Here is a 40,483-nt window from a genome sequence, read left to right on the forward strand (position 1 = left end):
GCTGCGGCTGCCTGTCGCTGACGGCCTGCGCGCTGTCCAACCCGGGCGACGCCGCGGCCGCCGAGGGGCCCGGCGCCCGGCGGCTGTCCCCGCTGCTGCGGCGGCTCCCGCCGGCCGGGCGCGCGGGCTGAGCGCGCCTCGCGGAGCCCCCGCGGGACGGGCATGATCCGGACGGGACCGGATCGCCGTCGCTGGAGGAGTGCCGCATGACCCTCATGCCCGCCGCCTTCATCGGGCACGGCAACCCGATGAACGCCCTCGAGCGCAACCGCTACACCGAGGCATGGCGGGCCTTCGGCCGCGCGGTGCCCCGGCCGCGGGCGATCCTCGTCGTCTCGGCGCACTGGTACGTGCACGCCACCGCGGTGACGGCGATGCCGCGCCCGCGCACCATCCACGACTTCTTCGGCTTCCCCGGCGAGCTCTTCGACGTCTCCTACGACGCGCCGGGCCTGCCGGAGCTGCACGAGCAGGTGGCCGACGTCGTCTCGCCGACCTGGGTGGGCGCCGACCGCGACAGCTGGGGGATCGACCACGGCGCGTGGTCGGTGCTGCTGCACGCCTTCCCCGAGGCCGACATCCCGGTCGTCCAGTTGTCGATCAACGCGCTCAAGGGCGTCGACTACCACCTGCAGATGGGCGCGGCGCTGGCTCCGCTGCGGGAGGACGGCGTCCTGGTGATCGGCAGCGGCAACGTGGTGCACAACCTCGGCGGGGTCAGCCGGGCCCTGCCCGACGCCGGCTTCGACTGGGCGCAGCGCTTCGACTCCGCCGCCCGCGAGCTCATGCTCACCGACCCGGGCGCGGTCGGGCGCCTCGACGGCCACCGCGACTTCGACCTCGCCGTCCCCACCCCCGACCACTTCCTGCCGCTGCTCTACGTGGCCGGGATGGCCGGCGCCACGGGCACGACGGCGGAGGTGCTCGTCGACGGCTACGCCTACGGGTCGCTGTCGATGACGTCGTACACCGTCGGCATGCCGGCGCCCGACGCCGCGGGCAGCGGCTTCGCCGCGCCCCTCCCGGACGGGCCCCCGGCGGACGGCGCCAACATCTGAGGTCCGTTCCGGATTCACCCCGGAGCGTGACGACGAGCCGTCAGGACGGAGGGGTCCGTCACCGATCGATGTCACGATCGTTCCCCCGGACAGCGACGCCGCTCATGTCCTGACACACCCCGGGGGGTCCCCTTGTCGTCGTCCTCGCACCGTTCCCCGACCCGCAGGCTGCGGGGCCGCCGGGCGCTCGTCGTCGCCGGCGTGCTCACCGCGGTGGTCGCCGCCCCCGGCGTCGCCTGGGCCGAGGAGCCCGCGGCGCCCGCCCCGGGCGCGGCGCTGGAGGAGACCCTGGGGAGCGTCCTCGGCCAGGTGGCGGGGGGCGCGGCCGGCGGGAGCGAGGCCCCCGCCCTGCCCCTCCCGGTGCCCGGTTTCCCACAGGAGTCGGCTCCGCAGGAGCCGGCTCCCGGGGGCGAGGCGGCCGCCGGGGGCGAGGAGGGACCGTTGCCGCCCGCGCCGCCGGAGCTGCTGGGCGCGCTCCAGTCGCTGCTGACCCCGCTGGGCGTGCCCGACACCTGCGTCCAGGGCGTGGCCGACGGCGTGGAGGACCTGCTGAACGGGATCCTGTCGCAGGACCCGCAGGCGGTGGTCGAGGACCTCGTCGGCGGCCTCGAGAGCGCCCTGACCGGGCTGGCCTCCGGTCAGCCGCCGGCCCTGGACCCCGCCGTCCTCGGGGTCGGCGCCGCTGACGTCGCCGCCGACGTGCAGGCGCTGCTCGCGGCCTTCCAGGCCTGCCTCCCGGCCCTCCCGGGGTCCCCGGAGGAGCCCCCGGCGCCCCCGGCGCAGCCCGCGCCCGAGGCCCCGCAGGCCGCGCCCGTGTCCGCGCCGGTCGCCGAGCAGCCCGCGCAGTACCTCGGCTACGCCCCGACCGGCGGCGGCGAGGGCGTCGAGACCGAGGGTCCCGGCACCGCCGTCCCGCTGGCCGTCCTGGGCGGCCTGCTGGTCGCGGGCGGCACCGGTGCCGCCGTCTCCCGGGCGCGGTCCCGTGCGGTCGGTCGCTAGGGAGCTCTCGGGCCAGCGGCTGCCGCTGCTGGTCTTCCTCGTCGTCCTCCTCGCGGGGGCCGGCGTCTTCGTCTGGACCGCCCGCCCGGCGGCCGACGCCGCGGCGTCGACCCCCGTGACCTCGCTGGTGGCGGTGCCGGCGACCGGGGAGGTGCCCGCCCTCCCGGCCGCCGGCGCGCCGGCCGACGGGCCGGTCGTGCCGGGGCGGATCGCGGTCCCCGCCATCGGCGTCGACACCGCGGTCGAGTCGCGCGGGACGGTGCGGTACGAGAACCCGTTCACCGGGCGGACCGTCGACGGCTACGGCGTGCCGCGGTCGATGCGCACCACCTCGTGGTGGTCCGACGGGCCGGCCCCCGGCTCCGGGCAGATGGCGGTCCTGCTCGGCCACGCCGGGACAGACGGCGGCGCGGTGTTCGACCGGCTGCCGGAGCTCGCCCCGGGCGACGAGGTGCTCCTGGTCGACGCCGGTGGCGCCTACCTGCGGCTGGAGGTCCTCGGTGAGCCGGTGACCGGGCTGGACAAGGCCACCTCCGCGCTGGCGGACACGCTCAACGGCCACCCCGCCGACGCCGACCTCGCGCTCGTCACCTGCGGCGGGGAGTACGACGAGGCAGCCGGCGCGAGCGAGGACAACACCGTCGTCTTCGCCCGGATCGTCTGAGCGTCAACCGTGAGTTGACGACCTGCCCCGGGAGCCCGCCGACGCGCAGCAGGACTTCGCCCGCTTCACCCCTCGCGCGCGTCATGCCGTCGTCGCCGCCCAGGAGGAGGCCCGCTCCGCCGGGAACGCCGAGATCACCACCGGGCACCTGCTGCTCGGCCTGCTCGCCGAGCCCGAGGCGATCGCCGCGCGGGTCCTGGCGGGCCAGGGCGTCGACGCCGACCGGATCCGGGCCGCCGTGCGGGTGCCCGCGCCCGCGGAGGCCGTGCCGGCCCTCGTCCCGTTCGACGCGGACGCGCGCAGGGTCCTGGAGCTCACCTTCCGCACCGCGCTGCGGCTGGGGCACAACTACGTCGGGACCGAGCACCTGCTGCTGGCCCTGCTCGACGCCGAGGAGGGCGCCGGGCCGCTCGCCTCGCTCGGCGTCACCCGGGCGGTCACCGAGGCGGCGGTCGCCGAGGCGCTCGCGGCCGCGGTCCGGCAGGCCGGCGGGGCCTGAGGGAGCTCAGCCGGCCACGGCCGGGGGATCGGCCGGGGGATCGGCCGGGGGGTCGGCCGCCGCCGGGCGGGCGGCGTCGCTGATCCGCGGGAAGGGTCGGGTCGAGAAGACCACCTCGACCGGCAGCCCGAAGAACTCCGCGATCCGCAGCGCCAGGTGCAGGCTCGGGTTGTACTCGCCGCGCTCCAGGTAGCCCACCGTCTGGTAGTGGACGCCGAGGGCGTCGGCGAGCTCCCGCCGGGTCACGCCCTGCTCGGCCCGCAGCAGGGCGATCCGGTTGTAGACCGCGTCGGGACTCCGGTCGGCGCTCACCGGACCCACTGCAGCGACGCCTCCTTGGCCGCCTCGACCTGCGAGCCCGACTGCCGGCGGGCCATCCGGCGCAGCACCCGAGGGGTCACCAGCATCCCGAACACCGCCCAGGCGGCGAGCACGAGCACCGTCGCGCCGGTGCGCCAGGAGTCGCCCACCTCCAGGGTCACGGCGGCATCGGGCAGGAAGGCCGACCGCAGGCCGAGGCCGATCCAGTAGACGGGGAAGACCTGGGCCACCGCCTGCACCCAGCCCCACAGCGCCTGCATCGGGAAGAAGACCCCCGAGATCGCGGTGAGGACGAGGACGGGCAGCATGCCCCAGGAGCCGACCTTCTGGGTGCTGGGTACGACCGAGCCCAGGATCATCCCGAGCGGCAGCGTCGCGAGCAGGCCGAGGGCGATCACCCACGCCACCGTCAGCCACCCGGCGGCCCCGCCGTGCATCAGCCCGTCGAAGAGCAGAAAGCTCGGCACGAGGATCGTCAGCAGCGAGGGCAGCAGGCCGAGGGAGTGGTAGGTGAGCTGTCCGGTCACGTAGCCCTGCATGCCGTGGGGCAGCGCCTTGTGGCGCAGCAGGGTGCCGTCCTCCCGCTCCATGGCCAACGCGAAGGCGGGGCCGATCACGACGCCGAAGGCCAGCAGCCCGGCGAGGATGCTGGGCAGGGCGTACGTCGGGTAGGACAGCCCGGAGTCGCCGATCTCGTTGTCCCGGTTGAACCACAGCAGCAGCAGCGTGCCCACGGCCGTGAACAGGTAGAAGCCCTGGTCCTGGGGGCTGCGCAGGCTCTGCAGGAACTCCGTCCAGCCGCGGCGCAGGCCGAGGACGAGCGCGTGCCGGGTCGCGTTCATCGCGTGGCCTCCTCGAGCACCGGTCCGGCCGGGACGCCGGACTCGGACCGCTGCACCATCGTCAGGTAGGTGTCCTCGAGGCTCGCCCGCCGGACCTCGAGGTCGGTCAGCTCGTCGCCGTGCTCCTCGAACAGCCGACGGACGAAGGCGACGACGTCGGTCGTGGGGTGCACGAACCGCTCGGGGCCGCAGGCCCAGCGCACCTCCGCGGTGCCGGCGACCTGCCGGCCCAGCTCGTCGGCGCTGCCGTCCGCGACGATCCGGCCCCCGGTCAGGATCAGGATGCGGTCGGCCAGCTTCTCCGCCTCGGCCAGGTCGTGCGTCGTCAGCAGGATGGTGGTGCCCTCCAGGTCGGAGAGCCGGTGCACCAGGTCGTGGAAGTCCCGGCGGGCCTGCGGGTCGAAGCCGGCGGTCGGCTCGTCGAGGAAGAGCAGCTCGGGGCGGCCGATGATCCCGACCGCGACGTCGAGCCGCCGTCGCTGGCCGCCGGAGAGGGCGCCGATCTTGCGGTCGGCGTGCTCGGTGAGCCCGACGGTCCGCAGCAGCCAGTCGACCTCGTAGGGGCGCGGCCGCTCGGGTGTCGAGTAGGGCGCGTAGTAGTCGCCGAGCTGGGTGAGCAGGCGCCGGGGGGTCCACCGGGCGTGGTCGCGCCAGGACTGCAGGACCACGCCCACCCGCGCCCGCCACGCCTCGCCGGCCCGGGCCGGGTCCTCGCCGAGCACGCGCACCTCCCCGGCCGAGGGCACGCGGAAGCCCTCGAGGATCTCGATCGTGGTGGTCTTGCCGGCGCCGTTGGGGCCGAGCAGGCAGACCACCTCGCCGGCGTCGACGCGGAGGTCGACCCCGGTGAGCACCTCGTTGGCGCCGTAGGCCATGCGCAGGCCGCGCACCTCGACGACGGGCTCGGACAGGGGGACGTCGGGCACGGGGGCCTCCACGGTGGGGGATCCGGCGGTGCCCCATAGTAGAACTGCTACATCGAGAGCGGAAGTGCTGTGTCGGCCAGCGCGGCGGCCCAGATCCGGCAGGCGGCGGCGCCCGGGTGGAAGCCGTCCTCGGCGAACAGCCCCGGCCCGTCCAGCGGCGGGGCGGGCGCGTGCCGGACGCCCGGGCGGGCCAGGCGCTCCAGTTCGCCGTCGAGGACGCGGGCGTGCCGGCCGAGCACCCCGCGCAGCGGCTGCGGCAGCGTGGGGAAGCGGCCCATGTCGGGCAGCCCGGCCAGGACGACGACGCCGCCCGGGGCGGTGAGCGGCGCCAGTGCCCCGAGCAGCGCGGAGACGTCGCGGCGCCAGGCGGCCCGGCCGCGCAGCCGCAGCGTGTCGTTGACGCCGAGGACCACGAGGACGACGTCGGCGGGCGGGCCGGCCAGCCCGGGGACCAGGCGCACGAGGGCCTGCGCGGCCGTCGTCCCGGTGCGCGCGGACAGCCGCCAGCGCACCTCCCGCCCGCTGCGGGCGGCCAGCGCGGCGGCGACGGAGGCCGCGAGCGCGTCCTCCTGCCGGGCCACCCCGACCCCGGCCGCGGGCGACTCCCCGAGCACCGCGAGGGTCAGCGGCGGTGCGTCCCCGGCGACGACGCCGCTGCGCGGCCCCGCGGCCTCGGGCAGCACCGGTGTGCGGCGGCGCACCCCGGCGCCCTGCACGAGCAGCAGCGGGGCGAGGGCGGCGGCGGCCAGCCGGGAGGTCACGCCGGGGGAGTCTGCGCCCCCAGTGCGACGACGTCGCCGACCACCCACACCGCCGGCGGGCGGATGCCCTCCTCGGCCAGCGTCCGCGCCAGGCCGGCGAGCGTCGTCCGGACGGCGCGCTGGGTGGCCGTCGACCCGTCGGCGACGACGGCGACCGGAGTCTCCGGGGCGCGCCCGTGCTCGACCAGCGCCGCGGCGATCGCCCCGGCGGTGTCCACGCCCATGAGCACCACGACGGTGCCGCGCAGCCGTCCGAGCGCCGCCCAGTCGACCAGCGACTGCGGGTGCCCCGGCGGCACGTGCCCGGAGACGACGACGAACTCGTGGGTCAGCCCGCGGTGGGTGACCGGGATGCCGGCCAGCGCGGGGACGGCGATCGCGCTGGTCACGCCGGGCACCACCTCGACCGGCACGCCCGCGGCGACGCACGCCTCGAGCTCCTCCATGCCGCGGCCGAAGACGAACGGGTCACCGCCCTTGAGTCGCACCACCCGCCTGCCGGCCAGCGCGTGCTCCACCAGCAGGGCGTTGATCTGCTCCTGCGCCATCGACCGCCCGCGCGGGAGCTTCGAGGCGTCGATGACCTCGACCTCCGGCGGCAGCGAGGCCAGCAGCGACTGCGGCGCCAGGTGGTCGGCCAGCACGACGTCGGCCTGCGCGACCGCCTGCTGCCCGCGCACGGTGATCAGCCCGGGGTCGCCCGGCCCGCCGCCGACGAGGACGACGCTGCCGGCCCGGCCGCCCGAGGGCTCGCGGGCGGCGCGGTCGCGGATGCTGCCGTCGGACAGCCCGGCGACGACGGCGTCGCGCACGCCGACCGCCCGCTGCGGGTCCCCACCGCCGTGCACGCCGACCACCAGGTCGCCCTGGCGGCCGACCGCGGGCGTCCACACGCTGGAGGCCGACCGGTCGTCGGCCCGGGCGCAGAACACCCGCAGCCGCTCGGCCTCCTCGGCCACGGCCGCGTTGACGGCGGGGTCGTCGGTGGCGGCGACGGCGTACCAGGCGCCGTCGAGGTCGCCGGGCCGGTAGCCGCGGCGCACCCAGGTCAGCGAGCCGGGGGCCACCAGCGCCTCGAGCGCGGGCGTCACCTCGGGGCTGACCACGGTGACCCGCGCCCGGGCCTCGAGCAGCCCGGCCACCCGGCGGTGGGCGACCTGGCCGCCGCCGACCACGACGACGCGGCGGTCGAGCAGGCGCAGGCCGACGGGGTAGACGACGCCGGTTCCTGGGTCGACGGGCGTGGCGCTCAGCGGTGCTCCTCCGGGACGGCGGCCGGGTGCGACGTCGTCGTCGGCATCGTGACCAGGATGTCGGACCCAAGGATCGCAGTGAGGTCCGCGGCGAACGCACGGGAGGTCGCCGGGTCGCGGACGGCCACCCGCAGGTGGTCGGGGGACAGGCCGGGGAAGGTGTCGCCGCGGCGCACCGCCCATCCCCGGTCGCGCAGCGCCGCGCGCACCCGCGCGCCGCCGGGCACGTGCAGCAGCACGAACGACGAGACCGGCTCCCCGACGACGGCCACGCCCGGCGGCAGGGCGGCCATCAGTGCGGCGCGGTGGACGGCGAGCTCGCGGGCGGCGGCGTCGGCCTCGGCGCGGGCGGCGGCGGTCGTGCAGGCGACGGCGGCCGCCAGCGCGGGCGTGGACAGCGGCCAGTGCGGCTGCGCGGCGGCCAGCGCGGCGACCAGGTCCGCCGGGCCGAGCGCGTAGCCCACGCGCAGGCCGGCCAGCCCCCACGTCTTGGTCAGGCTGCGCACGACGAGCAGGCCGGGCAGGTCGCTGCGCCCCGCCAGCGACGCCGGCTCCCCGGGCACGGTGTCGGCGAAGGCCTCGTCGACCAGCAGGACGCGGCCGGTCCGGGCCAGCGCGGCGACGTCGCCGGCCGGGTGCAGCACCGACGTCGGGTTGGTCGGGTTGCCCAGCACCACCAGGTCGGCGTCGTCGGGCACCTCGCGCAGGCGGTAGTGCGGCGGGTCGAGCAGCAGCCGCTCCACCGGGTGCCCGGCCGCGCGCAGCGCCGCCTCCGGCTCGGTGAACGACGGGTGCACCACCACCGCCCGCCGCGGCGCGAGCGCCCGGGCGACCAGCACGAACGCCTCGGCCGCGCCCGCGGTGAGCAGCACCTCGCTGGGGTCGCGGCCGTGCGCGGCGGCCACCGCGGCGCGGGCCGGGCCGGCGTCGGGATAGGCGGCGACGTCGTCGAGCGCCTCGCGCAGCACGGCGCGCAGCCACGGCGGCGGCGTCCCGGCGCGGACGTTGACCGCGAGGTCGATGAGCCCTGGACCGAGGTCGTCGTCGCCGTGGTGGTGGAGGAGGTCGGTCATGCGGCCACCGCCACGGTGACCCTCCCGTGCACGGTCTTGCCCACCACCAGCCGGGCGCCGCCGAGCAGCGCGGCGGCCTCGGCCACCGACGCCGTCCCCACGGCCGCGGCCACCCGCGCCGACGGCGTGGGCACCGGGACGGCGGCCAGCACGGCGGCGGCGTGCCCGGTCAGCGGCCAGCCCCGCGCCGCCGCGGCGCCGGCCAGCCCCGGCTCGGCGGCGCGGGCGTCGAGGGTGGCCAGCGCGGTGACCCGCGCTCCGGCGGGCAGGACGGCGTCGACCGCGGCCAGCACCTCCCCGGCCGACACCCCGGGGACCGCGCCGACGCCGACGGTCACGTCCACGGGGTGACGCCGGGCCGGTCGGGGAGGGCGGCCAGCAGCGCGGCGGCGTCGCGGGGGAGCGGGCCGTCGGGCAGCAGGCCGAGCTCGCGCAGCCGGGCCCCCACGGTCAGCGCCCAGGGCCGGTCGAGCCGAGCGCGGGCGAGCAGGCCGTCGTCGGCGAGGAGCTCCGCGGGCGCGCCCTGCACCACCCGCCGGTCCACGACGACGGCCACCTCGTCGGCCCAGCGCAGCGCCAGGTCGACGTCGTGGGTGCTCATGACCACCGTGGACCCCGACAGCTGCAGCCGGTCGAGCGCGGCCAGCGCCTCGGTGACGGCGGAGGGGTCGAGGCCCGCGGTGGGCTCGTCGAGCAGCAGCACGCAGGGGCGCATCGCCACCGCGCCGGCGATCGCCACGCGCTTGCGCTCGCCGTAGGACAGCTGGTGGGTGGGGCGGGAGGCCAGGCCGTCGACGGCGAGCAGCGCGAGCGCCTCCGCCACCCGCGTGCGGACCTCGTCCTCGGGCAGTCCGAGGTTGAGCGGGCCGAAGGAGACGTCCTGGCCCACCGAGGCGCTGAACAGCTGGTCGTCGGGGTCCTGCAGCACCAGCTGGACCTCCTGGCGGTGCGCGCGCAGGCCGCGGCGGGTGTGGTGCAGCAGCTCGCCGTCGACGGCGACCCCGCCGGCGTCGGGCCGCAGCGCCCCGGACAGGCAGCGCAGCAGCGTCGTCTTGCCCGAGCCGTTGGCGCCCAGCAGCGCCAGCCGGCGCCCGGCGGGGACGGTGAGCGAGGCGCCGTCGAGGACTCGGCGGCCGCGCTCGTAGCCGACGACGAGGCCCTCGGCGGTGAGGCTGCGGTGGCTCACGCGAGCACCCCCACGGTGACCAGCGCCGCCAGCCCGGCCGCGGTGGCGGCGAGGAAGCCCCGGGAGGAGGGCAGGGACTCCGGCAGCACCCGCAGCCCCGTCTCCATCCCGCGGCCGGCGAGGCCCTCCTGCAGGCGGCGGGCGCGGTCGAAGGACCGGGTGAACACCGCCGCGGCCAGCGTCCCCGACGACCGGTAGGAGCGGCGCCAGGTCGAGTGGCCCATGCGGGCGGTCTGCGCCTCGCGGATGGTGGTCAGGCTCTGCAGCAGCACGAACAGCAGCCGGTAGGTCACCCCGGCCACCTCGACGACGGCGGCCGGCACGCCCAGCCGGCGCAGCGCGGCCAGCAGGTCGGTCATCGGTGTGGTGGTGGCCAGCAGCAGCACCGCCGCACCGCCGGCGACCGAGTGGCCGACCAGCTCACCGGCCCGTGCCGCGGCGTCCGGCGCCCACCCGAGGCCGCCGTCGACCGACACGACGGCGGTCAGCGCGCCGACGGCGACGAAGGCCAGCGGCCAGCGCGCCGCGCGGCCGAACGTGCGGGCCGGCACCCTCGCCGGCCCCAGCGCCAGGACGACGGCGGCCAGCGCGACGAGCACGCCGCCCGGCCAGACGGGCAGGACGAGCGCGCAGACGACCAGGCCCGCGCAGAGGACGAGCTTGTCCACCGGCGAGCGGGTGCGCCAGGCGCTGGCCCAGGCGGCGTCGTCGACCGCCAGTCCGGTCACGGCGCCTCGGCGGGCGGGGCCGTCTCCCGGGCGGCCCGGCGGCCGCGCAGCCGGCCCAGCACGTAGCCGAGCACGCCGCCGCCGAGCGCCGCCTGCAGCGCGAACAGCCCGGACTCGACCTCGCCCGACGACGGGCTGAACACCGACTCGAACCAGGGCGTGTACCCGGACTCCTCGATCGCCTCGGTGGCCACGCTGTCGGTGCCGGTGTACTCGGACGCGCCGCCGTCGAGGACCAGCGGCAGGGCGAACAGCGCCACCACCGCGAGCAGGAGCAGGGAGGTGACCAGGCGGCGGCGGGTCATCGGACGTCCCCCGAGGTGGCCGCGGGGCGCAGCACGCCGAGGCGCTCGAGCTCCGGCCGGGCGTTGACCGTCAGCACCCGGAACAGCAGGACGCCGAGCAGGCCCTCGCCGACCGCCAGCGGGACCTGGGTGACGGCGAAGACGCCGAGGAACTTCACGGCCGCGCCCGCGAACCCGCCGGCCGCGTCGGGGAAGGCCAGCGCCAGCTGCAGCGACGTCGTGACGTAGGTGGCGAGGTCGGCCAGCGCGAGGGCGACGAAGACGCCGGGCAGCAGGCCTGCGCCCAGCGCCCGGGCCAGCCGGTAGGCGCCGTACCCGGCCCAGGGCCCGACGACGGCGAAGGCGACCGCGTTGGCGCCCAGCGTGGTCAGCCCGCCGTGGGCCAGCAGCAGCGCCTGGAACAGCAGGACCACGGTGCCCAGCAGCGCCATCACCGGTGGCCGGAACAGCACCGCGCCCGCGCCGGTGCCGGTCGGGTGGCTGGAGCTGCCGGTGACCGAGGGCAGCTTGATCGCGCTCAGCACGAACGTGAACGCCCCGGCGGCACCGAGCAGCAGCGTGGACTCCGGGTGCTCGCGCACCTCCTTCACCACCGCCCGCGCGCCGTGCACGACGAACGGGGCGGCGACGACGGTCCAGCCGATCGCGTGCGGTGCCGGGAGGAAGCCCTCAGCGATGTGCATGGCTCGCCCTCTCGGGAACGGCCGCCGCGCAGGCGGCGACGAGGCGTTCGGCGAGCGCGGGGCTGCCCGCCCAGTTCAGGTGCAGGTAGGAGGCGTGGACCGAGCCGGACACGAAGCCCTCCGGAGCGCCCGCCGACCACTGCCAGGCGGGGGTGGGGCCGGCGGCGGGGAGGGCGTGCGTGCGGTGGAACTCGTGGCCCCTGACGCGGGTGCCCGCCCGGGCCAGCACGCTGTCGGTGAGCGCCACCGCCGAGCGGTAACCGAGGGTGAGCCGCGGCGTCATCGCCGTCGCGACGTCGAGGACGCCGCACATCGGCGAGCCGTCGAGCTCGCGGGCGAGGTAGAGCAGCCCCGCGCACTCGGCGGCGACCGGACCGCCGCGGGCGGTCAGCGCCGCGATGTCGGCCCGCAGGGTCGTGTTGGCCGAGAGCTGGTCGGCGTAGACCTCGGGGAAGCCGCCGCCGACGACGAGCCCCGCGGTGCCCTCGGGCAGTGCCTCGTCGCGCAGCGGGTCGACGGTCACCACCTCGGCGCCGGCGGCCGCGAGCAGCTCGGCGTTCTCCGCGTAGCCGAAGGTGAACGCGGGCCCGCCGGCGACGGCGATGCGCGGCCGCCCCGGCACGGGGGTCACCTCGGCGGCGGGGTCCCACGGCGCCGCGGCCAGGCCCGGCGCGGTGCGGGCCAGGCGCAGCACGGCGTCGAGGTCGATCCCCTCGGCGACCACCTCGCCGAGCCGGCGCACGGTGGCCAGCGCCTCGGCCGAGCGCTCGGCGGCCGGGACGAGCCCCAGGTGCCGCGAGGGCGTGCCCAGCTCGGCCAGCCGCCGGACCGCCCCGAGCACCGGCACCCCGGCCGCGTCCAGCGCCTCGCGCAGGATCGCCTCGTGCCGGTCGCTGCCGACCCGGTTGAGCACCACGCCGCCGAGCCGCACCGACGGGTCGAAGGTGGCGAACCCGTGCACCAGCGCCGCGACGCTGCGGGCCTGCGAGGAGGCGTCGACGACCAGCACGACCGGCGCGCGCAGCAGCCGCGCCACGTGCGCCGTGGAGGCGAAGCCGGGCTCGACCTCGGGGTGCGAGGCGCCGTCGAACAGGCCCATGACCCCCTCGACGACGGCGACGTCGGCCCCGCGCGCGCCGTGCAGGAACAGCGGCGCGATCCGCTCCTCGCCCACCAGCCAGGGGTCGAGGTTGCGCCCCGGCCGGCCGGCGGCCAGGCCCGCGTAGCCCGGGTCGATGTAGTCGGGGCCGACCTTGTGCGGGGAGACGGCCAGGCCGCGGGCGGTCAGTGCCGCGACCAGCCCGGTGGTGACCGACGTCTTGCCCGCGTTGCTCGACGGGGCGGCGACGACCACGCGCGGGAGGCTCACCACCGCGCTCCCCCCAGGGCGGCGGAAATGGCCATTCCTGCCGCGCTCACCACTCGATCCCCCGCTGGCCCTTCTGGCCGGCGTCCATCGGGTGCTTGACCTTGGTCATCTCCACGACCAGGTCGGCGGCGTCGACGAGCGCCTGCGGGGCGTCGCGGCCGGTGATGACGACGTGCTGGGTGCCCGGCCGGTTCGTCAGCGTCTCGACGACGTCGTCGACGTCGACCCAGCCCCACTTCAGCGGGTAGGTGAACTCGTCGAGGACGTAGAAGCGGTGCGCCTCGGCGGCGAGGTCGCGCTTGATCTGCGCCCAGCCCTCGACGGCGTCGGCGGCGTGGTCGACCTCGGTGCCCTGCCGGCGCGACCAGCTCCAGCCCGAGCCCATCTTGTGCCAGACCACGGGGCCGCCCTCGCCGGTCTCCGCGTGCAGCCGGCCCAGCGCGGTCAGCGCGTTCTCCTCGCCGACCCGCCACTTCGCGCTCTTGACGAACTGGTAGACCGCGACCGACCAGCCCTGGTTCCACGCGCGCATCGCCATGCCGAACGCGGCGGTGGACTTGCCCTTCATCTCGCCCGTGTGCACGACCAGCAGCGGCCGGTTGCGCCGCTGCCGCGTGGTCAGCCCGTCCTGCGGGACGACGGCGACCTGTCCCTGGGGCACTAGTCCTCCTCGCTGGCGCTCGTCGGCCCCGTGCCTGGGGGCGCTGTGCTCACGGGTGAGCTCGCACGCTCGCTCACGCGGCCGCCCCCCGCACGGAGCGGACCGTGGCCGCCAGCGCGTCGGCGGCCAGCTCCTCCAGCCGGAGGGTGTGCGCGCCGAGGTGCGTCCCGAGGACGCCGGCCAGGCCCAGGCGCACCGGCCCGGACTCGCAGTCGACGACGACCGCCGCGGTGCCCGCGTCGGCCAGCCGCCGGGCGGCCGTGTGGGCCGCGCCGAGGGCGTCGGAGCCGCGCGCGCCGGTGGCCCGGCCGTCGGTGACGACGACCAGCAGCGGCCGCCGCTGGGGATCGCGGACCCGCTCCACGCGCAGCACCTCGGCGGCGCGCGCCAGGCCCGCGGCCAGCGGGGTGCGCCCGCCGGTGGGCAGCTCGCGCAGCCGCGCGGCCGCGGCCTCCACCGACCAGGTGGGCGGCAGCGCCAGCTCGGCGTCGCCGCCGCGGAAGGTGACCAGGCCGACCTTGTCGCGGCGCTGGTAGGCGTCGAGCAGCAGCGACAGCACCGCGCCCTTGACCGCGCCCATCCGCGCCCGCGAGCCCATCGAGCCGCTGGCGTCGACGACGAAGAGCACGAGGTTGCCCTCGCGGCCCTCGAGCGTGGCCTGGCGCAGGTCCTCGCGGGCGATCCGCAGCCCCGGTCCGCGGCGCCCGCGCGACACCTGGTGCGGCGCCGCGGCCAGCACGGTGTCGACCAGGTGCAGCCGGGTCACCGGTCCGGACGGGCGGACCGAGCCGACCACGCGCCCCCGGTCCGACCGCGCCTTCGACCGCCGCCCGGCCACGCCCGTGCCGGTGCCGGGCACCTCGAGCCGGCGGGTGCGGAAGGGGTCCGACGGCGCGACGGCGGCCCTCTCCCGCGCCGGCGCGGCCCCGCCCTCGCCGTCCCCCTCGTCGAGATCGCGCGATCTCGGCGGCTTCGGGGCGCTGTCACCGTCGAGATCACGTGATCTCGTCTCGTCCCCGGCGGGGCCGTCGTCGGGCGGGGGAGCGCCGCCGTCGCCGGGTCCGCCGTCGGGGCCCTCGGGCGGGTCCTCGGGGTCGTCGTCGGGACGGGAGTCCTCGAGCGCCCGGTCGAGGGTGTCGTCGTCGAGGCCCGGGGCGTCGAACGGGTTGCGCCGGCGGCGGTGCGGCAGCGCCAGGCGGGCGGCGACCCGGACGTCGTCCTCGGTGACCTCCTCGCGGCCGCACCAGGCGGCGTGCGCGATGGCGGTGCGGGCGGTGACCAGGTCGGCGCGCAGGCCGTCGACGTCGAAGGCGGCGCAGACCGCGGTGACCTGGCGCAGCGCGTCGTCGGAGAGGACGACGTGCGGCAGGCGGGCGCGCGCGTCGGCGATCCGTGCGGCCAGCACGGCCTCCTCGGGCGCCCAGGCGGCACCGAACCCGGCCGGGTCGGCGTCGTAGGCGAACCGCCGGCGCACCACCTCGGCGCGCACGGCCGGGTCGCGCGGCGCGGCGACCTCCACGGTGAGCCCGAAGCGGTCGAGCAGCTGCGGGCGCAGCTCGCCCTCCTCGGGGTTCATGGTCCCGACCAGCAGGAACCGCGCCGCGTGCCGCACCGAGACGCCCTCGCGCTCGACGTAGGCGGTGCCCAGGGCGGCGGCGTCGAGCAGCAGGTCGACGAGGTGGTCGTGCAGCAGGTTGACCTCGTCGACGTAGAGGACGCCCCGGTGCGCGGCGGCCAGCAGGCCCGGCTCGAAGGCCTTCACGCCCTCGGTGAGCGCCCGCTCGAGGTCCAGCGAGCCGACGACGCGGTCCTCCGACGCGCCCACCGGCAGCTCCACGAGCCGGGCGGGCCGGGTCTGCGCGGGCGCGGCCGGCTCGTGCGGCCCGTCGGGGCAGGCCGGGTCGGGCGCGGCGGGGTCGCAGGCGAACCGGCACCCGGGGACGACGGCCACGGGCGGCAGGACGGCGGCCAGCGCGCGCACCGTCGTCGACTTGGCCGTGCCCTTCTCGCCGCGCACCAGCACGCCGCCGATGGCCGGGGAGACCGCGTTGAGCAGGAGTGCCAGTCGCATGTCGTCCATGCCGACGACGGCGCCGAAGGGATACGTCATGCGGGTGCACGGGTCCTCTCCCCGGGTGTCCACGCCCGGAGGTGGCAGGAGGCGACGGCGGGAGTTCCTGACTCCCCGGCGGGTGGCCGGGTCACAGTGGCGGGACCGCGCCGGAGTCGCACCGGGCTTCCTCCACTGCCGTCGCTGTGGCGGCGCCCATGCAACCACGCGGGACGCGCGGGTGACAGGCCGGGGCGGTGACTTGACGGATCGGAAAGTGACGCGCCAGACTTTCCGACATGGAAAACGACAGCACCGTCGACCGCGCCGCCGCGGTCGAGCAGCTCGCCGCCCTGCGGGACCAGCGCAGCGCGCTGGCCGACCACGCCGTCCAGCCGTGGTGGTACGACGCGTCGCTCGGCCTGCTCGTGGCCGCCTTCGTCAGCAGCTACGCGACCCGCGACCTCCGCTGGGTGGCGCTGGCCCTCGCCGTCCTCGGGGCCGGCGCGCTGGGGCTGGTGCGGGTGTACCGGCGGAGGACGGGCACGTGGGTGAGCGGGCTGCGGCCGGGAGCGACGCAGGCGGCCGTCCGCGCCTGGATGGTGTTCTACGCGGTCGTCCTCGCCGCCGGTGCCGCCGTCGAGTACCTCCTCGAGGTGCGCGGCGCCATGGTGGTCGCCGGGATCGTGATCGGCGTGGGCCTCGCGCTGGTCAGCCGCTGGTGGAGCCGGCTGTACGTCGCCGAGCTGCGGGGCGCGCTGTGACCGCCGGGGACCGGTCCCCGGAGGCGGCGGAGGCGGCGGCTCAGCTGGACGCGCTGCGGGCCGACCGGGCGGCGCTGGCCGACCGGGTCGTGCAGCCGTGGTGGTACGACGTCGCCCTCGGCCTGCTGCTCTTCGGCTTCCTCGCGTCCTACGCCCTCGACTCGCTGTGGATCACCTTCCCGGCGCTGCTCCTCTTCTGCGCCGGCCTCGGCGCCCTGGTGGCGGCCTACCGCCGGATCACCGGGGTCTGGGTGACCACGCCGCCCCGGTTCGCCACGCTGTGGGCGGCGATCGTCCTGGTCGTCCTGGTGCCGGCGTTCGTGCTCGCGGAGGGCTACGACCGGCACTGGGTCATGGTGGTGGCCGGCGCGGTGCTCGGCGTCGCGGCCGGCGTGGCCAGCCGGGTCGTGGGCCGCCGGTGGGCGGCCGAGCTGCGCCGGGGGGACGGGCTGTGACCGCGGTGGCGCCGCACTTCGACGCCGTCATCCACCCACCGCCCCGGCTGCAGGTCTGCGGGCTGCTCGCCGCCGTGGACACCATGGAGTTCGCCACCGTGCGCGACCGGGTCGGCGTGAGCGACTCGGTGCTGTCCAAGCACGTCAAGCAGCTGGAGGAGGCGGGCTACGTGAGGGTCAGCAAGGCCACCGTCGCCGCGCGCCAGCGGACCAGCCTGTCGCTCACGAAGGAGGGCCGGCGGGCGTTCGACGCGCACGTCGCCGAGCTCCGGCGCATCGCCGGTCTGTGAGGGGACCCCGGCCGTCCGCGCGCGGACTCGCCGACGCCGCGTTCGTCCTCGCCGGTGCCGCCCTGGCCGGCTGGCTGCTCGGCCGGGCCGGCGTCCCCTCCGCCGGACTCTTCGGCGGGCTGCTCGCCGGGCTGGTGCGGGGGCTGGCCGGGCGGACGCCGCTCGGCGTGCCCCGGCCCGCGGCCGCGGCGTCGCAGGCCGTCGTCGGCGTCTCGATCGGGGCGCTGGTCGACCCCGAGACCCTGGCCGCGCTGGGTGAGGACTGGCTGCCGGTCGTGCTCGTCACCCTGGCCACGCTGCTGCTCACCGTCGGCGCCGGGCTGCTGCTGCGCCGCCAGCCCGGGATCAGCCCGGTGACCGGGGCGTTCGCGATGATCGCCGGCGGCGCCTCGGGCATCACCGCGATGGCCCGCGACCTCGGCGCCGACGACCGCATGGTGGCCGTCCTGCAGTACCTGCGCGTGGTGCTCATCGTCGTCGCCATGCCGATAGTGGCCACCACGGTCTACGGCGCCGACCCCGCGGCCGGCACCGCCGTCCCGGAGGAGGCCGCCCCCGGCTGGCCGGCTGGCCTGCTGTTCACCGCCGGCTGCGCGGTGGTCGGCGTGCTGCTGGCCCGGCTGGTGCGGCTGCCGGTGCCGGCGCTGCTCGGGCCGCTGCTCGTGGCCGCGGCGGTGGACCTCGGCGGGCTCTCGGGCGGGGCGGACGTGCCCGGCCCGGTGGAGGCGGCCGCGTTCGTGCTCATCGGCCTGCAGGTGGGCCTGCGGTTCACCGTGGCCAGCCTGCGCACGGTCGGCCGGGCCCTGCTGCCGGCGCTGGCCGTCATCGTCGGGCTGGTCCTCGCCTGCGCGGGGCTCGGGCTGGTGCTCTCGGCGGCCACCGGCGTCAGCGAGCTCGACGCCTACCTCGCGACGACGCCGGGCGGCCTCTACGCCGTCCTGGCCACGGCCACCGGCACCGGCGCCGACGCGACGTTCGTGCTCGCCGTGCAGGTGCTGCGGCTGTTCGTGATGCTGCTCGCCGCGCCGCTGATCGCCGCCCGGCTGCGCCGCGGGTCCCCCTGACCGCGGGCGCGGCACGCCTACCCTCGTCCGGGTGAGCCGTGCGCCGAGGGAGGAGACGAGGCTGTCCGACGTGGAGACTGCGCTGGTGGAGGCCGACAGCGACGGGCAGGACGCCGTCCTGCTGTTCGTCGGCGGTCCCCTCGACGGGCGCGTGGAGGTCCGCGCCGCCCGGCACGGCGCCCCGCTGCCCACCGTCACGCACGTGCACCTGCACGGCGGTCCCAAGGTCGTCTCCCGCTACGACCTGCAGCCGCTGCCCGGCGCGGCCGGCGTCTACCACCTGCGCCCGCCGGTCCGGCAGCCCGGGCGCGAGGAGCACCCCGCCGACTGACAGCCGTCACCGGCGGCCGGTGACGGGCGGCACTGCCGCGCCGACCGGCCACGCGCCCACCGTGGTCGCATGCGCGAGACGGTGCTGGTCCTCCACGTCACGGCCGGCACGGCCGGCCTGCTGCTCGGGCCGCTGTGGCTGCTCCTGCGCCTGCGCACCCGGCAGGGGACGGCGACGGCGGCCGCGTACCTGGCCGCCGTCGGGGTCGTGGCCGCCACCGGCTGCGCGCTGGCGCTCACCGCGCCGGGACTCGGGTGGCTGGTCGGCTTCGCTGTGCTCAGCGCGGTCCTCGCCGGCACCGGCGCCGTGGCCCGCCGGCGCGGCTGGCCGCACTGGCCGACGCTGCAGCCGCACCTGCTGGGCGGCTCCTACGTCGCGCTGACCACCGGCCTGCTCGTCGCGCAGACCGGGAGCCCGCTCGCCTGGGTGCTGCCGGCCCTCGTGGGTCAGGTGCCGATCGCGCTGGCCAAGCGCCGGCTGGCCGCCGCCGCTCCCGCCTGAGCCCTCACCAGCCCTGCGTGAGCCGGGCGGCCTCGACCACGCGCTCGAACAGCGCCCGGTCCAGCGCCGCGCCCTCCCGCCGCACCCGCGCCGGGTCGAGGGTGAGCAGCCGGTCCAGCCGCACCTCGCTCGGCCGGCCCCGGCTGTCCCACCCGCCGGTGCCGACGTCCATCCAGCTGCGGCCGTGCCGGGCCTCGTCGGCGGCGTCGCGGTCGTGGTCCTTGCTGGTCAGCATCAGCCCGACCAGGTCCCCGCCCCGGCGCCCGACGACGAGCACGGGACGGTCCTTGCCGCGCCCGTCGCCCTCGTCGTAGGGCACCCAGGCCCAGACCACCTCGCCCGGGTCGGGCCGGCCGTCCGCGCGGGGCCGGTACTCCACGTCGACGGCGCCCGGCGCCTGCGGACGAGCGGCGGTGGTGCGCCGGGCAGCGGGCCGGCGGGCGGCCGGCGCGGTGGCGGCGCGCAGCACCGAGAGGACGGCGTCGACGAGACGGCGCGGGCGGGCCATGGGCGCACGGTACGGATCGGCCGGGCGGCACGCCGTCACAGGAGTCCCGTTCGTCACAGCAGTACCAATTCGGTCCGGTTCTGGTTCCGACAGCCCGAACGCGGGCACCATCGCACCACGGAGCGCAGGGCCGTCGGGTGGCCACCGCGTTCCGGGAGAGGGGGGCTCCCATGACCTCGGCCCAGCCCGTCGTCGCCACCGTCGCGCTGGTGCGCGAGCCGCGCGCCAGCGTCCTCGCCGCTTTCCAGCTGGTCGAGGACGCGAGATACCTCGGCACCGAGCGCAGACCGCGGCGCAACCGGGCCCGCCGCCTGGTGCAGCGCACCGTGGACTCCCGCCGCCTGGCCCGCGACCTCCCCGTCTGACCCCGGGGAGCCCCCGGGCGTCAGGCGACGCAGAACTCAGGCGACGCAGAACTCAGGCGACGCAGAACTCGTTGCCCTCCGGGTCGGCCATCGTCACCCACGTGGACGGGCCCTGGGAGCCGCGCCACAGCTCGGTGGCGCCCATGCCGGTCAGTCGCGCCACCTCGGCCTCGCGCCGCTCGTCGCCCACCCGCAGGTCCAGGTGCACGCGGTTCTTGACCGTCCTGGCCTCCGGCACGGACTGGAAGAGCACGCGCGGGCGGCCCGGGTCCGGCGAGGTGATCGCCGCGCCGACGGCCCACACCAGGCGCCCGCGGTGCGTCGTCGTCTGCGCCTCGGTGGCGTGCCCGGCCTCGACCATGCGCCGGATGAACGCCTCGTCCTGCGCCTCGACCTGCCAGCCGAGCGCCTCGGCCCACCAGTCGGCCAGCACGTGCGGCCCGGCGCAGTCCACGGTCACCTGGAAGTCGGTCGCCATGCCCGCAGCCTGGCAGGACGCACCGACAGGACGGGAGCCCTACAGCTCGAGCGCCAGCTCCGCGCGGATGGTGGCGTCGTCGGGCAGCGGCGACTCCAGCCGGCAGTGGTCGCGGACCATCGTGCCGAAGGGCGGCAGGGCGTCGCGGTCGATGCGGCTGGCCGGGTCCCACAGCCCCGAGCGCATGACCGCCTTGGCGCACTGCAGGTAGGCCCGCTGGACGGTCACCACCATCACCGAGCGCGGCGCCCGGCCGAACTCGGTGAGGTCGAGGTCCAGCGCCTCGGCGGCCAGGAGCTCCGCGGTGCCGAACACCTTGAGCGTCTCCTCGACGCCGGGAACGAAGAACAGCAGCGCCACCCGCGGGTTGACCGCGACCTTGCGCAGGCTGTCGAGCCGGTTGTTGCCCTGCCGGTCAGGCAGCACCAGCCGGTGCTCGTCGAGCACCTTGACGAAGCCCGGGTCACCGCCGCGCGGGGAGATCTCCGGCCAGCCGTCGGCGTCGGCGGTCGACAGCGTGAGGAACGGCGCGAGCCCGATGAAGGCCCGGCAGTGGACGTCGAGGTGGTCGATCTCCTTGTCCACCACCAGCTGCGAGGGCGGGCGGTAGGAGGCGAGGACCGGGTCGGGCTGCACGCTCCGACGGTAGCCCGGAGGGCAGGCTGCCCTACCGTGGCGCCCCGTGGCCGCCACCTGGAGCTCCCCGGTCCGCTTCGTCGAGTGCGACCAGCAGGGCGTCGTCTTCAACGCGCACTACCTGGTGTGGGCCGACGAGGCCTCCACCGTCTGGTGGGCCTCCCTCGGCCTGCCGTGGGACGAGCTGTCGGCGCGGATCGACCCGGTGGTCAAGGCCAGCGCGCTGGAGTGGTCGTCGTCGGCCCGCTGGGGCGACACGGTCACCGTCGACGCCGCGGCCGAGCGGCTGGGGCGCACCAGCGTGACCGTGCGGTTCACCGTGCGTGTGGGCGAGCGCGTGTGCTGCGTCGTCCGGACCACCTACGTCGGCACCTCGGGCGGGGCGTCGGCGCCGTGGCCCGACGACGTCCGTGAGCGGCTCGAGGCGGCGCTCAGCGCGGGCTGAGCGCGTCCCCCGGCGGCAGCAGCGGCAGGTCCGCCGGCGGGCCGTCCTCGAGCAGCCGCCACAGCGCGTCGGTGTCGGCGTGCTCGGCCACCAGGTCGCCCAGGGCGTCGAGGCGCTGCTCGCGGACGGCGGCGAAGGAGGTGCCCGGCGCGGGCGTGAACCGCCGGCCGGTGGCGCGGGCGACCTCGGCGAGGAAGGCCCGGCGGAAGCCGTCGTTCTCCAGCGCGCCGTGCCACGTGGTGCCCCAGACGGAGCCGACCCGCCCGCCGTCGAGGAAGGCCTCGGCGCCGTCGGAGTAGGTGACGACGCCGTGGTGGATCTCGTAGCCGTGCACGGGGTGGCCGAGCGCGGTGCCCGACGGGCGGCCCAGCGTCTTCTCCCGCGCGAACCGGACGTCGGCCGGCAGCAGCCCCAGCCCCTCGACCGTGCCCGCCCGCGACTCGACGTCGTCGGTGATGGTGCGCGCCAGCATCTGGTGCCCGCCGCAGATGCCGAGCACCGGGCGGCCCTCGGCGGCGCGGCGGGCCACCGCCCCGGCGAGCCCGGTCGAGCGCAGCCAGGCGAGGTCGGCCACCGTCGACCGGGTGCCGGGCAGCACCAGCAGGTCGGCGTCGGCGGCCTCCTCGGGGCGGGTGACGAACCGGACGAGGACGCCGGGTTCGGTGGCCAGCGCGTCGACGTCGGTGGAGTTCGACAGCCGGGGCAGCCGGGCGACGGCGACCCGCAGCACCTCCTCGCCGTGCGGCGGGCCGGCCGAGGAGACGCCGGTGGGGATGCCGAGGGAGTCCTCGACGTCGAGCGCGGCGCCGGGCAGCCAGGGCAGGACGCCGAGCGTGGGCCGGCCGGTGAGCGCGGTGAGCTGTTCGAGGCCGGGCCGCAGGAGCCGCACGTCGCCGCGGAACTTGTTCACCAGGAACCCGGCGACCAGCCGCTGGTCGGCCGGCGGCATGAGGGCGACGGTGCCGTAGAGGGCGGGGAACACCCCGCCGCGGTCGATGTCGCCGACGACGACCACCGGCAGCCCCGCGGCGGTGGCCAGGCCCATGTTGGCGATGTCGTCGGCGCGCAGGTTGATCTCGGTGGGGGAGCCGGCCCCCTCGCAGACGACGACGTCGAAGCGGCTGCGCAGGTCGGCCAGGCAGGCCAGCGCCTGCTCCAGCAGCGCCGCCTTCATCGGCCGGTAGGACAGCGCGGTGACGTCGGCGACCGGCCGGCCGAGCACCACGACCTGGCTGGCGTCCTCGCCGCCGGGCTTGAGCAGCACCGGGTTCATCGCGGCCTCGGGCTCGACCCGGGCGGCGGCGGCCTGCATGACCTGCGCGCGGCCGATCTCGGCGCCGTCGGCGGTCACCACCGAGTTGTTGCTCATGTTCTGCGCCTTGAACGGCGCCACCCGCACGCCCTGGCGGGCCAGCCACCGGCAGATGCCGGCCGTGACCACCGACTTGCCGGCGTCCGACGTCGTCCCGGCGACGAGGAGGGCGCCGCTCATGCGGCGGAGCGGGGCGCGCCCCAGCCGGCCTTCTCCTGGCCCGAGAGCTCGGCGATCGCCTCCATGATCCGGTCGGTGACCTCGCGGCGGGCCGGGCCGTTGCGCGCCTTGCCGGCGTGCTCGGGGAAGGTCATCGGCTCGCCGAAGGTGACCGAGAAGCGGTGCGGCCGCGGCCACCGCGCGCCGACGGGCTGGATGCGGTCGGTGCCGACGACGCCGACCGGCACGACGGGGCAGCCGGCGGTGAGCGCCAGCCACGCGACGCCGGTCTTGCCGCGCGCCAGCAGGCCGTCGCGCGACCGGGTGCCCTCGGGGTAGATGCCGAAGCCCTCACCGGCGCGCAGGACACCGAGCGCGGTGTCGAGCGCCTCCTGCGCGGCCCGGGAGGCCTCCCGCTGCACCGGCATGGCGCCGAGCGCCGTGAACAGGTTCCGGGTGGCCCACCCGCCCACCCCGCGGCCGGTGAAGTACTCGTCCTTGGCCAGGTAGCGGACCCGGCGGGGGGACGACAGGGGGATGACCATGCTGTCGATGAACGACAGGTGGTTGCTGGCGATGATGAAGGCCCCGGTGTCCGGGACGTTGTGGCGCCCGCTGACCCGCGGCCGGAACACGATCCGGAACAGCGGCCGCAGCAGGAACCGCGCGAGCAGGTAGATCACGCGTCCGCCCCCTCCCAGGGACCGGGCCCGGCGTCTGCCCGCCGGACCGGACCCCGGGATCCTCCCCCGTGGCCGCCGCCCCCGGGTCAGTGCCCCCCGGACCCGGGCGGGCAGGCGTCGCGCAGGATCGCCCGCACCTCGGCGGAGAGCGGCCGCTGGCCCGACGCGGAGGCGACCAGGTCGACGGCCACCTCGCGCACCTTGCGGTGGGTGTGGCTGGAGATGTGCGCCAGCAGGTCGAAGGCCACCTGCTCGCCGCAGCCGGTGAGGAGCATGAGCACGCCCTTGGCCTGCTCGATGGGGGCCCGGCCGGCCATCGCGGTGCGCAGTTGCGACACCTCGGTCTCCAGCGCGCGGACCCGGTCGTCGGCCGGCCGCGGCGCCTCCACGACCAGGCCCTCGACCGCGGTCACCCGGCCGTCGTCGTCCAGCAGCGGCTCGCCGAGCAGGACGACGGGCACCTCGCCGCCGTCGGCGAGCAGGCGGACCTCCAGGCAGAACCCCTCCGCGCCGGTGACCGCGGCGGAGAGCGCGTCGATGGTGCGCGGCCGGTCGTCGGGGTGCTCGGCGGCGACGAGGACCTCGGTGCAGGGGCCGCGGCCGTCGGCGGCGAGGCCGTAGAGCGAGGACATCTCCGGCGACCACCACCACTCGCCGCTGTGCCGGTCGTAGCGCCACCGCCCGGCCACCCGGGTGCGCCGCGAGGGCAGGGGTGACGGGGCGGGGGGACGGGACAGCGGCGGCGGGGCCGCCACCCGCGGTGCGGCGGGGGTGGGACGCGGGGCCACTCGCGACTGGGTGGACGTCATGACGAGCTCCGGTGGACGCGCTCCGGGCGAGACCCGGGGGAGCGCCGCGTAGCCGGCTGTTCGACCATCCGCGGGGACGCCGGGTGGGACACCCAGCCGCTCAGGACGACACCGACGCTAGTCCCGGTCCCCGGTGGCCGCGACCCGTCCGGCACGGATCGGTCAGACGACCGACACGGGCCGGGCGGGGGAGCGCACCGCCGGACCGCTGCGCAGGGCGGCGTCCACCGAGGCCAGCGCGGCGACCGCGGTGCGCAGATCGGCGGCGGGGAGCGTGAAGGGCAGCCGCAGGTGGTCGTCGAAGGCCGTCCCGGTGCCGAAGGCGCGGCCCTCGGCGAGCACCAGCCCGAGCGGCGCGGCGGCGGCGGCCAGCGCGGCCGAGCTGCTGCCCCGGGGCAGGCCGCACCACACCGACAGGCCGCCGCGCGGACGCGGGGCGGTCCACTCCGGCAGCCGCTGGGCGATCTCGGCGAGCAGCACGTCGCGCCGCTCGCGCAGCAGCGCCCGCCGGCCCTCGAGCACGGCGTCGAGGTCCCGCACGAGGACGGCGGCGGCCAGTTGGTCGAGCAGCCCGACGGAGAGCTGGCGCCGGCCCAGCGCGGTGCCGAGGGAGGCGGCCAGCGCGGCGTCGGTCCGCAGCCAGCCGACCCGCAGCCCGCCCCACACGGCCTTCGACAGCCCGCCGACGGTGACCGTCGCCGCGTCGGGCAACCCGGCGGCGTAGGGCGGCAGCGGCCCGTCGTCGAGGTACAGCTCGGCGGTGACCTCGTCGACGACGGTCAGCACGCCCTGCTGCCACAGGGTGGCGGCCAGGCGGCGGCGCCCGGTCGTGGACAGCCGGGCGCCGCTGGGGTTGGAGAAGTCGGGCATCAGGAACGCCATCCGGGGACTGCTCTGCCGGACCGCGATGTGCGCGCCGCCGACCAGCGCGTCGGGGTCCGCGGCGTCCACGGCGACGGGCACGCAGCGGGCGCCGGCCGCCCCGACCAGGGCCACCGCCCCCGGGTAGGTGGGGTGCTCGACCAGCACGCGGTCGCCGGGCTGCAGGAGCGTCTCGAGCACCAGCGCGGTGGCGTCGCCGGTGCCGGCGGTGACGACGACCTGCTCGGGGTCGGTGGGCAGGCCGCGGGTGGTGTAGCGGTCGGCGATCGCCGCGCGCAGCTCCGGGAGCCCGCCGGGCGCGTAGCCGTGGCCGGCGCACACCGCGGGCAGCCGCTCCAGCGCCTCGCGGTAGGCCGGCAGTAGCTGCGGCGCGGCCTCGGGCGCGGCGTGCGCCAGCTCGAGGATCGTGGGGTCGGTGCTCGGGGCACCCCACACCGGCTCGGCCGTGGGCGCCTCGACGACGGTCCCGGCGCCGTGCCGGGTGCTGGCGTGGCCCTCCTCGCGCAGCAGCCGGTAGGCCGAGGCGACGGTCACGCGGCTGACGGCGAGGGCGGCGGCGAGGTCCCGCTCGGCCGGCAGTCGGGTGCCCGGGGGGAGCTGCCCGAGGGCGGCCAGCTCGCGGACGCGGCGGGCGAGCGCGGCGTACCGCGGGCCCGGCAGGTCACCGAGTGGCCCGACCAGGCCGGCCAGTTCCGCGGCGGTGGACTGGTCCGGCGCCGGTGGCATGCAGGCCACCATGCCGGATTGGACCGCTTCCGTCCAGGCCCGATGGTGCCACCGTCTCTCCCATGACTCCTGGTGCCGTCCTCGTCCTGCTCCTGCTGCTGGCCACGGCCGGGCTGGCGGTGGCCACGCTCGTGGTCGCCGTCCGCGGTGGCCGCGGCCCGGCCGACCCGCCGGCCAGCCACCTCCGGGTCGACCCGTCCGGCTTCCCGGTGCTGCCCGCGCCGCGCGGCGCCCTGCACCGGCGCGGCCCGCGGACCCGCTCGCCTCAGCGGGCGCGGGCCAGCCTGGCCACTCCGGCCAGGGCCGCGGCGGCCAGCCACACCGCGCGCGAGAGCCGCACCGCGCGGGCGACGTCGCTGCTGTCCGGGGCCCGGCCGTCGCCGAGCACCGGCCGGTCCTCGACCCTGCTGCCGTAGACGTTGCGCCCGCCCAGCCGCAGCCCGAGGGCGCCGGCCGCTGCCGCCTCGCAGCGGCCGGCGTTGGGGCTCGGGTGGGCGGCGCCGTCGCGGCGCCAGATCCGCAGCGCCCCGACCGCCGACCCGCCGGCCAACGGCGCGCAGGCCACGGTCAGCGCCGCGGTGAGCCGGGCGGGCAGCCAGTTGGCGGCGTCGTCGGTGCGCGCGGCGGCCCAGCCGAAGCGGGCGTACCGCGCCGAGCGGTGGCCGACCATCGCGTCGAGGGTGTTCACCGCGCGGTAGCCGAGCAGGCCGGGCAGCCCGGCCAGCGCGCCCCACACCAGCGGGGCGACGGCGGCGTCGGACGTGTTCTCCGCGACCGACTCCACGGTGGCCCGGGCCAGCTCCCCGGCGTCCAGCGACGACGGGTCCCGCCCCGCGAGGGCGGGCAGCAGCGCGCGGGCTCCGGGGAGGTCGCCGGCGTCCAGGGCCCCGGCCATCGCCGTCGCCGCACGGCCGAGCGAGGTGCCGCCGAGCACCGCCCAGGTGGCGGTCGCGACGGCGAGGGTCCGCAGCCCCGGCCGGTCGCGGGTGGCGCGGTCCGCCGCCGCCCCCAGCCCGGCCGCGCCCGCCACGAGGACCGCCGCGTACCCGGCGCCGGCCGCGCGGGCGTCCCGCCAGACCCGCCGCTCCAGCGCCGCGGCGGCCGTGCCGAACCCGGCGACCGGGTGGCGGCGGCGCGGGTCGGCCAGCGCCAGGTCGGCGGCGGCGCCGAGCGCGAGCCCGAGGGCGGTCGGGACGTCTCTCCGGCTCGGCACGCGCCCATCCTGCCGAGCGCGCTTCCTAGGATCGCGGCCATGCGTCTGCCCGGCCGTTACGACGGCGTCGCCCGGCCGATCGTCACCTACGGCAGCGACCCGGTCCTGCACCGCGCGTGCACCCCGGTCACCGAGTTCGACGAGCGGCTGCGCCGGCTGGTGCTCGACATGTTCGCCTCGATGCGCGAGGCCGACGGCGTGGGCCTGGCGGCCAACCAGATCGGCGTCGACGCGCGGGTGTTCGTCATCGACTGTCCCGACGCCGCCGGCGAGGACGTCGTCGGGTACGTGGTCAACCCGCGGCTGACGCTCCTGCCGCCGGTCGACGGCGAGCCGGCCGAGGAGGTCACCGAGGAGGGCTGCCTGTCGGTGCCCGGCCCCTACGCCGACCTGGCCCGCGCCTTCCGCGCCCGCGTCGACGGCGTCGACGTGAAGGGCGAACCGGTGACGATCGAGGCCACCGGCATGGCGGCGCGCTGCCTGCAGCACGAGGTGGACCACCTCGACGGCGTCGTCTACGTGGACCGGCTGCCGGAGGAGCAGCGGGAGGAGTTGCTGGCCGAGGCCGCCGGGCCCGAGGGCGAGCTGCCGGCATGAGTGGGACGGTCGAGGCGCCCGCCGGGCCGATCGTCGTCGTGGGGATCGGCGCGGACGGCTGGGAGGGGCTGGCGCCCACCTCGCGCGCGGAGGTCGAGCGGGCCGAGGTGCTGCTCGGCAGTGCCCGGCAGCTGGACCTGGTGCCGGCCGAGGTGCCCGCCGAGCGGCTGCCGTGGCCCTCGCCGCTCACCGAGGCGCTGCCCGGGCTGGTCGAGGAGCACGCCGGGCGCGCGCTGGTGGTGCTGGCCAGCGGCGACCCGATGCTGTCGGGCATCGGCACCACGCTGACCCGGCTGCTCGGCGCCGACCGCGTGCGGGTGCTGCCGGCGCCGTCGTCGGTGTCGCTGGCCTGCGCGCGGCTGGGCTGGGCGGTCGAGGACACCGAGGTGGTCACCCTCGTCGGCCGGCCGATCGAGCTGCTGCACCCGCACGTGCAGCCCGGCCGCCGGCTGCTGGTGCTCGGCTCCGACGGCGAGACGCCGGCCCAGGTGGCCGCGCTGCTGGCCGGCCGCGGCTACGGGCAGAGCCTGGTCACCGTGCTGGGCGGGCTCGGCGGCCCCGACGAGGAGGTGCGCACCGGCACCGCGGCCACCTGGTCGCAGCCGGCGCCCGCGCTCGTGGTCACCGCCGTCGAGTGCCGGGCCGACCGCGGCACGATGCCGCTGCCCACCACCCCCGGTCTGCCCGACGGCGCCTACGAGTCCGACGGGCAGCTGACCAAGTCCGAGGTCCGGGCGGTGACCCTCGCCCGCCTGGCCGCCGTCCCGGGGCAGCTGCTGTGGGACGTCGGGGCCGGCGCCGGGTCGATCGGCATCGAGTGGATGCGCGCGCACCCGACCTGCCGCGCGGTGGCGGTGGAGGCCTCCGCCGAGCGGGCCGAGCGGATCGCCCGCAACGCCGCGCGCCTCGGCGTCCCCTACCTGCGCGTGGTGCACGGGCACGCGCCGGACGTGCTCTCGCGGCTCGGCGCGCCCGACGCGGTGTTCATCGGCGGCGGGCTCACCACGCCCCTGCTCGTCGAGTCCTGCTGGGACGCCCTGCCGGTGGGCGGCCGACTGGTGGCCAACGCCGTCACGGTGGAGAGCGAGGCGGTGCTCGCCCAGTGGCACGCGAAGGTCGGCGGCGAGCTGGTGCGGATCGAGGTCTCCCGCGCCGAGCCGGTCGGGTCGTTCACCGGCTGGAAGCCCGCGATGCCCGTGACCATCTGGTCGGTGACGCGGTGGTGAGCGTGCACCTCCGCGGACCTGCACGGTGCATCTCCGCGGATGTGCACGGGAGGCTCCTCCCGTGACCGTGCACTTCATCGGGGCCGGGCCGGGGGCGGCGGACCTGGTCACGCTGCGGGCGGCGCGGGTCATCGCGAGCGCCCCGGTCTGCCTCTACGCCGGCGCGCTGGTGCCCCGCGAGCTGCTCGACACCGCCCCGCCCGGCGCCCGGCTGGTCGACACCGCCGACCTCGACCTCGACGCGATCACCGCCGAGCTCGTCGCCGCGCACGAGGCCGGTCTCGACGTCGCCCGGCTGCACTCCGGCGACCCCAGCGTCTACAGCGCCATGGCCGAGCAGATGCGCCGCCTCGACGCCGCCGGCGTGCCCTACGACGTCGTCCCGGGGGTGCCGGCCTTCGCCGCCGCGGCCGCGTCGCTCAAGCGCGAGCTGACCGTGCCCGGCGTCGGGCAGACCGTCGTCCTCACCCGCACGTCGGCCCGCTCGACGCCGATGCCGCCGGGGGAGGAGCTGGCCGCCTACGCCGCCACCGGCGCCACGCTGGTGCTGCACCTGGCCGTGCAGCGGATGGCCGAGCTGGCGCCGCAGCTGGCCGAGCACTACGGCCCCGACGGCGCGGTCGCCGTCGTCGCCCGGGCCAGCCGCGACGACGAGCTGGTGCTGCGCGGCACGCTCGCCGACATCGCCGGCCAGGTCGAGGCGGCGGGCGTGAAGCGGACGGCGATCGTGGTCGTGGGCCCGGTGCTGACCGCGGAGCAGTTCCCCGACAGCCACCTCTACTCGACGACGAGATGCCGCTAGGCGCGGCCGACCACCACGCCGGCCCGGTCGATCACCACGACGTCGACCGCCACCGGCGCTCCGCGCAGCACGCCGAGCGCCGTCTCGCGGGCGCCGGCGGCCACGAGGTCGCCCAGCGGCAGCCCGGCCGCCTGGCACTGCCGCAGCGCGTCGAGGGCGGTGTTCGCGCCCCGCACGCCCTCGACCAGCCCCGGTGGCCCGCCGGCACCGGCCACCCGGGCGGCGAGGGAGTCGAAGGACACCTGCGAGCGGCCCGAGTGCAGGTCGAGGTGGCCGTCGGCGAGCTTCGCCAGCTTGCCGATGCCGCCGGCGACCGTCAGCCGCGGCACCGGGTGGCGGCGCAGGTACTTGAGCACCGCGCCGGCGAAGTCGCCCATGTCGAGCAGCGCGTCCTCGGGCAGGCCGTAGAGCTCCTGCACCGTCCGCTCGCTGGTCGACCCGGTGCACCCGGCCACGTGCTCGTGCCCGGCGGCCCGGGCGACGTCGATGCCGCGGCGGATCGAGTCGATCCACGACGAGCACGAGTACGGGACGACGACGCCGGTCGTGCCGAGCACCGACAGCCCGCCGAGGATGCCCAGCCGCGGGTTCCAGGTCCTGCGCGCCAGCTCCGCGCCGTCCTCGATGGACACCTCGACGACGACGTCACCGGTGCCGCCGTGCCGACGCGCCACCGCGGCCACGTGCTCGCGCATGAACTGCCGCGGCATCGGGTTGATCGCCGGCTCGCCCACCGCGAGCGGCAGCCCGGGCTTGGTCACCGTGCCCACACCCTCGCCGGCCCGGAACACGACGCCGCTGCCCGGCTCGCCGTGCGTCACCCGCACGCCGACCAGCGCGCCGTGGGTGACGTCGGGGTCGTCGCCGGCGTCCTTGACGATCCCGGCCCACGCGGCGCCGTCGGCCAGCGACTCCTGGGCGAGCGCGAAGGACGGGTGCCGGTCGTTGGGGAGGTCGATGGTCACGGGGTCGGGGAACTCGCCGGTGAGCAGCGCGGTGTAGGCCGCGGTGGTGGCCGCCGTCGCGCACGCGCCGGTGGTCCAGCCGTGCCGCAGCCCGGAGGCGCCGTCCCTGCTCACGGCCCCATGATCCCCGGCAGGTGCGTCCCGAGCGGACAGGGGCGTGAGCATCGCAGCGAGGAACGAGCGAGGAGCGGAGCGCCCCGCGGGAGCGAGGTCGAGGGACCGTGAGCGGTCGGGTGCTCGTGCTCGGCGGCACCGGGGAGGCCCGGCGGCTGGCCGCGGCGCTCGTGGCCGCGGGGATCGACGTCCTCTCCAGCCTCGCCGGGCGGGTGGCCGACCCGGTGCTGCCCGAGGGCGACGTGCGGGTCGGCGGGTTCGGGGGCGCCGACGGGCTGGCCGACTGGCTGGCCACGCACCGGCCGCGCGCCGTCGTCGACGCGACGCATCCCTTCGCCGCCCGGATCACCGCGTCGGCCGCGGCGGCGGCCGCCCGGCACGGCACGCCGCTGCTGCGGCTGCAGCGGCCGGGCTGGACGCCGGGGCCGGGGGACCGCTGGACGTACGTGGGCTCCCTGACCGACGCCGCGGCGGCGGTGCGCGACGCCGGCACGGTCTTCCTCACCACCGGCCGGCAGGGTGTGGGCGCCTTCGCCGCGCTGCCGGGACGGGTGCTCGTGCGCGCGGTCGACCCGCCCGACGAGCCGCTGCCCGCGGGCGCGGTGCTGCTGCTGGCCCGCGGCCCGTTCACCGTGGACGAGGAGGCCGCGCTCATGCGGGAGCACGGCGTCGACGTCGTCGTCACCAAGGACTCCGGCGGCTCCATGACCGAGGCCAAGCTGGTCGCCGCCCGGCAGCTGGGGCTGCCGGTGGTGCTCGTCCGCCGCCCGCCGCTGCCCGACGGAGTGGAGGTGGTGACGACGGTCGAGGAGGCCCTGCACTGGATAACCCGTTGAGACGGGGCGGTGCCGGAACGGACACTGGCTCCTCGTGGAACCGATGACCGAGCAGCAGGTGCGGCGCTCCTTCGTGAACTGCTCGAAGGGCGAGGCGAACTCCGCCGCCCTCCCGCGCGACCTCGCCGACCTCCCGTGGGACGAGCTCGAGGTGCTCGGCTGGCGCGACCCGAAGGCGCCGCTGCGCGGCTACCTCGTCGTGCAGCGGGAGGGGCGGCCGGTGGGCATCGCGCTGCGGGCCGCGGAGTCGCGGATGTCGGCGAGGCGGACGGTCATGTGCCTGCTGTGCCAGTCCACGCACTCCGGTGACGCCGTCTCGCTGTTCACCGCGAAGCGGGCGGGGGAGGCCGGACGCAACGGCAACACCGTGGGCACCTACGTGTGCGCCGACCTCGGCTGCGCCGCCCGGGCGCGCACCGAGATCCCGCCGTGGCTGCGCGAGCGCGACCCGGCCGAGGTGGGCGAGGAACGGGCCGCCGAGCTGCGACAGCGGGTGGAGACCTTCCTGGAGGCCGTCCTGCGCTGACCGGCGGTAACGCGGTCGACCGCCCCGGCCGCCCGGTGTCACCATGCCGGGCGTGGAGGCGATCCCGTCGTGGCCGGCGTTCCTGGTCGCCGTCGTGCTGATCGCGGCGTCCCCGGGACCGGCGATGGCGCTGCTCCTGCGCCGCGCCGCGCTGGGCGGCTTCCGCGCCGCCGTCCCCACGGTCCTGGGCCTGGAGCTGGGGCTCTACGTCTGGGCGCTGCTGGCCGCGGCCGGCCTCGCCGGGCTGGTCGCCGCGTCCGAGGCGGCGTTCTGGGTCCTGCGCGTGGTCGGTGCGGGCGTGCTGTGCTGGCTCGGGGTCCGGGCGCTGCGGGCGGCCTGGCGCGAGCGGCGCGCCGGGCGGACAGCGGCGGGCACCGTGCCGACGTCCCGGCGGGGCGGGTGGGCCGGCTTCGGCGAGGGGCTGGTCGTGCAGCTGGCCAACCCCAAGGCCGCGGTGTTCATGGTGGCCTTCTACCCGCAGTTCGTGCCGGCCGACCGGCCGCTGTTCACCACCACCGCGGTGCTGGCGCTCGCGCAGGTGGCGCTGGAGACCGTGCTCTACCTGTCGCTGGCGGCCGGGGTGGCGCGCGCCGGTGACTGGTTCCGCCGTCCGCGGGTGCGGACGTGGCTGGAGGGGGTCAGCGGCACGGTCCTCGTCGGGCTGGGCCTGCGGGTCGCGGTCTCCGGCCGCTGACCCGTTCCGCGACGGCGCCCGCGGCGGGAGGATCGCCGCCATGGCCGAGGACCCCGCGCACCGACACCACGCCATCGACTACGTGGAGCTGACGGTGACCGACCTCGCGGAGGCCGAGCGCTTCTACGGCGAGGCGTTCGGCTGGCGGTTCACCTCCTACGGGCCGGAGTACTCCGGCATCCGCGACCCGCGCGACGACGGCGGGGAGGTGGGCGGCCTGCGGCGCGGCGAGCAGGTGCGCCCCGGAGGCCCGCTGGTGCTGCTGTTCTCCGCCGACCTGGACGCGTCCGTGGCCGCGGTGCGGCAGGCGGGCGGCCGCGTCGTCGAGGAGCCGTACGCCTTCCCCGGCGGGCGCCGCTTCCACTTCGCCGACCCGTCGGGGAACGAGCTCGGCGTCTGGTCGGAGCAGTGACCGCCGCACGTCCGCGGTGAGGGGCCCGTCGTGCGCCGCGCGCCCGCCGTGGTGGCGCTCGCCGTCGTCGACCTCGCCCTGCTGACGGCCTGTACCGGCTCGCCGGACCCGGCGGGGCCGGAGGCCGTCAGCATCTCGATCGGGGAGCCGGCCGCTCCGCTCGTGCCCGGGGACACGACGGAGGACGCCGGCGGGCAGGTGGTCGGTGCGCTCTGGACCGGGCTGGTCGAGTACGCCCCCGACGGCGGGGTCCGGTACACCGGCGTCGCGGAGTCGGTCGAGTCCCCCGACAACACGACGTGGACCATCCGGCTGCGCGACGGCTGGACCTTCCACGACGGCTCGCCGGTGACCGCGTCGTCCTACGTCGACGCCTGGAACGCCACCGCGTACGGCCCGAACGGGATGAGCGGCTCCTCTGCGCTCGCCGACGTCGTCGGCTACAGCGACCTGCAGGCCGCCGACGGCGCCGGGCCCGCCGCCACCCGGATGAGCGGGCTGCGCGTCCTCGACGACCTGACCTCCACCGTGACGCTCACCGCGCCCTTCGCCCAGTTCCCGGCCACCCTCGGGCAGGGCGTGCTGCTGCCCCTCCCGGAGGCCTACGCCCACGACCCCGAGGGCTTCGGCCGCCGGCCGGTCGGCAACGGCCCGTTCCGGGCGGACGAGGACCTCGTCCCCGGCGAGGGCATCACGGTGCGGCGGTACGAGGACTACGCCGGTCCACGGCCGGCCATGGTGGACGCGATCGAGTTCCGGGTCTACGCCGACGAGGACACCGCGTACACCGAGCTCCTGGCGGGGGACCTCGACGTCCTCCCGGGTGCTTCGCCGGACGTGGTCGGGGAGGCGGAGCGCGACGCCGCCGGCCGGGTCGTGGACAGCCCGTCGGCGTCCCTCACCTACCTGGTCCTGCCGCTCTACGACGAGCGCTGGGCCGATCCGCGGGTCCGCCAGGCGCTCTCGATGGCCGTGGACCGCGCGGCGATCACCGAGACGGTCCTCGAGGGCACCCGGAGGCCGGCGGACGCCCTGGTCGCACCGGGGACGCCGGGGTACCGGGAGGGCGCCTGCGGGTACTGCGTCCTGGACGTGGAGCGGGCGAACGCGCTCCTCGACGGGGCGGGCTTCGACCGCGGCCGGCCGGTGGAGCTGTGGTTCAACGCCGGCTCGGGCAACGAGGCGTGGGTGGAGGCGGTCGGCAACCAGCTGCGGGCGAACCTCGGCGTCGACTTCGTCCTCCAGGGGACCCTGGCCCCCGCGGAGTACATCGGGCTCGTGGGCGAGCAGGGGATGACGGGGCCCTTCCGGTTCGGCTGGGCGGCGGACTACCCCAGCCCGCGGAGCTTCCTGGAGCCGCTGTACTCGAGCAGGGCGCGGCCGCCGGCGGGGGCGAACGCGAGCTGGTACGGCAACGAGGCCGTCGACGCGCTGCTGGCCCGCGCCAACGCGGCGCCCACCGACGAGGAGGCCCTGGTCGGCTACGCCCTGGCCGAGGACCTGGTGCTCGAGGACATGCCGGTCGTCCCGCTGTTCGTCGACGTCGTCCAGACCGTCCACTCCGACGACGTCGAGGGCGTCGTCGTCGAGCCCTACGGCGGCGTGGACACCGCGGCGCTCACCCGGGCGGGATGACAGGCTGACCTCCCGCAGTGCCCGAGCGAGGGGGTCGGATGCCGAGTCGTCCCGGTCTGGTCCTGTTCGACCTCGACGGCACGCTGGTCGACTCGACACCGGGCATCTGGGCGTCGGTGCGCGTCGCCGCGGCCGGCCTCGGGCTGCCCGAGCCGACGCCGGCGCAGCTGCGCGCCATGGTCGGCCCGCCGCTGCAGGACGGCTTCGCCACGGTGTTCGGCCTGACCGGCGACGACGTCGACCGCGCGGTGGACGCCTACCGCGCGCACTACTCCTCCGGCGCGCTGCTCGACGTCGCCGTGTACGACGGCGTGCCCCAGCTGCTGCGGGCCCTCCGCGACGGCGGTGCCGTGCTCAGCGTGGCCACCAGCAAGCCGCAGGTGTTCGCCGTCCGCGTGCTCGGGCACGTGGGCCTGCTGCGGGCCTTCGCCAGCGTGCACGGCGCCAGCCTCGACGGCACCGTGCGGCACAAGGACCAGGTGGTCGCCGCCGCGCTGACCGCGCACCCGGGCACCCGCGCGGTGGCGCTGGTCGGCGACCGGGAGCACGACGTCCTCGGCGCCGCGGCGCACGGTCTGCCGTGCGTCGGCGCGGGGTGGGGACCGGGCGGCGCCGGCGAGCTGACCGCGGCCGGTGCCGCCGTCGTCGTCGCGACGCCGGGGGAGGTGCCCGGGGCGCTGGCCGCGCTGGAGGGGTAGCGCGGCGCCGTCCGGGCAAGGAACCGGGAGTGACCGCGCCCGTTTCGCTGACCGATGCCCTCCAGGAGCTGCGCGATGCGGTCGCCGCGGCTCCCCTCGGCCTGGCCACCCCCGGACGGGACGCCACCGTGCGCACCGCCCGCGCGGTCGTCGACCAGGTCGACGACTACCTGCTGCCGCGGCTGCGCGACCTCGACGCCCCTCTGCTCGCCGTCGTCGGCGGGTCGACCGGCGCGGGCAAGTCGACGCTGGTCAACAGCGTGATCGGCGCGCGGGTCACCACGCCCGGCGTGCTGCGGCCGACCACCCGCGCGCCGGTGCTGGTGTGCTCGCCGGCCGACCTGCCGGCGTTCTCCGGCGACCGCGTGCTGCCGGGGATGGCCCGCACCACCGGTGAGGGGGACGTGGTGGGCGGGCTGCGGCTGGTGCCCACGGAGGCGCTGCAGCCGGGGCTGGCGCTCATCGACGCCCCCGACGTCGACTCGGTGGTCGAGGCCAACCGCGACCTCGCCGGGCAGCTGCTGTCGGCGGCGGACCTGTGGGTCTTCGTCACGACGGCGGCCCGCTACGCCGACGCCGTCCCGTGGGACCTGCTGCGGACGGCGCAGGAGCGGGGGACGGCGCTGGCCGTCGTGCTGGACCGGACGCCGCCGGAGGCGGTGACCGAGGTGGCCGCCGACCTCGCCGCGATGCTGCAGCGCGGCGGCCTGGGGTCGGCGCGGCTGTTCGTCGTCGAGGAGCGGCCGCTCAGCGACGGGTTCCTGCCCGAGGCGCAGGTCGCCCAGCTGCGCGACTGGCTGCACGGGCTGGCCGCCGACCAGGAGCAGCGCGCCGCCGTCGTCCGGCAGACGCTGGCCGGGGCGCTGGAGAGCCTCGACGGGCGGGTGGCCGCGGTCGCGGCCGGCGTCGAGGAGCAGGCGGCCACCGCGACCGCCCTGGGCGACGCCGCCGACGCCGCCTACGAGGGCGCGCGGCAGGCGGTCGCGGAGGGCGTGGGCAACGGCAGCCTGCTGCGCGGTGAGGTGATGGCCCGCTGGCAGGACTTCGTGGGCACCGGCGAGTGGATGCGCTCGCTGCAGAGCCGGGTGGGCCGGCTGCGTGACCGGCTCGGGGCGGCGCTGACCGGGCGGCCGTCGTCGGCGGACTCGCTGCACGGGGCGCTGGAGTCGGGCGTGGAGACGCTGCTGCGGTCCGAGGCCGAGCGGGCCGCCGACCGCACGGTGACCGCGTGGCGCTCGCTGCCCGGCGGCGGGGCGCTGGTCGCCGGCCGGGAGGAGGAGCTCGGGACGGTGTCGCCGGACTTCTCGCCCGTGGCCGCCGACGAGGTGCGCGACTGGCAGGGGTTCGTGCTCGACCTGGTGCGCGAGCAGGGCGCGGGCAAGCGCTCCCAGGCGCGGCTGCTGTCGTGGGGGATCAACGGGGCCGGCGCCGTGGTGATGGTCGCCGTCTTCGCCTCGACGGCGGGGCTGTCGGGCGCCGAGCTGGCCATCGCCGGCGGGACGACGGCGGTGGGGCAGCGGGTGCTCGAGGCGGTGTTCGGCGACGCCGCGGTGCGCTCGCTCGCCGAGCGGGCGCGCGCCGACCTCGACGCCCGCGCCGACCGGCTGCTGGCCGCCGAGCAGGACCGCTTCGACGAGCTGCTCGCCGTCGCCGCGGAGGCGCCGGACGCGGTGGACCGGCTGCACGCGGCCGTGGCCGCGCTGGCCGCGGCCCGGAGCGCGGCGTGAGGGCGCGGGAGCTGTCGCTGGCCGACCGGCTGGCGGCGCTGCGCGAGGCGATCGGGGTGGCCGAGGGGCGGCTGGAGGTCCCCGAGGTGGGGGCCGCGCGCTCGCTGCTGGCCAAGGCCGGTGCCCGCGAGGCGCTGGGCGACGCGACCGTCGTCGCGCTGGCGGGGGCCACCGGCAGCGGCAAGTCCACGCTGTTCAACGCGCTGTCCGGCGCCGAGGTGAGCACCCCGGGCGTGCGCCGGCCGACGACCGGCGTCGCGCACGCGACCGTCTGGGGGGAGGACGGCGCCGACCGGCTGCTCGACTGGCTGGAGGTGCCCCGGCGGCACCGGGTGGCCGACGCCGACCCCGCGCTGGACGGGCTCGTGCTGCTCGACCTGCCCGACCACGACAGCGTGCGGCTGGAGAACCGGCTGGAGGTCGACCGGCTGGTGCAGCTGGTCGACGTCCTGGTGTGGGTGCTCGACCCGCAGAAGTACGCCGACGACGCCGTGCACACCCGCTACCTGGCGCCGCTGGCCGGGCACTCCGGCGTGCTGCTGGTGGTGCTCAACCAGGTCGACCGGCTCGACGAGGCCGCCGTGGTGGCCTGCCTGGCCGACCTGCGCCGACTGCTCGACGAGGAGGGGCTGGCCGGCACGCCGGTGCTGCCCACCGCGGCCCGCACGGGGCTCGGCGTGGCGGAGCTGCGCGCGGAGCTGGCCCGGCGGGTGGGCGCGCGGAAGGCCGCCACCGACCGGCTCACCGCCGACGCCCGCGCCGCCGCCGGGGCGCTGGCCGCCCACTGCGCGTCCGACGCCGGCCGGCACCGCGGGCCGGACCGGGCGGCGCGCGAGGAGCTCGCCGGCGCGCTCGCCGACGCGGCCGGGGTGCCGGCCGTGGTCGGGGCCGTCGAGCGCTCGGCCCGCCGGAACGGCAACGCGCACACCGGGTGGCCGGTGCTGCGGTGGACGTCGAAGCTGCGCGCCGACCCGCTGGACCGGCTGCACCTGGGCGACGAGCGCTCGCGGACCTCGCTGCCGCAAGCGGGGGCCGTGCAGCGGGCCGGGATGGACGCCGCGCTGCGCCGGGCCCGCGACGAGGCCGGGCGCGGGCTGCCGGAGGCGTGGCGCGACGAGCTGCGGCGCACGTCCGAGGACACCGAGGAGCGGCTGCCCGACCGGCTCGACCGCGCCGTCGCCGGGACCGACCTCGGCCCGGACCGCACGCCGCTGTGGCAGCGCGCCGTCGGCGGCCTGCAGTGGCTGCTCGCGCTGACCGCGCTGGTCGGGGCGTTGTGGCTGCTCGCCCTGGTGGGGCTGGGGCTGCTGCAGCTCGACGACGTCGTCCCACTGCCGCGGGTGGAGGGGATCCCGCTGCCCACGCTGCTGCTGGTGGGCGGGTTGCTGGCCGGGTTGCTGCTGGCCCTGCTGTGTCGGCCGCTGGTGGCGATGGGGGCCAGACGCCGGGCGCGGACGGCGCGGCGCCGGCTCACCGCGCGGGTGGCTGAGGTCGCCGACTCCGACGTGCTCGCGCCCCTGTCCGAGGCACGCGCCGACCACGACCGGTACTGCGCCGCGGTGGGTCGCGCACGATCCTGATGTGTGGCACCTGCCCTCGTCTGGGCAGGTCAACGACATGACCGAGACCGCGTCGCCCCGTGCCCTCGCCCTGATCTGCAGCCTCAAGCCGTCCCCGGCGCCGTCGTCCAGCGAGCTCCTGGCGAGCCAGGTCCTCGCGGCGCTCGGTGAGCAGGGGTTCACCTCCGAGGTCGTCCGCGTCGTGGACCACGACGTCAAGCCCGGCGTGGAGGCGGACATGGGGGAGGGCGACGCGTGGCCGGGCATCCGCGAGAAGCTCATGGCCGCCGACGTCCTCGTCGTCTCGACGCCGACCTGGGTCGGGCACATGAGCAGCGTCGCGCAGCGGGTGCTCGAGCGGCTGGACGGCGAGCTGTCCGAGACCGACGGCTCCGGCCGGCCGCTGGTGACCGGCAAGGTCGCGGTGGTGTGCGTGGTCGGCAACGAGGACGGCGCGCACAAGATCAGCGCCGACCTCTTCCAGGGCCTCAACGACATCGGCTTCACCATCCCGGCGCAGGGCGTCACCTACTGGAACGACGAGGCGATGGGCGGCCGCGACTACAAGGACCTCGAGGAGACCCCCGAGGCGGTCGCGTCCACGACGAGGACGCTGGCCGAGAACGCGGCGCACCTGGCCCGGACGCTGAGGGCGCAGCCCTACCCGGGCCGATAGCCGGGCCCGGGTCCCCACGGGTCAGAAGGGCGGCGGGTCGTCGTCCGGGTCCTCCGGCTCGGCCGGTGGTGGGTCGGGTGTCGGCGGTGGTGGCCGCATGCCCGGGGGGCGGGTCGTGCGGGTGATGCCCGAGGGCGTCGTGACGGTGAGGACCCCGTCGGGGCTCATGCGGAAGCCCCAGCCGCGGGCGAAGGTCTTCAGCCGGTGGTGGCTGCGGCACAGGCAGCAGAGGTTGGCGCAGTCGGTGACCCCGCCGTGCGCGTGGGGCACGACGTGGTCGGCGTCGGCCCACCCGACCCGCTGGCCGCAGGTGGGGAAGCGGCAGGTGCGGTCGCGGGTGCGCACGAACCGGTGCTGCGCGGTCGACGGCTCGTAGCGGTCGACCTGTTCGGGCCGGTCGAGGACCGCGCACCCGCAGTCGGCGCCGGAGTGCTCGGGGCAGCCGCGGCGGGCCAGGCGGCGCAGCTGGTCGAGCGTGCTGGTGGCCCGCAGCGTGCCGTCCTCGTCGGCCAGCGCGAGGGTCACCGACCCGCCCTCGGGCGTGCGCACACCGAGCGCGTCGAGCTGTTCGAGCAACTCCCGGAGCTGGGCCGCGGTGATCGGCAGGCCGTTGACCTCGCCCGCCTCGTCCGAGCGGCCGGCCAGGGACGCCAGCGTGGCGATGATCTGCAGGTGCGCCGTCACCGGCGGCCGGCTCTCGTCCCACGGGCGCTGCAGCAGGTCGGCGAACACCGCGGTGCGGAGCTCCCCGATCGGGCGGCCGTCGCCGTCGGCCTTCAGCATCCGCGCCAGCTCGTCGACCAGCGCATGACATGCCGCGGCGACGTCGGCGGGCAGATCGGCGGCGATCGTGGCCATGCCCTCCTGAGGCGAGGGATAGATCCGCACGTCGGACCGCCGCCTGGCCTGCGCCCGCCGCCGGTCGGCCGCCTCGGCGTCCAGCTCGAGCAGGAGTTCCAGGACGCGCTTCTTCAGCTTGCCGCCGTTCAGCTGCGAGGCCTCGGGCAGAACCCTGCT

At 77.3% G+C, this 40,483-nt stretch carries 49 protein-coding genes and 1 riboswitch (1 of these 50 cut by a window edge); of the genes, 25 read left to right on the forward strand and 24 right to left on the reverse strand.

Translation table 11 applies throughout. The features are described 5' to 3' along the window. From soxR to FN207_RS27590, 5 genes are all read left to right on the forward strand, one after another. Nucleotides 1–131: the final stretch of a redox-sensitive transcriptional activator SoxR gene (soxR, locus tag FN207_RS23340; protein WP_142460844.1), read on the forward strand. The gene continues 337 nt to the left of window position 1, outside the view; the window shows 131 of its 468 coding nt (coding positions 338–468); its start codon lies beyond the left edge, outside the window; it ends in the stop codon at nt 129–131. A 75-nt stretch (nt 132–206) separates the two neighbouring features. Further along, nucleotides 207–1,058, forward strand: a complete 852-nt coding sequence (gene ygiD / locus FN207_RS23345) for a 4,5-DOPA-extradiol-dioxygenase (RefSeq protein WP_221888372.1) — start codon at nt 207–209, stop codon at nt 1,056–1,058. 201 nt (nt 1,059–1,259) lie between these two features. Continuing rightward, a complete protein-coding gene (locus FN207_RS23350; RefSeq protein ID WP_142460845.1) occupies nt 1,260–2,057 on the forward strand; it encodes a hypothetical protein in 798 nt (265 codons plus the stop codon). Next, complete coding sequence (locus tag FN207_RS23355; protein ID WP_185938535.1) at nt 2,041–2,721, forward strand: class F sortase; 681 nt, start codon at nt 2,041–2,043, stop codon at nt 2,719–2,721. The genes FN207_RS23350 and FN207_RS23355 overlap by 17 nt, the downstream gene beginning before the upstream one ends. A gap of 22 nt (nt 2,722–2,743) precedes the next feature. Then, nucleotides 2,744–3,220, forward strand: a complete 477-nt coding sequence (locus FN207_RS27590) for a Clp protease N-terminal domain-containing protein (protein ID WP_142460847.1) — start codon at nt 2,744–2,746, stop codon at nt 3,218–3,220. Nucleotides 3,221–3,226: 6 nt separating this feature from the next. Here the strand turns inward: FN207_RS27590 and FN207_RS27165 are convergent, their stop codons facing one another. The 14 genes from FN207_RS27165 to FN207_RS23430 all read right to left on the reverse strand — a co-directional run bounded on the left by FN207_RS27165 (nt 3,227) and on the right by FN207_RS23430 (nt 15,438). After that, nucleotides 3,227–3,532 (reverse strand): helix-turn-helix transcriptional regulator, encoded by a 306-nt coding sequence (locus FN207_RS27165; RefSeq protein WP_142460848.1) that lies wholly within the window; start codon nt 3,530–3,532, stop codon nt 3,227–3,229. Next, entirely contained in the window at nt 3,529–4,383 is an 855-nt protein-coding gene (locus FN207_RS23370) for an ABC transporter permease (protein ID WP_142460849.1), read from the reverse strand. Before FN207_RS23370 ends, FN207_RS27165 begins: the two co-directional genes overlap by 4 nt. Further along, nucleotides 4,380–5,309, reverse strand: coding sequence for an ABC transporter ATP-binding protein (locus FN207_RS23375; protein WP_246066309.1), 930 nt, complete (start codon nt 5,307–5,309; stop codon nt 4,380–4,382). The genes FN207_RS23370 and FN207_RS23375 overlap by 4 nt, the downstream gene beginning before the upstream one ends. A gap of 47 nt (nt 5,310–5,356) precedes the next feature. Then, on the reverse strand, nt 5,357–6,070 hold the full coding sequence (locus FN207_RS23380; RefSeq protein ID WP_142460850.1) for an SGNH/GDSL hydrolase family protein: 714 nt from the start codon (nt 6,068–6,070) through the stop codon (nt 5,357–5,359). Then, complete coding sequence (gene cobA / locus FN207_RS23385; RefSeq protein ID WP_142460896.1) at nt 6,067–7,323, reverse strand: uroporphyrinogen-III C-methyltransferase; 1,257 nt, start codon at nt 7,321–7,323, stop codon at nt 6,067–6,069. Before cobA ends, FN207_RS23380 begins: the two co-directional genes overlap by 4 nt. Further along, nucleotides 7,320–8,396: an Rv2231c family histidinol phosphate aminotransferase CobC gene (cobC, locus tag FN207_RS23390; protein ID WP_142460851.1), complete on the reverse strand. Its 1,077-nt coding sequence runs from the start codon at nt 8,394–8,396 to the stop codon at nt 7,320–7,322. The genes cobA and cobC overlap by 4 nt, the downstream gene beginning before the upstream one ends. Next, on the reverse strand, nt 8,393–8,740 hold the full coding sequence (locus FN207_RS23395) for a cobalamin biosynthesis protein (RefSeq protein ID WP_246066311.1): 348 nt from the start codon (nt 8,738–8,740) through the stop codon (nt 8,393–8,395). The genes cobC and FN207_RS23395 overlap by 4 nt, the downstream gene beginning before the upstream one ends. Further along, nucleotides 8,731–9,582 (reverse strand): energy-coupling factor ABC transporter ATP-binding protein, encoded by an 852-nt coding sequence (locus FN207_RS23400; RefSeq protein WP_142460852.1) that lies wholly within the window; start codon nt 9,580–9,582, stop codon nt 8,731–8,733. Before FN207_RS23400 ends, FN207_RS23395 begins: the two co-directional genes overlap by 10 nt. Beyond that, nucleotides 9,579–10,310, reverse strand: coding sequence for a cobalt ECF transporter T component CbiQ (gene cbiQ / locus FN207_RS23405; RefSeq protein ID WP_142460853.1), 732 nt, complete (start codon nt 10,308–10,310; stop codon nt 9,579–9,581). Before cbiQ ends, FN207_RS23400 begins: the two co-directional genes overlap by 4 nt. After that, nucleotides 10,307–10,615, reverse strand: coding sequence for an energy-coupling factor ABC transporter substrate-binding protein (locus FN207_RS23410; protein ID WP_142460854.1), 309 nt, complete (start codon nt 10,613–10,615; stop codon nt 10,307–10,309). The genes cbiQ and FN207_RS23410 overlap by 4 nt, the downstream gene beginning before the upstream one ends. Further along, on the reverse strand, nt 10,612–11,298 hold the full coding sequence (locus tag FN207_RS23415; protein WP_142460855.1) for an energy-coupling factor ABC transporter permease: 687 nt from the start codon (nt 11,296–11,298) through the stop codon (nt 10,612–10,614). The genes FN207_RS23410 and FN207_RS23415 overlap by 4 nt, the downstream gene beginning before the upstream one ends. After that, on the reverse strand, nt 11,285–12,667 hold the full coding sequence (locus FN207_RS23420) for a cobyrinic acid a,c-diamide synthase CobB (protein ID WP_142460856.1): 1,383 nt from the start codon (nt 12,665–12,667) through the stop codon (nt 11,285–11,287). Before FN207_RS23420 ends, FN207_RS23415 begins: the two co-directional genes overlap by 14 nt. A gap of 46 nt (nt 12,668–12,713) precedes the next feature. Further along, nucleotides 12,714–13,328, reverse strand: a complete 615-nt coding sequence (gene cobO / locus FN207_RS23425) for a cob(I)yrinic acid a,c-diamide adenosyltransferase (protein WP_142460857.1) — start codon at nt 13,326–13,328, stop codon at nt 12,714–12,716. Nucleotides 13,329–13,401: 73 nt separating this feature from the next. After that, the gene (locus FN207_RS23430) at nt 13,402–15,438 is read right to left on the reverse strand and encodes a putative cobaltochelatase (protein ID WP_142460858.1); all 2,037 of its coding nucleotides are present in this window, start codon (nt 15,436–15,438) and stop codon (nt 13,402–13,404) included. Between the two features lie 61 nt (nt 15,439–15,499). Next, nucleotides 15,500–15,571: riboswitch (cobalamin riboswitch) on the reverse strand. Between the two features lie 106 nt (nt 15,572–15,677). On the opposite strand from FN207_RS23430, the gene FN207_RS23435 reads away from it, so the two are divergent. From FN207_RS23435 to FN207_RS23460, 6 genes are all read left to right on the forward strand, one after another. Continuing rightward, nucleotides 15,678–16,142, forward strand: a complete 465-nt coding sequence (locus tag FN207_RS23435; RefSeq protein ID WP_142460859.1) for a hypothetical protein — start codon at nt 15,678–15,680, stop codon at nt 16,140–16,142. Continuing rightward, nucleotides 16,139–16,597 (forward strand): hypothetical protein, encoded by a 459-nt coding sequence (locus FN207_RS23440; protein WP_142460860.1) that lies wholly within the window; start codon nt 16,139–16,141, stop codon nt 16,595–16,597. Before FN207_RS23435 ends, FN207_RS23440 begins: the two co-directional genes overlap by 4 nt. Then, nucleotides 16,594–16,887, forward strand: a complete 294-nt coding sequence (locus FN207_RS23445; protein WP_142460861.1) for a transcriptional regulator — start codon at nt 16,594–16,596, stop codon at nt 16,885–16,887. The genes FN207_RS23440 and FN207_RS23445 overlap by 4 nt, the downstream gene beginning before the upstream one ends. Continuing rightward, complete coding sequence (locus FN207_RS23450; RefSeq protein WP_142460862.1) at nt 16,884–17,951, forward strand: AbrB family transcriptional regulator; 1,068 nt, start codon at nt 16,884–16,886, stop codon at nt 17,949–17,951. The genes FN207_RS23445 and FN207_RS23450 overlap by 4 nt, the downstream gene beginning before the upstream one ends. Before the next feature lie 70 nt (nt 17,952–18,021). Further along, a complete protein-coding gene (locus FN207_RS23455) occupies nt 18,022–18,282 on the forward strand; it encodes a hypothetical protein (protein ID WP_246066312.1) in 261 nt (86 codons plus the stop codon). A 69-nt stretch (nt 18,283–18,351) separates the two neighbouring features. Further along, nucleotides 18,352–18,783, forward strand: a complete 432-nt coding sequence (locus tag FN207_RS23460; RefSeq protein ID WP_142460863.1) for a hypothetical protein — start codon at nt 18,352–18,354, stop codon at nt 18,781–18,783. 4 nt (nt 18,784–18,787) lie between these two features. Here FN207_RS23460 and FN207_RS23465 read toward each other — a convergent pair whose 3' ends face one another. Then, nucleotides 18,788–19,291 carry a type II toxin-antitoxin system PemK/MazF family toxin gene (locus tag FN207_RS23465; RefSeq protein WP_142460864.1) on the reverse strand — a complete coding sequence of 168 codons (504 nt, stop codon included), beginning with the start codon at nt 19,289–19,291 and terminating at the stop codon, nt 18,788–18,790. Nucleotides 19,292–19,461: 170 nt separating this feature from the next. Between FN207_RS23465 and FN207_RS23470 the strand changes: the two genes are divergently transcribed. Beyond that, nucleotides 19,462–19,656: a hypothetical protein gene (locus FN207_RS23470; RefSeq protein ID WP_142460865.1), complete on the forward strand. Its 195-nt coding sequence runs from the start codon at nt 19,462–19,464 to the stop codon at nt 19,654–19,656. A gap of 52 nt (nt 19,657–19,708) precedes the next feature. On the opposite strand, the gene FN207_RS23475 is transcribed toward FN207_RS23470, so the two are convergent. Both FN207_RS23475 and FN207_RS23480 read right to left on the reverse strand, forming a co-directional pair. Further along, nucleotides 19,709–20,134, reverse strand: a complete 426-nt coding sequence (locus FN207_RS23475; RefSeq protein ID WP_142460866.1) for a VOC family protein — start codon at nt 20,132–20,134, stop codon at nt 19,709–19,711. Nucleotides 20,135–20,173: 39 nt separating this feature from the next. After that, the gene (locus FN207_RS23480; RefSeq protein WP_142460867.1) at nt 20,174–20,770 is read right to left on the reverse strand and encodes an MSMEG_1061 family FMN-dependent PPOX-type flavoprotein; all 597 of its coding nucleotides are present in this window, start codon (nt 20,768–20,770) and stop codon (nt 20,174–20,176) included. A 46-nt stretch (nt 20,771–20,816) separates the two neighbouring features. On the opposite strand from FN207_RS23480, the gene FN207_RS23485 reads away from it, so the two are divergent. Continuing rightward, nucleotides 20,817–21,215: an acyl-CoA thioesterase gene (locus FN207_RS23485; RefSeq protein ID WP_110908381.1), complete on the forward strand. Its 399-nt coding sequence runs from the start codon at nt 20,817–20,819 to the stop codon at nt 21,213–21,215. Here FN207_RS23485 and FN207_RS23490 read toward each other — a convergent pair. The 5 genes from FN207_RS23490 to FN207_RS23510 all read right to left on the reverse strand — a co-directional run bounded on the left by FN207_RS23490 (nt 21,202) and on the right by FN207_RS23510 (nt 26,999). Next, nucleotides 21,202–22,707 carry a cobyric acid synthase gene (locus FN207_RS23490; RefSeq protein WP_142460868.1) on the reverse strand — a complete coding sequence of 502 codons (1,506 nt, stop codon included), beginning with the start codon at nt 22,705–22,707 and terminating at the stop codon, nt 21,202–21,204. The two genes, FN207_RS23485 and FN207_RS23490, sit on opposite strands and share 14 nt — an antisense overlap. Continuing rightward, a complete protein-coding gene (locus FN207_RS23495; RefSeq protein ID WP_142460869.1) occupies nt 22,704–23,369 on the reverse strand; it encodes a lysophospholipid acyltransferase family protein in 666 nt (221 codons plus the stop codon). The genes FN207_RS23490 and FN207_RS23495 overlap by 4 nt, the downstream gene beginning before the upstream one ends. Before the next feature lie 86 nt (nt 23,370–23,455). Further along, nucleotides 23,456–24,178, reverse strand: a complete 723-nt coding sequence (locus tag FN207_RS23500) for a GAF and ANTAR domain-containing protein (protein ID WP_142460870.1) — start codon at nt 24,176–24,178, stop codon at nt 23,456–23,458. Between the two features lie 162 nt (nt 24,179–24,340). Further along, nucleotides 24,341–25,786, reverse strand: a complete 1,446-nt coding sequence (yczR, locus tag FN207_RS23505) for a MocR-like transcription factor YczR (protein ID WP_142460871.1) — start codon at nt 25,784–25,786, stop codon at nt 24,341–24,343. A gap of 265 nt (nt 25,787–26,051) precedes the next feature. Further along, nucleotides 26,052–26,999, reverse strand: coding sequence for a cobalamin biosynthesis protein (locus tag FN207_RS23510; protein ID WP_142460872.1), 948 nt, complete (start codon nt 26,997–26,999; stop codon nt 26,052–26,054). 39 nt (nt 27,000–27,038) lie between these two features. Here FN207_RS23510 and def point away from each other — a divergent pair, with 39 nt between their 5' ends. The 3 genes from def to cobM all read left to right on the forward strand — a co-directional run bounded on the left by def (nt 27,039) and on the right by cobM (nt 29,624). Beyond that, entirely contained in the window at nt 27,039–27,596 is a 558-nt protein-coding gene (gene def, locus FN207_RS23515) for a peptide deformylase (protein ID WP_142460873.1), read from the forward strand. Continuing rightward, on the forward strand, nt 27,593–28,822 hold the full coding sequence (cbiE, locus tag FN207_RS23520; RefSeq protein ID WP_142460874.1) for a precorrin-6y C5,15-methyltransferase (decarboxylating) subunit CbiE: 1,230 nt from the start codon (nt 27,593–27,595) through the stop codon (nt 28,820–28,822). The genes def and cbiE overlap by 4 nt, the downstream gene beginning before the upstream one ends. Before the next feature lie 61 nt (nt 28,823–28,883). Continuing rightward, a complete protein-coding gene (cobM, locus tag FN207_RS23525; protein ID WP_142460875.1) occupies nt 28,884–29,624 on the forward strand; it encodes a precorrin-4 C(11)-methyltransferase in 741 nt (246 codons plus the stop codon). Here cobM and FN207_RS23530 read toward each other — a convergent pair. Continuing rightward, the gene (locus FN207_RS23530; protein ID WP_246066313.1) at nt 29,621–30,703 is read right to left on the reverse strand and encodes a cobalt-precorrin-5B (C(1))-methyltransferase; all 1,083 of its coding nucleotides are present in this window, start codon (nt 30,701–30,703) and stop codon (nt 29,621–29,623) included. The genes cobM and FN207_RS23530 overlap by 4 nt on opposite strands. A gap of 107 nt (nt 30,704–30,810) precedes the next feature. On the opposite strand from FN207_RS23530, the gene FN207_RS23535 reads away from it, so the two are divergent. The 9 genes from FN207_RS23535 to FN207_RS23575 are packed head-to-tail and all read left to right on the forward strand — an operon-like array spanning nt 30,811 to nt 39,466. Beyond that, a complete protein-coding gene (locus FN207_RS23535; RefSeq protein ID WP_142460877.1) occupies nt 30,811–31,539 on the forward strand; it encodes a cobalt-precorrin-6A reductase in 729 nt (242 codons plus the stop codon). Between the two features lie 43 nt (nt 31,540–31,582). Next, complete coding sequence (locus FN207_RS23540) at nt 31,583–32,065, forward strand: FBP domain-containing protein (RefSeq protein ID WP_246066315.1); 483 nt, start codon at nt 31,583–31,585, stop codon at nt 32,063–32,065. Between the two features lie 52 nt (nt 32,066–32,117). Next, nucleotides 32,118–32,759 carry a LysE family translocator gene (locus FN207_RS23545; protein ID WP_221888373.1) on the forward strand — a complete coding sequence of 214 codons (642 nt, stop codon included), beginning with the start codon at nt 32,118–32,120 and terminating at the stop codon, nt 32,757–32,759. A 40-nt stretch (nt 32,760–32,799) separates the two neighbouring features. Beyond that, nucleotides 32,800–33,171, forward strand: a complete 372-nt coding sequence (locus FN207_RS23550) for a VOC family protein (protein ID WP_142460880.1) — start codon at nt 32,800–32,802, stop codon at nt 33,169–33,171. A gap of 30 nt (nt 33,172–33,201) precedes the next feature. Next, the gene (locus FN207_RS23555; protein WP_142460881.1) at nt 33,202–34,806 is read left to right on the forward strand and encodes a peptide ABC transporter substrate-binding protein; all 1,605 of its coding nucleotides are present in this window, start codon (nt 33,202–33,204) and stop codon (nt 34,804–34,806) included. A gap of 38 nt (nt 34,807–34,844) precedes the next feature. After that, nucleotides 34,845–35,504 carry an HAD hydrolase-like protein gene (locus FN207_RS23560; protein ID WP_142460882.1) on the forward strand — a complete coding sequence of 220 codons (660 nt, stop codon included), beginning with the start codon at nt 34,845–34,847 and terminating at the stop codon, nt 35,502–35,504. Between the two features lie 29 nt (nt 35,505–35,533). Beyond that, a complete protein-coding gene (locus tag FN207_RS23565; protein WP_142460883.1) occupies nt 35,534–37,231 on the forward strand; it encodes a P-loop NTPase family protein in 1,698 nt (565 codons plus the stop codon). Then, a complete protein-coding gene (locus tag FN207_RS23570) occupies nt 37,228–38,811 on the forward strand; it encodes a YfjP family GTPase (protein WP_142460884.1) in 1,584 nt (527 codons plus the stop codon). The genes FN207_RS23565 and FN207_RS23570 overlap by 4 nt, the downstream gene beginning before the upstream one ends. 37 nt (nt 38,812–38,848) lie before the next feature. Then, a complete protein-coding gene (locus FN207_RS23575; protein WP_142460885.1) occupies nt 38,849–39,466 on the forward strand; it encodes a flavodoxin family protein in 618 nt (205 codons plus the stop codon). A gap of 21 nt (nt 39,467–39,487) precedes the next feature. Here FN207_RS23575 and FN207_RS23580 read toward each other — a convergent pair. After that, nucleotides 39,488–40,483 (reverse strand): HNH endonuclease signature motif containing protein (locus FN207_RS23580; protein ID WP_142460886.1); only part of this gene is annotated, 996 nt, incomplete at its 5' end.

Origin of the sequence: Geodermatophilus aquaeductus, assembly GCF_900182545.1 — a bacterium.
Classification (GTDB): Bacteria; Actinomycetota; Actinomycetes; order Mycobacteriales; family Geodermatophilaceae; genus Geodermatophilus; species Geodermatophilus aquaeductus.

Excerpts from the sequence above, each read along its gene's own strand:
- ygiD (WP_221888372.1), top strand. The coding sequence starts at position 207 with ATGACCCTCATGCCCGCCGCCTTCATCGGGCACGGCAACCCGATGAAC.
- FN207_RS23370 (WP_142460849.1), bottom strand. The coding sequence starts at position 4,383 with ATGAACGCGACCCGGCACGCGCTCGTCCTCGGCCTGCGCCGCGGCTGG.
- cobC (WP_142460851.1), bottom strand. The coding sequence starts at position 8,396 with ATGACCGACCTCCTCCACCACCACGGCGACGACGACCTCGGTCCAGGG.
- FN207_RS23410 (WP_142460854.1), bottom strand. The coding sequence starts at position 10,615 with ATGACCCGCCGCCGCCTGGTCACCTCCCTGCTCCTGCTCGCGGTGGTG.
- FN207_RS23415 (WP_142460855.1), bottom strand. The coding sequence starts at position 11,298 with ATGCACATCGCTGAGGGCTTCCTCCCGGCACCGCACGCGATCGGCTGG.
- FN207_RS23430 (WP_142460858.1), bottom strand. The coding sequence starts at position 15,438 with ATGACGTATCCCTTCGGCGCCGTCGTCGGCATGGACGACATGCGACTG.
- FN207_RS23435 (WP_142460859.1), top strand. The coding sequence starts at position 15,678 with ATGGAAAACGACAGCACCGTCGACCGCGCCGCCGCGGTCGAGCAGCTC.
- FN207_RS23460 (WP_142460863.1), top strand. The coding sequence starts at position 18,352 with ATGCGCGAGACGGTGCTGGTCCTCCACGTCACGGCCGGCACGGCCGGC.
- FN207_RS23465 (WP_142460864.1), bottom strand. The coding sequence starts at position 19,291 with ATGGCCCGCCCGCGCCGTCTCGTCGACGCCGTCCTCTCGGTGCTGCGC.
- FN207_RS23470 (WP_142460865.1), top strand. The coding sequence starts at position 19,462 with ATGACCTCGGCCCAGCCCGTCGTCGCCACCGTCGCGCTGGTGCGCGAG.
- FN207_RS23475 (WP_142460866.1), bottom strand. The coding sequence starts at position 20,134 with ATGGCGACCGACTTCCAGGTGACCGTGGACTGCGCCGGGCCGCACGTG.
- FN207_RS23490 (WP_142460868.1), bottom strand. The coding sequence starts at position 22,707 with ATGAGCGGCGCCCTCCTCGTCGCCGGGACGACGTCGGACGCCGGCAAG.
- FN207_RS23500 (WP_142460870.1), bottom strand. The coding sequence starts at position 24,178 with ATGACGTCCACCCAGTCGCGAGTGGCCCCGCGTCCCACCCCCGCCGCA.
- yczR (WP_142460871.1), bottom strand. The coding sequence starts at position 25,786 with ATGCCACCGGCGCCGGACCAGTCCACCGCCGCGGAACTGGCCGGCCTG.
- def (WP_142460873.1), top strand. The coding sequence starts at position 27,039 with ATGCGTCTGCCCGGCCGTTACGACGGCGTCGCCCGGCCGATCGTCACC.
- cbiE (WP_142460874.1), top strand. The coding sequence starts at position 27,593 with ATGAGTGGGACGGTCGAGGCGCCCGCCGGGCCGATCGTCGTCGTGGGG.
- FN207_RS23540 (WP_246066315.1), top strand. The coding sequence starts at position 31,583 with ATGACCGAGCAGCAGGTGCGGCGCTCCTTCGTGAACTGCTCGAAGGGC.
- FN207_RS23550 (WP_142460880.1), top strand. The coding sequence starts at position 32,800 with ATGGCCGAGGACCCCGCGCACCGACACCACGCCATCGACTACGTGGAG.
- FN207_RS23560 (WP_142460882.1), top strand. The coding sequence starts at position 34,845 with ATGCCGAGTCGTCCCGGTCTGGTCCTGTTCGACCTCGACGGCACGCTG.
- FN207_RS23575 (WP_142460885.1), top strand. The coding sequence starts at position 38,849 with ATGACCGAGACCGCGTCGCCCCGTGCCCTCGCCCTGATCTGCAGCCTC.